At 71.5% G+C, this 48,962-nt stretch carries 38 protein-coding genes and 1 pseudogene; 9 read left to right on the top strand and 30 right to left on the bottom strand.

Translation table 11 applies throughout. The features are described from left to right. Positions 1-198 precede the first annotated feature (198 nt). The 7 genes from truB to rimP all read right to left on the bottom strand — a co-directional run bounded on the left by truB (position 199) and on the right by rimP (position 7,294). Entirely contained in the window at positions 199-1,107 is a 909-nt protein-coding gene (gene truB, locus ACZ592_RS37255) for a tRNA pseudouridine(55) synthase TruB (RefSeq protein WP_471586180.1), read from the bottom strand. After that, complete coding sequence (gene rbfA, locus ACZ592_RS37250) at positions 1,104-1,580, bottom strand: 30S ribosome-binding factor RbfA (RefSeq protein ID WP_471586179.1); 477 nt, start codon at positions 1,578-1,580, stop codon at positions 1,104-1,106. The genes truB and rbfA overlap by 4 nt, the downstream gene beginning before the upstream one ends. Positions 1,581-1,628: 48 nt before the next feature. Then, positions 1,629-1,922: a DUF503 domain-containing protein gene (locus tag ACZ592_RS37245; protein WP_471586178.1), complete on the bottom strand. Its 294-nt coding sequence runs from the start codon at positions 1,920-1,922 to the stop codon at positions 1,629-1,631. A gap of 162 nt (positions 1,923-2,084) precedes the next feature. Next, positions 2,085-5,234: a translation initiation factor IF-2 gene (gene infB, locus ACZ592_RS37240; protein ID WP_471586177.1), complete on the bottom strand. Its 3,150-nt coding sequence runs from the start codon at positions 5,232-5,234 to the stop codon at positions 2,085-2,087. Between the two features lie 146 nt (positions 5,235-5,380). Next, positions 5,381-5,671: a YlxR family protein gene (locus tag ACZ592_RS37235; protein WP_471586176.1), complete on the bottom strand. Its 291-nt coding sequence runs from the start codon at positions 5,669-5,671 to the stop codon at positions 5,381-5,383. 133 nt (positions 5,672-5,804) lie between these two features. Beyond that, positions 5,805-6,794: a transcription termination factor NusA gene (gene nusA / locus ACZ592_RS37230; protein ID WP_471586175.1), complete on the bottom strand. Its 990-nt coding sequence runs from the start codon at positions 6,792-6,794 to the stop codon at positions 5,805-5,807. A gap of 2 nt (positions 6,795-6,796) precedes the next feature. Further along, the gene (gene rimP, locus ACZ592_RS37225) at positions 6,797-7,294 is read right to left on the bottom strand and encodes a ribosome maturation factor RimP (protein ID WP_471586174.1); all 498 of its coding nucleotides are present in this window, start codon (positions 7,292-7,294) and stop codon (positions 6,797-6,799) included. Between the two features lie 248 nt (positions 7,295-7,542). On the opposite strand from rimP, the gene ACZ592_RS37220 reads away from it, so the two are divergent. The 3 genes from ACZ592_RS37220 to ACZ592_RS37210 are packed head-to-tail and all read left to right on the top strand — an operon-like array spanning position 7,543 to position 9,555. Continuing rightward, positions 7,543-8,142 (top strand): hypothetical protein, encoded by a 600-nt coding sequence (locus ACZ592_RS37220; RefSeq protein WP_471586173.1) that lies wholly within the window; start codon positions 7,543-7,545, stop codon positions 8,140-8,142. A 3-nt stretch (positions 8,143-8,145) separates the two neighbouring features. Further along, positions 8,146-8,619, top strand: coding sequence for a ferritin-like domain-containing protein (locus ACZ592_RS37215; protein WP_471586172.1), 474 nt, complete (start codon positions 8,146-8,148; stop codon positions 8,617-8,619). Positions 8,620-8,646: 27 nt separating this feature from the next. Then, entirely contained in the window at positions 8,647-9,555 is a 909-nt protein-coding gene (locus tag ACZ592_RS37210; protein WP_471586171.1) for an aminoglycoside phosphotransferase family protein, read from the top strand. 67 nt (positions 9,556-9,622) lie between these two features. Here the strand turns inward: ACZ592_RS37210 and ACZ592_RS37205 are convergent, their stop codons facing one another. From ACZ592_RS37205 to ACZ592_RS37155, 11 genes are all read right to left on the bottom strand, one after another. Next, the gene (locus ACZ592_RS37205) at positions 9,623-11,317 is read right to left on the bottom strand and encodes a proline--tRNA ligase (RefSeq protein ID WP_471586170.1); all 1,695 of its coding nucleotides are present in this window, start codon (positions 11,315-11,317) and stop codon (positions 9,623-9,625) included. A 118-nt stretch (positions 11,318-11,435) separates the two neighbouring features. Beyond that, entirely contained in the window at positions 11,436-11,987 is a 552-nt protein-coding gene (locus tag ACZ592_RS37200) for a GNAT family N-acetyltransferase (RefSeq protein WP_471586169.1), read from the bottom strand. A 29-nt stretch (positions 11,988-12,016) separates the two neighbouring features. Then, positions 12,017-12,865 (bottom strand): GNAT family N-acetyltransferase, encoded by an 849-nt coding sequence (locus ACZ592_RS37195; protein ID WP_471586168.1) that lies wholly within the window; start codon positions 12,863-12,865, stop codon positions 12,017-12,019. Between the two features lie 283 nt (positions 12,866-13,148). Next, positions 13,149-14,306, bottom strand: coding sequence for a flavodoxin-dependent (E)-4-hydroxy-3-methylbut-2-enyl-diphosphate synthase (gene ispG, locus ACZ592_RS37190; protein WP_471586167.1), 1,158 nt, complete (start codon positions 14,304-14,306; stop codon positions 13,149-13,151). 176 nt (positions 14,307-14,482) lie between these two features. Beyond that, on the bottom strand, positions 14,483-15,784 hold the full coding sequence (locus tag ACZ592_RS37185; protein ID WP_471586166.1) for a M50 family metallopeptidase: 1,302 nt from the start codon (positions 15,782-15,784) through the stop codon (positions 14,483-14,485). Beyond that, positions 15,781-17,058, bottom strand: a complete 1,278-nt coding sequence (gene dxr / locus ACZ592_RS37180) for a 1-deoxy-D-xylulose-5-phosphate reductoisomerase (protein WP_471586165.1) — start codon at positions 17,056-17,058, stop codon at positions 15,781-15,783. Before dxr ends, ACZ592_RS37185 begins: the two co-directional genes overlap by 4 nt. A 76-nt stretch (positions 17,059-17,134) precedes the next feature. After that, complete coding sequence (secA, locus tag ACZ592_RS37175; RefSeq protein WP_471586198.1) at positions 17,135-19,852, bottom strand: preprotein translocase subunit SecA; 2,718 nt, start codon at positions 19,850-19,852, stop codon at positions 17,135-17,137. A gap of 292 nt (positions 19,853-20,144) precedes the next feature. Then, the gene (locus ACZ592_RS37170) at positions 20,145-22,088 is read right to left on the bottom strand and encodes an acyl-CoA dehydrogenase family protein (RefSeq protein ID WP_471586164.1); all 1,944 of its coding nucleotides are present in this window, start codon (positions 22,086-22,088) and stop codon (positions 20,145-20,147) included. A 200-nt stretch (positions 22,089-22,288) separates the two neighbouring features. Then, complete coding sequence (locus ACZ592_RS37165; protein ID WP_471586163.1) at positions 22,289-23,734, bottom strand: aldehyde dehydrogenase family protein; 1,446 nt, start codon at positions 23,732-23,734, stop codon at positions 22,289-22,291. Between the two features lie 277 nt (positions 23,735-24,011). Continuing rightward, positions 24,012-25,706 carry a PucR family transcriptional regulator ligand-binding domain-containing protein gene (locus tag ACZ592_RS37160; RefSeq protein WP_471586162.1) on the bottom strand — a complete coding sequence of 565 codons (1,695 nt, stop codon included), beginning with the start codon at positions 25,704-25,706 and terminating at the stop codon, positions 24,012-24,014. Positions 25,707-25,929: 223 nt separating this feature from the next. After that, positions 25,930-28,083, bottom strand: coding sequence for an ATP-binding protein (locus ACZ592_RS37155; protein WP_471586161.1), 2,154 nt, complete (start codon positions 28,081-28,083; stop codon positions 25,930-25,932). Positions 28,084-28,349: 266 nt separating this feature from the next. On the opposite strand from ACZ592_RS37155, the gene gabT reads away from it, so the two are divergent. Further along, a complete protein-coding gene (gabT, locus tag ACZ592_RS37150) occupies positions 28,350-29,684 on the top strand; it encodes a 4-aminobutyrate--2-oxoglutarate transaminase (protein WP_471586160.1) in 1,335 nt (444 codons plus the stop codon). Positions 29,685-30,365: 681 nt separating this feature from the next. Further along, positions 30,366-31,064, top strand: coding sequence for a phosphatase PAP2 family protein (locus ACZ592_RS37145; protein WP_471586159.1), 699 nt, complete (start codon positions 30,366-30,368; stop codon positions 31,062-31,064). A 39-nt stretch (positions 31,065-31,103) separates the two neighbouring features. Here the strand turns inward: ACZ592_RS37145 and ACZ592_RS37140 are convergent. The 8 genes and pseudogenes from ACZ592_RS37140 to ACZ592_RS37105 all read right to left on the bottom strand — a co-directional run. Next, positions 31,104-32,108: pseudogene (locus tag ACZ592_RS37140) on the bottom strand (chitinase); the annotation flags it as partial. Positions 32,109-32,382: 274 nt separating this feature from the next. Beyond that, positions 32,383-32,886 carry a hypothetical protein gene (locus ACZ592_RS37135; protein ID WP_471586158.1) on the bottom strand — a complete coding sequence of 168 codons (504 nt, stop codon included), beginning with the start codon at positions 32,884-32,886 and terminating at the stop codon, positions 32,383-32,385. 167 nt (positions 32,887-33,053) lie between these two features. Further along, positions 33,054-34,472 (bottom strand): NAD(P)/FAD-dependent oxidoreductase, encoded by a 1,419-nt coding sequence (locus tag ACZ592_RS37130; RefSeq protein WP_471586157.1) that lies wholly within the window; start codon positions 34,470-34,472, stop codon positions 33,054-33,056. 63 nt (positions 34,473-34,535) lie between these two features. After that, positions 34,536-35,339, bottom strand: coding sequence for an ABC transporter permease (locus tag ACZ592_RS37125; protein WP_471586156.1), 804 nt, complete (start codon positions 35,337-35,339; stop codon positions 34,536-34,538). Further along, positions 35,339-36,277: an ABC transporter permease gene (locus ACZ592_RS37120; RefSeq protein WP_471586155.1), complete on the bottom strand. Its 939-nt coding sequence runs from the start codon at positions 36,275-36,277 to the stop codon at positions 35,339-35,341. The genes ACZ592_RS37125 and ACZ592_RS37120 overlap by 1 nt, the downstream gene beginning before the upstream one ends. Further along, complete coding sequence (locus ACZ592_RS37115; RefSeq protein ID WP_471586154.1) at positions 36,274-37,434, bottom strand: ABC transporter ATP-binding protein; 1,161 nt, start codon at positions 37,432-37,434, stop codon at positions 36,274-36,276. The genes ACZ592_RS37120 and ACZ592_RS37115 overlap by 4 nt, the downstream gene beginning before the upstream one ends. Before the next feature lie 125 nt (positions 37,435-37,559). Beyond that, on the bottom strand, positions 37,560-38,810 hold the full coding sequence (locus tag ACZ592_RS37110) for an ABC transporter substrate-binding protein (RefSeq protein ID WP_471586153.1): 1,251 nt from the start codon (positions 38,808-38,810) through the stop codon (positions 37,560-37,562). 66 nt (positions 38,811-38,876) lie between these two features. Continuing rightward, a complete protein-coding gene (locus ACZ592_RS37105; RefSeq protein ID WP_471586152.1) occupies positions 38,877-40,379 on the bottom strand; it encodes a gamma-aminobutyraldehyde dehydrogenase in 1,503 nt (500 codons plus the stop codon). A gap of 204 nt (positions 40,380-40,583) precedes the next feature. Here ACZ592_RS37105 and ACZ592_RS37100 point away from each other — a divergent pair, with 204 nt between their 5' ends. Continuing rightward, entirely contained in the window at positions 40,584-41,177 is a 594-nt protein-coding gene (locus ACZ592_RS37100) for an NADAR family protein (protein ID WP_471586151.1), read from the top strand. 438 nt (positions 41,178-41,615) lie between these two features. Here the strand turns inward: ACZ592_RS37100 and ACZ592_RS37095 are convergent, their stop codons facing one another. From ACZ592_RS37095 to ACZ592_RS37080, 4 genes are all read right to left on the bottom strand, one after another. Continuing rightward, positions 41,616-42,095, bottom strand: coding sequence for a hypothetical protein (locus tag ACZ592_RS37095; RefSeq protein ID WP_471586150.1), 480 nt, complete (start codon positions 42,093-42,095; stop codon positions 41,616-41,618). Positions 42,096-42,182: 87 nt separating this feature from the next. Then, positions 42,183-43,433, bottom strand: a complete 1,251-nt coding sequence (locus ACZ592_RS37090) for a helix-turn-helix domain-containing protein (protein ID WP_471586149.1) — start codon at positions 43,431-43,433, stop codon at positions 42,183-42,185. 158 nt (positions 43,434-43,591) lie between these two features. Next, complete coding sequence (locus ACZ592_RS37085; RefSeq protein ID WP_471586148.1) at positions 43,592-44,050, bottom strand: hypothetical protein; 459 nt, start codon at positions 44,048-44,050, stop codon at positions 43,592-43,594. Positions 44,051-44,133: 83 nt separating this feature from the next. Continuing rightward, a complete protein-coding gene (locus tag ACZ592_RS37080) occupies positions 44,134-44,457 on the bottom strand; it encodes a DUF4190 domain-containing protein (protein WP_471586147.1) in 324 nt (107 codons plus the stop codon). Positions 44,458-45,220: 763 nt separating this feature from the next. Between ACZ592_RS37080 and ACZ592_RS37075 the strand changes: the two genes are divergently transcribed. The 3 genes from ACZ592_RS37075 (at position 45,221) to ACZ592_RS37065 (ending at position 48,696) form a co-directional block, all read left to right on the top strand. Beyond that, on the top strand, positions 45,221-46,300 hold the full coding sequence (locus tag ACZ592_RS37075) for an adenosine deaminase (RefSeq protein WP_471586146.1): 1,080 nt from the start codon (positions 45,221-45,223) through the stop codon (positions 46,298-46,300). Positions 46,301-46,320: 20 nt separating this feature from the next. Continuing rightward, the gene (locus ACZ592_RS37070) at positions 46,321-47,004 is read left to right on the top strand and encodes a glycerophosphodiester phosphodiesterase (RefSeq protein WP_471586145.1); all 684 of its coding nucleotides are present in this window, start codon (positions 46,321-46,323) and stop codon (positions 47,002-47,004) included. A gap of 537 nt (positions 47,005-47,541) precedes the next feature. Beyond that, entirely contained in the window at positions 47,542-48,696 is a 1,155-nt protein-coding gene (locus ACZ592_RS37065) for a serine hydrolase domain-containing protein (protein WP_471586144.1), read from the top strand. The last annotated feature ends 266 nt before the right edge of the window (positions 48,697-48,962 follow it).

Below are 48,962 nucleotides of genomic sequence, written 5' to 3'. Positions count from 1 at the left end.
TCTGCCCCTTTTTTCGCTTTGGGGCTTTTGGGGGGGGGGGGGGGGGGGGGGGGGGGGGGGGAGGGCGGGGGGGGGGGGGGGGGGGGGGGGGGGGGGCTTTGTTCCCCCCCCTCCACAACGTCTTACGGGCTCGCGCGTCCCAAGGGATTCCGCGGCACACGGGATCCCGCGGCACACGGGGTCACGCAGCGCACGGGGTCACGCGAAGACGGCGAGGCTCTTGGCCTTGCCCCGCGACTCCTCCGCGAGGACCAGGAAGCGGCCCTCCGGGTCGAAGACGGCGACGGCGCCCGCACCCGCGTACTCCTCGGGCATGTCGATCCGAACGCCGTTGAGCAGCAGCCGGCCGCGCTTCTCGTCCACGTCCCAGCGCGGGAAGGCCCGGCCCGCGGCCTCGGCCACCGGCATCACGGTCAGCTCCTCCTGGAGCTGGTCGAGGGTCTTGGCCGAGTCCAGCTTGTACGGGCCGACGCGGGTGCGCCGCAGCGCGGTCAGGTGACCGCCGACGCCGAGGTCGGCGCCGAGGTCGCGGGCGATCGCCCTGATGTACGTCCCCGAGGAGCAGACGACCGAGACGACCAGGTCGAGGACGGGCGTGCCGTCCTCGGCGACGGCGTCGCGGACGTCGTACACCGTGAACGCGGAGATCTTCACGGGCCGGGCCGGGATCTCGAAGTCCTCGCCCTTGCGGGCACGCGCGTAGGAACGCTTGCCGTCGATCTTGATGGCGCTGACCTTCGACGGCACCTGCATGATGTCGCCGGACAGCTTGGCGATGCCCGCGTCGACGGCCTCGCGGCGGATCCCCGAGGCGTCGGCGGACGAGGTGATCTCGCCCTCGGCGTCATCGGTGATCGTGTTCTGCCCGAGGCGGATGGTGCCCAGGTACTCCTTCTCGGTCAGCGCCAGGTGGCCGAGGAGCTTGGTGGCGCGCTCGACCCCGAGCACGAGGACACCCGTCGCCATGGGGTCGAGGGTGCCGGCGTGCCCGACGCGGCGGGTCTTGGCGATCCCGCGCATCTTGGCCACCACGTCGTGCGAAGTGAAGCCGGACGGCTTGTCGACGATGACAAGGCCGTCCGGCGTTGTGGTGCTGCTCTTGCTCATGCGCGGGCGTCGCCGTCCGTCTCGTCCGTGGTGTCTGTGCCGTCGGCGTCGTCCTCGGGCTTCTTGTACGGGTCCGCGTCGCCCGCGAACTCGGCACCCGCGGAGACCTCCCGCACCTTGGCGTCCGACGACCGTGCCTTGTCGAGCAGGTCCTCGATGGCCCGCGCGTTGTCCGGCAGGGCGTCGGCGACGAAGGCGAGGGACGGCGTGAACTTCACGCCCGCGGCCTGCCCGACCGCCGACCGGAGCACGCCCTTGGCGCTCTCCAGGCCCGCGGCCGCTGCCGCGCGGTCCTCGTCGTCGCCGTAGACCGTGTAGAAGACCGTGGCCTCCCGCAGGTCACCGGTCACCCGGGTGTCCGTGATCGTCACGTGCGTGCCGAGCCGCGGGTCCTTGATCCCGCGCTGCAGCTTCTGAGCAACCACCTCTCGAATGAGGTCCGCCAGCCTTTTCGCCCGCGCGTTGTCGGCCACTGCTCCGTCTCCCTTATCCCCGGGCATTCCCTGGGCTTGTCTTGCTGTTCAATCATCGTCGCCGTGCAGCCGCCGCCGGACCGACAGCAGCTCCACTTCGGGCCGGGCGGCGACGAGGCGCTCGCACCGGTCCAGTACGTCCGTGAGATGGCCCGCGTCCCCGGACACCGACGCGAGGCCGATCTCGGCCCTCCGGTGCAGGTTCTGACCGCCCACTTCCGCCGCGCTCACTCCGTACTTGCGCTGGAGCTCGGCGACGATCGGGCGGACGACGGAGCGTTTCTCCTTCAGCGAATGTACGTCGCCGAGGAGCAGATCGAAGGACAGAGTCCCCACATACATGTGTGTCCGGATGTCCCGCCGGTACGGGATCGAGGCCCCGCCAACCGCTTGGCAGGGACATCAGAACCGTACACGGAACGGCCGGGGCCGATCGACGGGATTTTCCCCGTCGACCGGCCCCGACACTGACCACGCGGATCGGACTGCTGTGTGAGCAGTCGATCAGCCGCGCGGCTTCTCGCGCATCTCGTACGTCGCGATGACGTCGTCGATCTTGATGTCGTTGAAGTTTCCGAGGTTGATACCGCCCTCGAAGCCTTCGCGGATCTCGGTGACGTCGTCCTTGAAGCGGCGCAGGCCCACGATGTTGAGGCTCTCCGCGATGACCTTGCCATCGCGCAGCAGACGGGCCTTGGTGTTGCGCTTGACCTCACCGGAACGGATGAGGACACCCGCGATGTTGCCGAGCTTGGACGAGCGGAAGACCTCGCGGATCTCCGCGGTGCCGAGCTCGACCTCCTCGTACTCCGGCTTGAGCATGCCCTTGAGGGCCGCCTCGATCTCCTCGATGGCCTGGTAGATCACCGAGTAGTAGCGGACGTCGACGCCCTCGCGCTCCGCCATCTGCGCGGCACGGCCGGCCGCACGGACGTTGAAGCCGATGACGATGGCGTCGGAGCCCATCGCCAGGTCGATGTCGGACTCGGTGACCGCACCCACACCGCGGTGCAGGACGCGGATGTCCACCTCTTCGCCCACGTCGAGCTGGAGCAGCGAGCTCTCCAGGGCCTCGACGGAACCGGACGCGTCACCCTTGATGATGATGTTGAGGTCCTGGACCAGACCGGCCTTGAGCACCTGGTCGAGGTCCTCGAGGGACACCCGGCGGGTGCGCTTGGCGAACGCGGCGTTGCGCTCACGGGCGGCACGCTTCTCGGCGATCTGACGGGCCGTACGGTCCTCGTCGACGACCAGGAAGTTGTCGCCGGCGCCCGGGACGTTGGTGAGACCGAGCACGAGGACCGGAGTCGACGGGGTCGCCTCCTCCACGTTCTCGCCCTTGTCGTCGAGCATCGCGCGGACTCGGCCGTACGCGTCACCGGCGACCATCGTGTCGCCGACGCGGAGGGTACCGCGCTGGACGAGGACGGTCGCGACGGCGCCGCGGCCCTTGTCGAGGTGGGCCTCGATCGCGATGCCCTGTGCGTCCTGCTCCGGGTTGGCCCGCAGGTCGAGCGAGGCGTCCGCGGTCAGGACCACGGCCTCGAGCAGCTGCTCGATGTTCTCGCCCTTGCGCGCGGAGATGTCGACGAACATCGTGTCGCCGCCGTACTCCTCGGCCACCAGACCGAACTCGGTGAGCTGACCGCGCACCTTGGCCGGGTCGGCACCCTCGACGTCGATCTTGTTGACCGCGACCACGATCGGCACCTCGGCCGCCTTGGCGTGGTTCAGCGCCTCGATCGTCTGCGGCATCACACCGTCGTTGGCCGCGACCACGAGGATCGCGATGTCGGTGGACTTCGCACCACGGGCACGCATGGCGGTGAACGCCTCGTGACCGGGGGTGTCGATGAAGGTGATGGCGCGCTCTTCACCGTTGACCTCGGTGGCGACCTGGTACGCACCGATGTGCTGCGTAATACCGCCGGCCTCGCCCGCGACGACGTTCGTCTTGCGGATCGCGTCCAGAAGTCGGGTCTTACCGTGGTCGACGTGACCCATGACGGTCACGACCGGCGGACGGGAGACGAGCATCTCCTCGCCGCCCTCGTCCTCGCCGAACTCGATGGAGAACGACTCCAGGAGCTCGCGGTCCTCCTCCTCCGGGCTGACGATCTCCAGGACGAAGTTCATCTCGTCCGCGAGGAGCTTCAGCGTCTCGTCGGAGACGGACTGCGTGGCGGTGACCATCTCGCCGAGGTTCATCATCACGCCGACGAGCGAGGCCGGGTTCGCGTTGATCTTCTCCGCGAAGTCCGTCAGCGAGGCACCGCGCGACAGGCGGACGATCTGTCCGTTGCCGCGAGGCAGCATGACGCCGCCGACCGACGGGGCCTGCATGGCCTCGTACTCCTGGCGCCTCTGCCGCTTCGACTTGCGACCGCGACGGGCGGGCCCGCCGGGACGGCCGAACGCACCCTGCGTGCCACCGCGGGCACCGGGACCACCGGGACGACCGCCGAAGCCGGGACGACCGCCGAAGCCGCCGCCACCACCGGGACGACCGGCACCGCCGCCACCCGGACCGCCGGGACGACCGGCGAAGCCGCCGCCACCGCCGCCGGGACGACCCGCGAAGCCGCCGCCACCGGGACGACCGCCACCGCCGCCGCCACCCGGACGACCGCCGCCGCCGGGACCACGGCCACCACCGGGGCCACCGCCGGGACGCGGGCCCGCGGCGGGACGCTGCGGCATCATGCCCGGGTTCGGACGGTTACCGGCGGGACCGCCGCCGGGACGCGGAGCGCCGCCCTGCGGGCGGGGCATGCCGCCGGGGCTCGGACGGGCGCCGCCCTGACCCTGCGGACGGGGAGCGCCACCGGGGCCGCCCTGGCCGCCCTGCGGGCGCGGAGCGCCGCCGGGGCCACCGGGGCCGCCGCCGGGACGCGGGGCACCGCCGGGACGGGGCGCCTGCGGGCGCGCCATGCCGGTGGAACCACCGGAGGTGAAGGGGTTGTTGCCCGGACGCGGACCCGCGGGACGGGCACCGCCGGGACGCGGGGCACCACCCTGGCCGCCGGGGCGCGGAGCACCCTGACGGTCGCCGCGGTCACCGCGGTCGCCACGGTTCTGACCCTGACCACCCTGGCCCTGGCCCTGACCCTGACCCTGGCCGGGGGCCGGACGGCCACCGGGCTTCGGGGCACCCGGGCGAGCGCCCGGACGGGGGGCCTGCGGGGCCGCGGGGGCTGCCGGAGCGGCCGGCGCGGCGGGCGGAGCGGTGAACTCCGGGGCCGCGGGAGCCGGCGAGGCCGGCGCGGGCTTGGGGGCCGGCGGCTTCGGGCCGGGCGTCGGGCGCGGGCCCGGGGTCGCCGGCGAAGCAGCGGGCTTCTCGGCCGCGGCGGGCTTGGGCGCCGGCGGCTTGGGCGCGGCCGGACCCGGACGGGCGGCCTGCGCGGGGGATGCCGGCGCCGCGGGGGTCGCCGGCTTGGGGGCGGCCTGCTTGCGCGGCGCGCCGGGCTTGGCGGCGGACTTGCCGTTGCCGCCGCCCTGCTGGAATGCGTCAGTCAGTTTGCGTACCACCGGCGCCTCGATCGTCGAGGACGCCGAACGTACGAATTCACCGAGATCTTGGAGCTTGGCCATGACGACCTTGCTCTCTACTCCGAACTCCTTGGCGAGTTCGTATACCCGGACCTTAGCCACTTCGCTCCTTTTAGGTCCGGGTTACGCCGGACCGTCGCTACTTCATGGGCGTACTCATCGCGTGCTCATCGAGTGCTCATCGCAATCTCGACCTACTTCCAACTCGCGGAATACCAAGGCCGCACGGGGTTCCGTGCGACCACGTCTTACGTTGCTGCCGGCTGGTCAACCGCCTCGACGGCTCGGCGCACCGCCTCTGTGTCGAGCGGTCCCCGGGCTCGGAAGGCCCGCGGGAACGCCCGGCGGCGGACCGCCAGGTCCAGACAGGCCAGGGCGGGATGTACATACGCACCCCGGCCGGGCAGCGTACCGCTTGGATCGGGGACGCAGGCGTCCTCTTTCGCCACGATGCGCAGCAGATCACTCTTGGCCGCTCGCTCCCGGCACCCCACACAGGTGCGCTCAGGGCATGCGCGGGCATGCGTCCGGCCAGACACGCTTAAGTCTACCTCCCCGCACCGACCTCACCCCTTTGGGGCAACAATCGAACGGCTACTCGTCACATACTGTCGTGATCCCAGCGGTGGCCGCCCGGAATTTATTCCCCCGGACGGCCGCGCCGCAGGTCCGCTACTGGTCGGCGGGCTGCTCGGTGTCGGGCCTGATGTCGATGCGCCAGCCCGTGAGGCGGGCGGCCAGGCGGGCGTTCTGCCCCTCCTTGCCGATGGCGAGCGACAGCTGGTAGTCCGGCACGGTCACCCGGGCCGAGCGCGCGCCGAGGTCGACGATCTCGACCTTGCTGACGCGGGCCGGGGAGAGCGCGTGGGCGACCATCTCGGCCGGGTCGTCCGACCAGTCGACGATGTCGATCTTCTCACCGTTGAGCTCGCCCATCACGTTGCGCACGCGGCTGCCCATGGGGCCGATGCAGGCGCCCTTGGCGTTGAGCCCCGAGCGCGTCGAGCGGACCGCGATCTTGGTGCGGTGGCCGGCCTCGCGGGCGATGGCCGAGATCTCGACGGAACCGTCGGCGATCTCCGGGACCTCCAGCGCGAAGAGCTTCTTCACCAGGTTCGGGTGGGTGCGCGACAGCGTCACGGACGGGCCGCGGACGCCCTTCGCGACCCGGACCACGTACGAACGAAGGCGCAGCCCGTGCGGGTACTCCTCGCCGGGGACCTGCTCCTGCACCGGCAGGATGGCCTCCAGCTTGCCGATGTCGACCAGCACGTTCTTCGGGTCGCGGCCCTGCTGGACCACGCCGGTGACGATGTCGCCCTCGCGCCCGGCGTACTCGCCGAGCGTCACGTCGTCCTCGGCGTCGCGCAGGCGCTGCAGGATGACCTGCTTCGCCGTCGTCGCGGCGATGCGGCCGAAGTCGGAGGGGGTGTCGTCGAACTCCTTGGCCTCCTGGCCCTCTTCGAGGTCCGCCGGGTCCTCCGTCGCCCACACCGTCACGTGACCGCTGTCGCGGTCGAGCTTCACGCGGGCGCGGCGAAAGCTGCCGTCGGTGCGGTGGTAGGCGATGAGGAGGGCCGACTCGATCGCCTCGACGAGGAGGTCGAAGGAGATCTCCTTCTCCCGCACCAGACCCCGCAGGGCACTCATGTCGATGTCCACGGCTACGCCTCCTCTTCCTTCTTGTCCTTGCGGTTGAACTCGACCTGTACGCGCGCCTTGTCGATCTCGCCGAAGGCGAGGCGGCGGGAGGTGGGCTTGCGGCCCTTCACGCCGGGCACCTCGAGGTCGAGTCCTTCGTCGTCCACGGCGAGGATGCGGGCGGTCACTTCGTCGCCCTCGACCAGCTGGAACTTCACCAGGCGGTCCACGGCCCGCACGTAGTGGCGGTGCTCGGTCAGCGCGCGCTCGGCGCCGGGGGAACCGACCTCGAGGTCGTACTCCCCCTCGCCCATCGCGTCGGTCTCGTCGAGCTTCGCGGAGAGCACGCGGCTCACTTCCGCGATCTGGTCCAGATCCACGCCGTCCTCGGAGTCGATCACGACTCTCAGCACCCGCTTGCGTCCGACGGAGGCCACTTCGATCTCTTCGAGATCCAGTTCCTGCGAGGTGACGAGCGGTTCCAGTAGTTGCCGCAGCCTCTCGCTCTGGGTGGTGCTCATCCGGGTGACTCCTCGGCCGCGTGTGCTGTTGTGGATCGTCGTGTGTCAGGTCAAAGGGTATCCGGTCCGAAGGGGTGTTGCCGCCCACGCACAAGGAGGATGCGCCGCACTGTTCCGAGCCGCTCGCGGGTGCCGGGGCGGTCCGAAGGTACGGTGATCACCGGGCCCGTGCCCCTCGTTCCTCCCCGCGTCGCCTTCCGTTCCTGTCTCGCTCGCGCCTTTTGGCCTTCCTTCCGAGGACGTCTGCCGTGCCGTCGTATCTCACCGCCCCGCGGTCCCGACCGGGCCCGCGTCGAAGGAGTCTGCTCACCGGGGCCGCCGGCGTCGCCTCTGCGTCGCTGCTCGCGGGCTGCTCCGACTCCGCCGACCCGGCCGCCGACGAGCGTCCGTCCGCCGAGCGGCGCCTGCGCGCCGAGGCCGCGAAGGACAGCAGGCGCCTCCTCGGGCAGTACGAGGCCGTCCTCGCGGCGCACCCCTCGCTCGCCGGGCGGCTGCGGCCGCTGCGGGACGAGGTGCGCCGGCACGCGGAGGTGTTTGTGGACGACCGCGTCCCGCCGTCCGCCTCGACCGCCCCCTCCGCGTCGCGGTCGGCGTCGAAGCCCCCGCCCCCCGCCGGCACCCCGGCGCCCGTGGCCCCGGACCCCGAGAAGGCCCTGCGCGACCTCGCCAGGGCCGAGCGCGAGCTGGCCGACCGGCGGGGCGCCGCCCTGCTCGACGCGTCGGCCGAGCAGGGCAGACTGCTCGCCTCGGTGGCCGCCGCGGGCGCGGCCCACGCCTATCTGCTGACGGAGAAGGCCGCGAAGAGCGACCCGTCCGAGAAGAACGACGAAGAACGACAGGGAGGGTGACGAGTGAGCGACGAGAAGGCCTCCAAGGACGAGGAGCTGAAGGCCCTGCAGGCCGCCCTGGGCGCCGAGCACGCCGCCGTGTACGGCTACGGGGTCGTCGGCGGCCGCATCGGCGAGAAGCGCAGGGCCGAGGCACGCACGGCGTACGACGCGCACCGCGCCCGGCGCGACGAGCTGCAGCGCGCGGTGCGCGACCTCGGCGGGGAGCCGCAGTCCGCGGACGCCGCGTACTCGCTGCCGTTCCCGGTGCCGGACTCCGCCGCGGCCGAGCGGCTCGCCACGGAGCTGGAGGACCGGGTAGCGGGGGTCTACTCCGATCTCGTGCGCGCCTCGACGGACGCCCGGCGGGGCACCGCGGCCCGCGCGCTGCGGGAGGCGGCCGTCCGGGCGGCGCGCTGGCGCGGCGGGAGCGTAGCCTTCCCTGGGCTCGCGGAGCGGACGACACCCTCGTCGGCGGCAGCGACACCCAAGGCGTAACGCGCTCAGGAAGGGAACAACTCGCGCATGGCTTTCGAACCCCCGCAGCGCCTCGTCACCGCACTCGGCGAGACGGCGCGGGACGGCGACGACTGGCTGGAGAGGCTGCCCGAGGCAGTCGAGCAGGCCGTCGCTCTACGCGAGTTGACCGTCGAGCGGATGCACGTTCCCGGCGGCCGCAGCAGCGTCGTGCTGATGGTGCGCCAGGCCGACGGCACGCCCGCCGTGCTCAAGCTGGTGCCGCCCCGCTCGCGGCCGCGCAGCGAGCGTGTCGCGCTGGCCCACTGGAACGGGCTCGGCGCCGTGCGGCTGCTCGACCCCGAGGCCACCGACGGGGCGCTGCTCATCGAACGGCTGCACAGGGACGTGTCCGTGCGGTCGCTGCCGGAGGCCAAGGCGCTCCTGGAGGCCGCGGGCACGCTGCGCAAGCTCTGGGTGGCGCCGCCGACCGGGCACCGCTGCGAGACGGTCGCCGAGCGGACCGGGCGCCAGGCCGAGGCGATGCGCGCCTCCGCCGGGACGGACGCCGACCTCGCGCCGCTGGTGGACGCGGCCCTCGCGGCCCGCGACGAGCTGCTCGGCGGGGATCCCGCGGACGCGCCGCCGCGGCTGCTGCACGGCACGTTCCGGCAGAGCAAGGTGCTGGCCGGGGACCGGCTGCCGTGGCTGGCCGTCGGACCCGACCCGGTGGTCGGCGACACCGCGTTCGACCTGGCGCGGCTCGTCCGTGACCGGGTCGAGGACCTGATCGCTTCGCCGTCGGGCGCCTCGATCACGCGGCGGCGCGTGAAGAAGCTGGCGGAGGCCCTTGAGGTCGACCAGGAGCGGCTGCGCGGGTGGACGCTGTTCCGCGCCGTGGAGTCGGGTGCGCGGGCGCTGCGGGTGGGACGGCCGCAGGACGCGGAGCTCCTGCTGGAGTTCGCGGGCTGGCTGTAGGGCCGCTCGGTTCGGCATGCGCGAAGGGCGCACCCCGCGTACGGGGTGCGCCCTTCGCGTGCGTCCGTCAAGCGGTCAGGCGGGCGATCGCCTCGTCGACCGTGAGCTCCTCGCGCTCGCCCGTGCGGCGGTCCTTCAGCTCCACGACGCCCTCGGCGGAGCGGCGGCCCGCGACCAGGATCTGCGGGATGCCGATGAGCTCGGCGTCGGTGAACTTCACGCCCGGGGAGACCCCGGCCCGGTCGTCCACGAGGACGCGCGCGCCCGCGGCGCCCAGCTTCTCGGCGACCTCAAGGGCCAGCTCCGTCTGGAGGGCCTTGCCCGCGGCGACCACGTGGACGTCGGCGGGGGCGACCTCCTTGGGCCAGCACAGGCCCTTGTCGTCGGCGGTCTGCTCGGCGAGCGCCGCCACCGCGCGGGAGACGCCGATGCCGTACGAGCCCATGGTCACGCGGACCGGCTTGCCCTCCTTGCCGAGGACGTCGAGCTGGAAGGTGTCGGCGTACTTGCGGCCGAGCTGGAAGATGTGGCCGATCTCGATGGCGCGGTCCAGCTTGAGGCCGGCGCCGCAGGCGGGGCACGGGTCGCCCTCTTCGACGACGACGACGTCGAGGTAGTCGTCGACCTCGAAGTCACGGCCGCAGACGACGTTCTTGGCGTGCTTGTCCTGCTGGTTGGCGCCGGTGATCCAGGCCGTGCCGGGGGCGACGCGCGGGTCGGCGATGTAGCGGACCTTGTCCAGGCCCTGCGGGCCGACGTAGCCGCGCACGAGGTCCGCGCGGCCCTCGAAGTCCTCGGCGGTGACCAGCTCGACCTCGGCCGGGGCCAGGTGCTCGCCGAGCTTGCCGAGGTCGACCTCGCGGTCGCCGGGGACGCCGACGGCCACGATCTCGCCGTCCACCTTGACCAGGAGGTTCTTCAGGGTCGCGGAGGCCGGGACGCCGAGGTGCTCGGCAAGGGTCTCGATGGTCGGGGTGTCGGGGGTGTCCAGCTCCTCGACGGGGCCGTGCGCGGAGCCGTCGACGGGGGCGAGCTTGAAGGTCACGGCCTCGGTGTTGGCCGCGTAGTCGCAGGCGGGGCAGTCAACGAAGGTGTCCTCGCCGGCCGGGGCCGGGGCCAGGAACTCCTCGGACGCCGAGCCGCCCATGGCGCCGGAGATCGCGGAGACGATGCGGTGGTCGAGGCCCAGGCGCTCGAAGATCTTCTGGTAGGCGCCGCGGTGCAGCGCGTACGCCTCGGCGAGGCCCTCGTCCGTGGTGTCGAAGGAGTACGAGTCCTTCATCTGGAACTCGCGTCCGCGCAGCACGCCTGCGCGCGGGCGGGCCTCGTCGCGGTACTTCGTCTGGATCTGGTAGAGGATCACGGGCAGGTCCTTGTAGGACGCGCACTGGTCCTTGACGACCTGGGTGAAGATCTCCTCGTGGGTGGGGCCGAGGAGGTAGTCGGCGCCCTTCCTGTCCTTGAGGCGGAAGAGCAGGTCGCCGTACTCCTCGTAGCGGCCGGACGCCTCGTAGGGCTCCTTGGGGAGCAGGGCGGGGAGCAGTACCTCCTGGCCGCCGATGGCGTCCATCTCCTCGCGTACGACGCGGGCGACGTTCTCGTAGACCTTCTTGCCCAGCGGCAGCCAGCTCCAGATGCCGGCGGCGGTACGGCGGACGTAGCCGGCCCGGACGAGCAGCTTGTGGTTGAGCGTCTCGGCGTCCGCCGGGTCGTCGCGCAGTGTCTTGACCATCAACCGGGACATGCGCTGGACCTGGGCCATGATTCTTAACTCCTGCTGACGGGGGTCCCCCCTGCGCGGGCGGAGCCCGGAGCCTGGGAGAGGGTCGATGTCCAGGAGGTTAGCCGGGGCGCGGGTGCGGGCGGAAATCGGTTCCGGGTCAGGAACGTCCGGTCGGCGGCGGCAGGGGCAGCGGGGCGCCCATCACGGCGTACGGCATCTGGGCGCTCGGGAACAGGACGCGGCGGGCGAGGTCCTCGTACCCGAGGGAGCGGTAGAGGCCGCGGGCCGGGCTCTCGACGTCGATCGCGGAAAGGATCGAGCGCTGCTCGGGCACGCCCTCGGTGATGGTGGTGATGAGCGTGCGGCCGATGCCGCGGTTCTGGTAGCCGGGGTGCACGTGCAGCTCGGTGATGACGAACGAGTCGTCGAGCCAGCCGTCCAGGTCCTGGCTGCGCAGATACGGCTCGACGACCGTCGACCACCAGTGGTGGCGGCTGTTGGGCATGCCGTAGACGAAGCCGACGAGCCGGTCGTCCCGGGTGGTCGCGCCGAACGCGCGGGCGGCGGGATAGGTGAGGTGGCGCAGCACGATCTGCCGTCGGACGGCCACTTCTTCCTCGCTCAGGCCGAAGGCGTGGGCCTGGACCCGCAGCGCCTCGTCCACGCGCGCGGCGAGATCGAGCGGACCGATCACGACATCGTCTGTCATGGGGCGACCCTACTTCGCACCGGTCCCGTTCAGAACAGGACGCTCATGAACGCTCCGACCTCCTGGAAGCCCACCCTGCGGTACGCCGCTCTGGCGGCGGTGTTGAAGTCGTTGACGTACAGGCTGGCGACGGGGGCGATGTCCGCGAGGGCGTAGCGCAGGACGGCGGCCATGCCGGGGGCGGCGAGGCCGCGGCCCCGGTACTCGGGGGCGACCCAGACGCCCTGGATCTGGCAGGCCCGTGACGTCGCGGCGCCGATCTCGGCCTTGAAGACGACCTTGCCGTCCTGGTCGAGGCGGGCGAAGGAACGTCCGGAGCCGACGAGTTCGGCGACGCGGGCCTGGTAGAGCAGTCCGCCGTCGCCCGCCATCGGGGAGACGCCGACCTCCTCGGTGAACATCGCCACGCACGCCGGCATGATCGTCTCCATCTCGTCCTTGCGGACACGACGGACGTACGGGTCGGGGACGATGTCGTCGGGGAGCCGGTCGGTGACCATCAGGGGCTGCTGGGAGCGGACCTCGCGGGCGGGGCCCCAGGACGGTTCGAGCAGGCGCCAGAGCTGGGCCGTGGAGGCCGCGGGACCGACGATGGAGGAACAGCGGCGGCCCGCCCTGCGGGCCCGGTCGGCGAAGCCTCGGACGGCTCGCGGGGTCGCGCAGATGGGGACGAGGTTGGCGCCCGCGTAGCAGAGGGACTCCAGCATGCCGTGCTCGTACCAGCCCCACATCTCGCCGCCGAGGCGCCAGGGGTCGAGGCCCGCCACCTGGACGCGGGCGGTCACGAAGGCGTTCGCGACCGGCTCGCGGTCGAGCACGGCGAGCGCGGCGTCGAGGTCACTCGGTTCGAGGACCCTGGTGGTGGTCTGAGTCAACACGTGCGGGGGCCTCACCATACGGTCTGCTGATCTCCGCACTGTACCTGCCGGGGGCGCCTCGTGCGGGGGCGCCTTTTCTCCGCTCCCGTTCGGGGAGGTCCGGCGGCCTTCCGCCGGGTGGGGGCGGGCGTCTCTTCGCCGCTTCGCGGCCGGGTCTCACCCACGCGCCCGGCCGTCTGCCACGCGCCGTCGCGTGGGCGCGGGGACAGGGAGAACCCCGCGACGGGACATGGGTGTGCCCCGCCGCTCCGGGAGCCGCGGGGCACCTGGTGGGGCGTGCGGGTCAGCCCGCTACCGAGATCGTCGGCTCGCCGGAGGCCACGCCGTCCTTCTCCATCTGCTCGGCGATCTTCATCGCCTCGTCGATGAGGGTCTCCACGATCTTGGACTCGGGGACGGTCTTGATGACCTCGCCCTTGACGAAGATCTGGCCCTTGCCGTTGCCGGAGGCAACGCCGAGGTCGGCCTCGCGGGCCTCGCCCGGGCCGTTCACGACGCAGCCCATGACGGCGACGCGGAGCGGGACCTCCATGCCGTCCAGACCCGCGGTGACCTCTTCGGCCAGCTTGTAGACGTCGACCTGGGCACGGCCGCAGGAGGGGCAGGAGACGATCTCCAGGCGGCGCTGGCGGAGGTTGAGGGACTCCAGGATCTGGATGCCGACCTTGATCTCCTCGGCGGGCGGCGCCGAGAGGGAGACGCGGATCGTGTCGCCGATGCCCTCGGAGAGCAGCGCGCCGAAGGCGACCGCCGACTTGATGGTGCCCTGGAAGGCAGGGCCCGCCTCGGTCACGCCGAGGTGCAGCGGGTAGTCGCTCTGGGCGGCGAGCTGGCGGTAGGCGTTGACCATGATGACCGGGTCGTTGTGCTTGACCGAGATCTTGATGTCGCGGAAGCCGTGCTCCTCGAAGAGGGACGCCTCCCACAGGGCCGACTCGACGAGGGCCTCGGGGGTCGCCTTGCCGTACTTCTTCAGGAGGCGGGCGTCCAGGGAGCCGGCGTTGACGCCGATGCGGATCGGCGTGCCCGCGTCCTGGGCGGCCTTCGCGATCTCCTTGACCTTGTCGTCGAACTGCTTGATGTTGCCGGGGTTGACCCGGACCGCCGCGCAGCCCGCGTCGATCGCGGCGAAGACGTACTTCGGCTGGAAGTGGATGTCGGCGATCACCGGGATCTGCGACTTGCGCGCGATCGTGGCGAGCGCGTCCGCGTCGTCCTGCGTGGGGCACGCCACCCGCACGATCTGACAGCCCGACGCGGTCAGCTCGGCGATCTGCTGCAGCGTCGCCCCGATGTCGGACGTACGCGTCGTCGTCATCGACTGGACCGAGACCGGAGCGTCCCCGCCCACGGCCACCGTCCCGACCTGGATCTTGCGGCTGACCCTTCGGTCGGCGAGCTTGGTCGGAACGGACGGGATTCCGAGCGATACGGCAGTCATCTGGCGAGCATCCCCAAGAGTGTGGATCACAGAGTCGAGTCTGGGGCCCGAGATCGGCGGGACCCGGTTTCGAGATTACGGCACCCCACAGGGCACGGGCACATCACCTCCGGAAGTCCACTCAATGGTGGGCGGCCCGACACACAAGGTGCCGGGCCGCCGCAAAATCCTCGGAATCAGGAGATTCTCACCGGATTCACCACGTCCGCGATGAGCACCAGGATCGTGAAGCAGATGAAGATCCCCGCCACCACGTAGGCGACCGGCATCAGCTTGGCGACGTCGAACGGGCCCGGGTCGGGGCGGCGCAGGACCTTCGCCGCGTTGCGGCGCACGGACTCCCACAGGGCGCCCGCGATGTGGCCGCCGTCCAGCGGGAGCAGCGGCAGCATGTTGAAGAGGAAGAGCGAGAGGTTGAAGCCCGCGATGAGGAACAGCATCATCGCGATCTGGTTCTGCGGCGGGATGTCCAGGGTGAACACGTCGCCGCCGACGCGGGCCGCGCCGACCACGCCCATCGGGGAGTCCTGCTTGCGCTCGCCGTCACCGAACGCCGCGTTCCACAGGTCGGGGATCTTGGAGGGCAGCGCGATGATCGACTCGACGCCGTTCTCCATCATGTCGCCCATGCGGTCGACGGAGTCGCCGAAGGACTGCTGCACGATGCCGGTGGCGGGGGTGAAGCCGAGGAAGCCCGCGTCGACGTACTTGCCCTCCACGTAGGCGCCGTCGCCGTCGGTCTTGGTGACCTGGTTCTTGATGAGGGTGGCGTGCAGGTCGACCTGCTTGCCGTCGCGGTCGACCGTGATGGTGGCCGGGCCGATGGTCTCGCGGATCTTGGACTGGAGCGCGGACCAGTCGTCGACGGACTGCCCCTGGAAGGCGACGATCTTGTCACCAGGCTTCAGGCCCGCCGCCTTGGCGGGCGCGGCCTTGTCGCCGGCCTCGCACTTGGCGCGGTTCTCGCTCTGCTGGATGACGCAGTCCGAGACCTTGCTCACCTGGGTCGTCTGGCTGCTGATGCCGAACGTCATCATCACGCCGAGGAAGATCGCCACGGCGAGGATCAGGTTCATGAAGGGGCCCGCGAACATCACGATCACGCGCTTCCAGGGCTTGCGCGTGTAGAAGAGGCGGCTCTCGTCGCCGGGCTCGAGCTCCTCGAAGGCCGCCGAGCGGGCGTCCTCGATCATGCCGCGCCACGGGGACGTCGACCGTGCCTCGATGCGGCCGTCGGCGCCCGGCGGGAACATGCCGATCATGCGGATGTAGCCGCCGAGGGGGATCGCCTTGACTCCGTACTCGGTGTCGCCCTTCTTGCGCGAGAAGATGGTCGGGCCGAAGCCGACCATGTACTGCGGCACGCGGATGCCGAACATCTTGGCGGTCGACAGGTGCCCCAGCTCGTGCCAGGCGATCGAGAAGAGCAGCCCGATCACGAAGACGACTATCCCGAGGATCATCATCAAGGTCGTCATGCACGAGCCTCCGCGGTCGTCTTTGCTGCCAGTTCACGTGCCCGAGCACGTGCCCAGGTCTCCGCTTCGAGGACGTCGTCGACGGTCAGGGAGGTTCCCGACCCGCCGCCCGCGGGGGCGCCGTGTTCCTCGACGGTCCTCGTCACGGTCTCCATGATGCCGTTGAAGGGCAGCGCGCCCTTCAGGAACGCGTCCACGCACTCCTCATTGGCGGCATTGAACACTGCCGGAGCCGTGCCCGCGAGCTCCCCCACGTGCCGGGCGAGGCCGACCGACGGGAACGCGTCGTTGTCCAGGGGGAAGAACTCCCAGCTCGACGCCTTGGTCCAGTCGAAGGCGGGCGCCGCGTCCGGCACGCGCTCGGGCCAGCCGATGCCGATGGCGATCGGCCCCCGCATGTCGGGCGGGGTCGCCTGGGCGAGGGTCGAACCGTCGGTGAACTCCACCATGGAGTGCACGTACGACTGGGGGTGGACGACGACCTCGATGCGGTCGAAGGGGATGTCGTAGAGGAGGTGCGCCTCGATGACCTCCAGGCCCTTGTTGACCAGCGTCGCGGAGTTGACGGTGATGACCGGGCCCATGGCCCAGGTCGGGTGCGCCAGCGCCTCCTCGGGGGTGACGTTCGCCAGATCGGCCTTCGTACGTCCCCGGAAGGGGCCGCCGGAGGCGGTGACGACGAGCTTGCGCACGTCCGCGCGCGTGCCGGCGGCCAGCGCCTGGAAGAGGGCCGCGTGCTCGGAGTCGACCGGGATGATCTGGCCGGGCTGGGCGAGCGCCTTCACCAGGGGGCCGCCGACGATGAGGGATTCCTTGTTGGCGAGCGCGAGGGTGCGGCCCGCCTTCAGGGCGGCGAGCGTCGGCGCGAGACCGATGGAGCCGGTGATGCCGTTGAGGACCGTGTGGCAGTCGGAGGCGGCGAGCCGCGTCGCCGCGTCGGGACCGGCCAGGATCTCGGGCAGCGGCTCCCCCGCCGCGTACCGCGCCCCAAGTGCCTCGCGCAGCGCCGGTACGGCGTCCTCGCGGGCGACCGCCACGGCCTTCACCCGCAGCCGGTGTGCCTGCTCGGCGAGGAGGCCGACGCGGCCGCCCGCGGCGGAGAGCGCCGTGACGCGGAAGCGGTCGGGGTTGCGCAGGACGAGGTCGATGGCCTGGGTGCCGATCGAGCCCGTGGCGCCGAGGACCACGATGTCCCGGGGCCCGGCCCCGTCCGTGACGGAGACGGGGTCGAAGACGAGATGCGGGTCGGCGAGGGGGGATGGGCTGTCGCTCATCCCCCTATTGTGGCCGCACCGCGCGCCGGGTCCGACAGGGCGTGCCCGGTCGGGGCGTCCGTGGCGCACGGCGGGGTCACCGCTTCGTGCGGCGGGTGCCCGCGGAGCCGTCGCCGGACTTCCGCGCCGGCGCCTCGAAGTCGCCTTCGAGGACACCCTCCGCGGTGTCGACGGTCGGGGCGCTGAAGTGCAGTTGGCCGGTGTTCTGCCGGGCCTGAAGGCCCTTGGCGCTGATCTCCACGGCGTCCTGTTCGAGCTGTTCGCGCTGTTCCACCTGGACCTCCAGGTGGAACAGGTAGCCGACCGACTCCTCCTTGATGGCGTCCATCATCGCGCCGAACATCTCGAAGCCCTCGCGCTGGAATTCGAAGAGGGGGTCCCTGCCGAGGTAGGAGCGCATCCAGATGCCCTCCTGGAGGTAGTCCATCTCATAGAGGTGCTCGCGCCACTTGCGGTCCAGGACGGAGAGCACCACGCGGCGCTCCAGTTCGCGCAGGGCGTCCTCGCCGAGGGCGCTCTCGCGCTCCGCGTACCGCTCGTGGACGTCGTCGATCAGGGCCTCGCCGATCTGCTCGGCGGTCAGGTCCGCGCGCCCGCCGGCCGCCTCGTCGAGCTCCTCGGCGGTGACGCGTACGGGGCAGAGCTGGCGGCAGGCGCTCCAGAGCCGTTCCAGGTCCCACTCCTCGGCGAAGCCCTCGGCGGTCGCGGCGCCGACGTACGCCTCCACCGTGTCGTCCATGAAGTGGTGGATCTGCCCGCGGAGGTTCTCGCCCTCAAGGACCCGGCGGCGCTCGGCGTAGATGAGGCCGCGCTGGCGGTTGAGGACCTCGTCGTACTTGAGGACGTTCTTGCGGGTCTCGAAGTGCTGCTGCTCGACCTGGGACTGGGCGGAGGCGATGGCGCGGGTGACCATCTTGTTCTCGATGGGGACGTCGTCGGGGACGTTGGCCATGAGCATGACCCGCTCGACCAGTTCCGCGCGGAACAGCCGCATCAGGTCGTCGCCGAGCGAGAGGTAGAACCGGGACTGGCCCGGGTCGCCCTGGCGGCCGCTGCGGCCGCGCAGCTGGTTGTCGATGCGGCGCGACTCGTGCCGCTCGGTGCCGAGCACGTAGAGGCCGCCCAGCTCCCTGACCTCGTCGTGCTCCGCCGCGGCCGCCGCCTCGCTGCGCTCCAGGGCCGCGCTGTACCCGTCCGGGTCGTCCTCCGGGGTGACGCCGTTCGCGCGGAGCTCGGCCTCGGCCATCGCCTCGGGGTTGCCGCCCAGCATGATGTCGGTGCCGCGGCCCGCCATGTTCGTGGCGACGGTGACGGCGCCCTTGCGGCCGGCCTGCGCGACGATCTGCGCCTCGCGCAGGTGGTTCTTGGCGTTGAGGACCTCGTGCCGGATACCGCGCTTGGCGAGCAGGGCGGAGAGGTGCTCGGACTTCTCCACGGAGACGGTGCCGACGAGGATCGGCTGGCCGGTGCGGTGCCGTTCGATGATGTCGGTGACGACCGCGTCGAACTTCACGGATTCGTCGCGGTAGATGACGTCGGGCCGGTCGGCGCGGACCATCGGTTTGTTGGTGGGGATGGGCACCACGTGGAGCTGGTAGATCTGGTGGAACTCGGCGGCCTCGGTCATGGCCGTGCCGGTCATTCCGGAGAGCTTTTCGTAGAGGCGGAAGAAATTCTGCAGGGTGATCGTGGCGAGCGTCTGGTTCTCGTCCTTGATCGTGACGCCTTCCTTCGCCTCGATGGCCTGGTGGACGCCTTCGTTGTAGCGGCGCCCGGCGAGAATGCGGCCGGTGTGCTCGTCGACGATCAGGACCTCGCCGTCGGTGACGACGTAGTCCTTGTCCTTCTTGAAGTGTTCCTTCGCCTTGAGGGCGTTGTTCAGCTGGCCTATGAGGGACGTGTGGGCCGAGTCGTAGAAGTTGTCGATGCCGAGCTGGTTCTCCAGGAATTCCACGCCGTTGTCGAGGACGGCGACGGTGCGTTTCTTGGGGTCGTACTCGTAGTCGTACGCGGCCCGCAGTTCGCTCAGTTCGAGCTTGCGCTGCGGGGTCGTGAACTTCTCCTCCTGGATCGCGATGCCCCGCATGCCGCGCACGGCCCGGGCGAAGAATCCGTACCAGTGCGTCGGCTGGTCGGCCGGGCCGGAGATGATCAGCGGCGTGCGGGCCTCGTCGATGAGGATGGAGTCCGCCTCGTCGACGATCGCGAAGTGGTGTCCGCGCTGCACCAGCTCGCCCTTCGACCAGGCCATGTTGTCGCGCAGGTAGTCGAAGCCGAATTCGTTGTTGGTGCCGTACGTGATGTCGCAGGCGTAGGCGGCACGGCGTTCGTCGGGGGTCATCTCGGCCCTGATCACGCCGACGCTCAGGCCGAGGAAGCGGTAGGCGCGGCCCATCCACCGGGCGTCGCGCGCGGCCAGATAGTCGTTGACGGTGACGAGATGGACGCCCTTGCCGGTCAGGGCGTTCAGATAGACGGGGAGCGTGGCCGACAGGGTTTTGCCCTCGCCCGTCTGCATTTCGGCGATGTTGCCGAGGTGGAGGGCTGCGCCACCCATCACCTGAACGTCGAAGTGGCGCATGCCGAGGGTGCGCCGGGCGGCCTCGCGCACGGTGGCGAAGGCCTCGGGCAGCAGGTCGTCGAGGCTCTCCCCTTCGGCGTACCGCTCCCGGTACTCGTCGGTCAGGGAACGCAGTTCGAGGTCGGAGAGCTGCTCGATGTCGGCCTCGACGGAATTGACCTGGTCCCTGATGCGTTCGAGGCGGCGCAGCATTCTGCCCTCGCCCGCGCGCATGATTTTCCCGGTGAGGCGTTCCAGTTTGAGGACGGACAAGGTGATCCCCTCCTGGCTCGCCGGCCGGTCCGCTCATTGTGGGCAGGGCCGAATATCGAGAGCAAGCAGCGGGGGTGCGGGTGCGACGGAATGCGGTGGGTGCGCCGGGATTCGGCGCATGGGGTGGGCACGCCGACCGGTCGGGCGGCTTGCCGGGCCGGTGCGGGCAGGCCGCTCCCCCGCCCCGTCGACGGTGCGCTCCCGGCCCTGTGCGGGCGGGCGACGGGCGCCGACGGGGCGGGGGGCACGGAGGTCACCCCTCCTTGATCACCCTGCGCACGTCGGGGCGCGGCGTCTCGGGCAGTTGGGTGGCCGCGATCCACGGTCCGTCCCCGGAGGGGTCGACGACGCCCGACTCCAGCCAGGTGTACGTCCCCGAGAGGACGCCCTTGACCACCTTGCGGTCCAGGTCGTCGGTGTTGGTCCACAGCCGGTCGAAGAGTTCGTCGGTGCGGATGCGGGACTGGCGGCAGAAGGCGTCGGCCAGCTGGTACGCCTCGCGGCCGTACTCCTCGGTGGTGCGCAGGAGTTCGGCGCGCACGCACGCCGCGCTCATCGCGAAGAGCTCGGCGCCGATGTCGACGACCCGGCCGAGGAAGCCCTGCTTGGTCTCCATCTTCCCCTGCCAGCGGGACATGGCGTAGAAGGTGGAGCGGGCCAGCTTGCGGGCGCCGCGCTCGACGTAGCGCAGATGGCCGGAGAGGTCCACGTGGCCCGCGGGGTGGAACTCGGCGTAGGAGCGCGGGAGCTGGCCGGGCCCCGTGACCAGCTTGGGCAGCCACCGGGCGTAGAAGCCGCCGGCCCGCGCGCCTGCCCGTGCCTTGTCGGACAGGTTCTTGTCGGGGTCGATGAGGTCGCCCGCGACCTTGAGGTGGGCGTCCACGGCCTCCCGGGCGATCAGCAGGTGCATGATCTCGGTGGAGCCCTCGAAGATGCGGTTGATGCGCAGGTCGCGCAGGACCTGTTCGGCGGGGACGGCGCGTTCGCCGCGGGCCGCGAGGGACTCGGCGGTCTCGAAGCCCCGGCCGCCGCGGATCTGGACGAGCTCGTCGGCCATCAGCCAGGCCATCTCGGAGCCGTACAGCTTGGCGAGGGCCGCCTCGATGCGGATGTCGTTGCGGTCCTCGTCGGCCATCTGCGAGGAGAGGTCCAGGACGGCTTCGAGCGCGAAGGTCGTCGCCGCGATGAAGGAGATCTTCGCGCCCACGGCCTCGTGGTGGGCGACCGGCTTGCCCCACTGCTCCCGCACGCCCGACCACTCGCGGGCGATCTTCAGACACCACTTGCCGGCACCCACGCACATCGCGGGCAGCGAGAGCCGGCCGGTGTTGAGCGTGGTCAGGGCGATCTTGAGGCCCGCGCCCTCGGGGCCGATGCGGTTCGCGGCGGGGACGCGGACCCGGTGGAAGCGGGTGACGCCGTTCTCCAGGCCGCGCAGCCCCATGAAGGCGTTGCGGTTCTCGACGGTGATGCCGTCGGAGGCCGCCTCGACGACGAAGGCCGTGATGCCGCCCTTGTGGCCCTCGGACTTCGGCACCCGCGCCATGACGACGAGCAGGTCCGCGACCACGCCGTTGGTGGTCCACAGCTTCACGCCGTCCAGCACGTAGGCGTCCCCGTCCGGGACGGCCGACATCGCCATGCGCGCCGGGTCCGAACCGACATCGGGCTCGGTCAGCAGGAACGCGCTGATGTCGGTGCGGGCACACCGCGGCAGGAAGACGTCCTTCTGCTCCTGGGTGCCGAAGATCTTCAGGGGCTGCGGTACGCCGATCGACTGGTGCGCGGAGAGCAGTGCGCCGATCGCGGGGTTCGCCGAGCCGGCGAGGGCGAGGGCCTTGTTGTAGTAGACCTGCGTGAGACCGAGCCCGCCGTACTTCGTGTCGATCTTCATGCCGAGCGCGCCGATCTCCTTGAGGCCCTGGATCACCTCGTCGGGGATCTTCGCCTCGCGCTCGATGCGGGCCGAGTCGATCTTCGTCTCGCAGAAGTCGCGGAGCTTGGCGAGGAACTCCTCGCCGCGCTGTGCGTCCTCACCGGGCGGCAGCGGGTGCGGGTGGATCAGGTCGAGCCTGAACCGGCCGAGGAAGAGTTCCTTGGCGAAGCTGGGCTTGCGCCAGTCCTGCTCGCGGGCGGCCTCGGCGACCTGCCGGGCCTCGCGTTCGCTCACGGACGGTTTCGGGGTTGGTGCGGTCATGAGGAGCTCACCTCGCCGCGCGTCGGGGCCCGCCGGACCCCTTGGTCCGATCTTGACCCGGTCGGTTACTGACTGGTGCTACTGGATCGTTGGTACCCCATTCGTCCGGCACCTACCAGTCCTCGCGCAGCGTTGGGTACGAGAACGGCCGGAGCCCCCGCACAGTGGGCTCCGGCCGTCGTCCCGGGGGACGCGCGCCGCTACAGGGCGAGGCCCGTCAGGACCATGACGCGCTCGTAGGTGTAGTCGTCCATCGCGAAGCGCACGCCCTCACGGCCCACGCCGGACTGCTTCACGCCGCCGTACGGCATCTGGTCGGCGCGGTAGGACGGGGCGTCGCCGATGACCACGCCGCCGACCTCCAGGGCGCGGTGCGCGCGGAAGGCGGCCTGCAGGTCGTGCGTGAAGACGCCCGCCTGGAGCCCGTACTTGGAGTCGTTGACGGCGTCGAACGCCTCGCTCTCGCCGTCGATCCGCTTCAGCGTGAGGACCGGTCCGAAGACCTCCTCGCACGCGAGGGTGACATCGGCCGGTACGTCGGCGAGCACGGTCGGCGCGTAGGAGGCGCCGTCGCGCTTGCCGCCGGCGAGCAGCTTGGCGCCCGCGGCGACGGCCTCGTCGACCCAGGACTCCACACGCTTGGCGGCGTCCTCGCTGACGAGCGGGCCGACCTCGGTCGCGGGGTCGGACGGGTCGCCGGTGACCTGGGCCTCGACGGCCTTGACCACGCGCGGCACCAGCCGGTCGTAGACGGTGGCGTCCGCGATGACCCGCTGCACCGAGATGCAGGACTGGCCGCCCTGGTAGTTGGAGAACGTCGCGATGCGCGAGGCCGCCCAGTCGAGGTCCTCGTCGGAGGAGTAGTCGGCGAGGACGACGGCCGCGCCGTTGCCGCCGAGCTCCAGCGTGCAGTGCTTGCGCGGCACCGAGTCCATGATCGCGTAGCCGACCTGCTCGGAACCGGTGAAGGAGATGACCGGCATCCGCTCGTCCTGGACGAGGGCGGGCATCTTGTCGTTGGCGACCGGCAGGATGCTCCAGGCGCCGGCCGGCAGCTCCGTCTCGGCGAGCAGTTCGCCGAGGATCAGGCCGGAGAGCGGGGTGGCCGGGGCCGGCTTGAGGATGATCGGCGCGCCGACGGCGATGGCCGGGGCGATCTTGTGCGCGCAGAGGTTCAGCGGGAAGTTGAAGGGCGCGATGCCGAGGACGACGCCCTTGGGGAAGCGGCGGGTCAGCGCCAGGCGGCCCTGGCCGCCGGCGTCGGTGTCCAGGCGCTGGGCCTCGCCGCCGTTGAAGCGGCGGGCCTCCTCCGCGGCGAACCGGAAGACGGAGATCGCGCGGCCGAGCTCGCCGCGGGCCCACTTGATCGGCTTGCCGTTCTCGGCGGAGATCAGCTGGGCGATCTCCTCGGTCCGCTCGACCAGGCGGTTCGACACGTGGGTGAGGGCCGCGGCGCGTACGTGGGCCGGGGTCGCGGCGAACTCGTCGCGCACGGCGTACGCGGCGGCGACGGCCTCCTCGACCTGGGCGTCGGTCGGGACGGCGGCCTTGCCGACGAGCCGTCCGTCCCAGGGCGAGGTGACGTCGAGGGTGGTCTCGCCGGTGGTCTGGCGACCGGCGAGCCAGAAGGCGTGGATGGAAGTCATGTCGATTCCCGGCCCTTCCGCGGAGGTGTGTCTGGGGGTACGTCCCTCACCGTAGGGGCAGCCGAACCCTCTGACGTTTGTCCGACGCGGAGTACTGGCCGGGAGCCTCGCACCGGTTTGTCAGGGCGGGCACGCCCGGGCCGGGAAGGCGGGCACGCCCGGGCCGGGAAGGCGGGCACGCCCGGGCCGGGAAGGCGGGCACGCCCGGGCCGGGAAGGCAAGCGCATCCGGGCGGGGAAGGCCGTGGCGGCGGGACGGCCGCCGGCCCGACGCCCCGTCAGTCCGAACCCATCGACGTCGCCTTCAGCGAGAGCCACAGCTCCATGCGGACGTCCGGGTCGTCCAGGGAGCGGCCGAGGATCTCCTCGACCCTGCGCATGCGGTAGCGCAGGGTGTGCCGGTGGACGCCGAGGTCCGCCGCCGCCGCGTCCCACTGGCCGTGCCGGGAGAGCCAGGCCCGCAGCGAGGCCACGAGGTCGCCGCGGCCGGTCGCGTCGTGCTCGTGCAGCGCCCGCAGCAGGCCGTCGGCGAACGCCCGCACCGCGTCGTCCGCGAGCAGCGGCAGGACGGATCCGGCGGCCAGTTCCTCGTGCTCGACGAGCGCGCGGCCGCGCCGCCGGGCGACGGAGAGCGCCTGCTCGGCCTGCTTGTACGCGGTGGCCGCGGCGATCGGTCCGGCCGGCGCGGAGAGCCCCATCACCAGCTCGGCCTCCTCGCCGGACACGGCTCCCTCGCGCCCCGGGGCGCCCCGGCCCGCCTCCAGCGCCGCCGCGTACTCCGCGCAGGCCCCGACTCCGGCGCCGCCGTCCACGACGAGCAGCACGAGCCGTTCCCCGTACGGGACGACGAGCAGCGCCTCGCCGGAGCGTGCGGCCGCGGCCTCGACGACGTCGACGAGCGCCGCCAGGGGGTCACCGCCGCTCGACGCGTCGGCCACCGCGGCGAGGACCGCGGCGGACGCGGTGCCGGGACCGCGCTCCGCGGCGCCGTCGGCCTTCTCCTGTGCGCCCGCCCGTACCCGCGCCGCCGACGCGGACGCCACCTGCGCGACGACGAGGCGGAAGGGCGCGTCCAGGAGGCCGCCGTACAGGTCGCCCGCGACGGTCCGCGCGTGATCGGGCTCCCCGGCGAGCAGCATCCGCAGCACGGCCGCGCCGATCCGCTGTTCGGCGGCGTGCAGCGAGCGGGAGCGCTCGGTGGTCAGGGTGAGCAGCGCGATGGCGGAGTGCACCGCGTACCGCTCGGCGGTGCCGAGCGTCGATGCCGTGCCGACGGCGAGCGCGGCGCGCGGCCTGCGGCCGGTGCCGAGCGAGTGCAGTTCGACGCGGTCCTCGGCGCCCGCGACGACGGAGCTCGCGGGGGCCGGGCGCTCGCGCAGGCGTTCGACGTCGGAGGTGAGCCTGGCGGCCCGGCGGTTGGCCCACTCCGGGGCTGCGGCGACGACGGCGCCGGACGCGTCGTACAGCGCGGCCCAGCCGTCGACCTGTCCCGCGAGGGCGAGCAGCAGCCCTTCGGGGCCGTCGCTCAGCGCCTGCTTGGTCAGCTCGCGCTGGGCGGCGAAGCCCGCCGTCACGGCGCGGTACTGCTCGGCGGCGATGGCGGCGGAGACGGCCTTGCTGATCGCGAGGAACGGCGTGCGCCGGGGCACCTCGATGAGCGGCAGCCCCGCGTCGGTGGCGGCGTCCAGGAGGGCCTTGGGGATGTCGGGGTAGTGCACGCCGACCGCGAAGCCGAGGCCGACGACGCCGGCGCCCGCGAGCCGTTTCACGTAGCGCCGCATGGCCTCCGGGTCCTCCGCGTCCAGCTTGAGCGCGGTGATCAGGAGGAGTTCGCCGCCCTCCATGTAGGGCACGGGGTCGGCGAGTTCACTGGCGTGCGCCCAGCGCACGGGGGCGTCCAGGCGTTCCTCGCCGGCCCGCACGGTCAGCTTGAGCGCGGAGTGGTGGACGAGCGAGGCGAGCGTGGGCGGCATGGGACCTTCAGGTCTGCGGCAGGCGGGGCGGGCGGGCTCCCGGCCACCGCGGAGCGGGGCGCCGGGATGTCAATCGTCGCGATGTGGATCTTTTGGCCGGTCCGTATGAACGACCTGTGCCGATTCTGCCTCACCGTACGGTGCGCTCGAGACCGAACACGTGGTCCGTGCGGTGGGGGAACCGGCGCGCGACGGACCCTTCGAGTGCCCGGTCCGCCCCGTTTCAGCCCCTCAGGTCCACGAGCAGGGGCGGCGCGTACTCCCCCCGGACGTCGGTCAGCGACAGCACCGCGTGCCCCGGCGGCACCCCGTGCGCCAGCTCGGAGGCCGACCAGCGCTCGCGTTCGACCTGGCGGACGGTGACGGCGCGGGCGGTCGGGGCGTTGCCGGTGATGACACGGCGCAGCATGTGCACGGTTTTGCCGAGCGGGGTCTCGGCGATGATCTGCCGGTCGGTGACATCGCGTGCCTCTGTCCACTCCTTGCCCCAGACTTCCGCGAAGTCCTGCCCGTCCCACGGGGTGAGGCCGGAGAGCGCCATCCGGCAGCCGGTCGCGCCGAGCAGCGGCGTGCGCAGCGGACGGGGTACGTCGTCGAGCGTACGCAAGGTCATGACGACGCCCGCGTTGGCGGACCGCAGACGCTGGACGCGGCGTACGGATTCCGGGGTGACCGTGCCGGACGCGTCGTCCAGGACGAGGCAGGCGAAGAGCGAGCGGTCCTCGCGGGCGGCGGCGCTCGCGGTGAACTGGGCGAGGACGAGGCGGGCCAGGATCCGTGAGGCGTCGGCGTGGCCGCGCTCGGGCAGGTCGATGCGTACACGCACGGGGTGGTCCAGTGCCCGCAGGGAGAAGGGGGTGCTCTGGCCGGACGTGTCGAAGAAGGCGGCGAAGGCGGGGCGGTCCAGGAGGGCGATGCGGTCGGCGAGGACCGCGCCCGGGTCGCCGGGGTGGCCCGCCTGGCGTTCGCGGGCGTCGAGTTCCCGGATCATCGCGTCGTGTCCGGCCTCCCGCAGCGCCGTGCGCAGCGCGCCCAGCGGGGCGGGCGTCCCGTCGAGCAGGGCGCGCAGCTCCGGTACGGAGGGGAAGCGCCGGTGGACGGCGAGGAAGGGGCCGAGCAGCTGGGCCAGGCAGGTCGTCGAGCGGCGGCTGTCCCCGCTGGGATGGGGGTCGACGAGGTCGCCGACGAGGGCCTCGGCGAGGACGGCGGCGGCCTCGTCCGGGTCGTTGGTGCCGCCGTACAGGTCCAGGTCGTACACCGAGTCGGGCTGCCCGACCCGCACCACCACGTCGTAGTCCTCGGCGGGCCCGAGCCCGGCGCCCGCGGCCCCGACGACCACGACGGCGGCCCGCCCGGCGAGGGCTCCCAGGCAGAGCGACTCGGCGATCGGCCAGACCACGCGGGCGGTCTTGCCGGACCCGCCGGGCCCGACGGCGAGCAGCGAGGTGCCGATCAGGTCGGGGCCGAGCGCGAGCCCCGTGCTCCGGTAGGCGTAGGGGTTGCGGGGGTCGTCGGCGGTCGTGCCGATGCGCACCTGTGCCGTGGCGAGGTCGTGGCGCGCGGCCCGTGCGGGCAGGTCCCGGTCCCCGGAGGGGTGCGGGCAGGCGCGAGCGCCGTCCCGCAGGACCGCGTCGGTGAAGGCGGCGAGCGGGCTGCGCCCGGCCCGTACGGAACGCCAGGCGCGCGCGATCCTGGCCTGGTCCACGTCCCGCATCAGCCCGGCTCCGGCGTCGGCGGCGAGCCGGTCGGCGGCGGCCTCCGCGCCCGCGGCCCGCAGCTGCGGCCAGCGGGCGGGGTCCTCCTCGGGGGCGGGCGGCGGCGGGGGCGCGTCGGGGCGGCGCAGGCGGGGGGCGACGAAGCGGCGCCAGACCTCGCCCCAGCGGCCGATCCGGCCGACGCCGATCATGATGGCGAACGCGATGAGGGTGTAGTAGCTGTACCAGACGAACGCGTTGCCGAACCGGTCGTCCGTGTAGATCCAGGCGTCGGGCAGGAACAGTTCGAGCGGCAGCACCCACCATCCGCCCAGGTACCCGTTCCACAGCAGGGACCAGAGCAGCCACCCCACCAGGAACGCGATCAGCGCCCCGCTGAGCAACTGCCGCGTCGGGATGAGCTCGGGCTCCTGCTCGGGCCGCGGCTTGTGCGCGAACCGCCAGATGCCCGGCGGCGCGGCGGGCCGCGGCGCCCGCAGCCAGGCCAGGAAGGCCGCGCCGTCGGGCAGCGGCGGCGCCCCCGGAGCCTGCGCCGGCCTGGGCGGCAGCCCCTGCGCGGGTGCCCCTGGCCGCGGCACCGCGGACCCGGGCGGAGGCGCCGCCGGGCGCGGCACCGGTGTGGCGTGCGTGCCGCGAGCGTCGTGCGTGCCGTCGGAGTCCATGCCCCTTGCCCCCTGACCAGCCGATCTGTTGGTTCGCGGGTCAATCTAGTGCCCCCGCAGGGGGAGTTCACCGGATACGCGCCCGGGCCTGCGGCGATCCGCTTTCGGCGGACGGTCCGCGAGACGCCCGCCGCTATGTCCACGACGGACAACCGACGCGCCGAACGACTCCCCGATGGAGCATGCCCACCCCATGGACCCACCCCTAACCTGCGAAGAAAGCAGTAGAGCGTCCGTATCGTCGCCCCACCCCCCAGGAGCCCCTCATGACCGCCCTTCCGCAGGAGCGCCGCCTCGTCACCGCCATCCCCGGTCCGAAGTCGCAGGAGCTGCAGGCCCGCCGTACCGCCGTGGTCGCCGGTGGCGTGGGTTCCGTGCTGCCCGTCTTCGCCGCGCGCGCGGGGGGCGGCATCGTCGAGGACGTCGACGGCAACCGTCTGATCGACTTCGGGTCCGGCATCGCCGTGACGTCGGTGGGCGCGTCCGCCGAGGCCGTGGTGCGCCGGGCGTCCGCGCAGCTCGCGGACTTCACGCACACCTGTTTCATGGTCACGCCGTACGAGGGCTACGTCGCCGTCGCCGAGGCGCTGGCGGAGCTCACGCCGGGTGACCACGCGAAGAAGTCGGCGCTGTTCAACTCCGGTGCCGAGGCCGTCGAGAACGCCGTCAAGATCGCCCGTGCGCACACCAAGCGCCAGGCCGTCGTCGTCTTCGACCACGGCTACCACGGCCGCACCAACCTCACGATGGCGCTGACCGCCAAGAACATGCCGTACAAGAACGGCTTCGGCCCGTTCGCGCCCGAGGTCTACCGCGTCCCGGTCGCCTACGGCTACCGCTGGCCCACCGGCGCCGAGAACGCGGGCACCGAGGCCGCCGCCCAGGCCATCGACATGATCAGCAAGCAGGTAGGCGCCGAGAACGTCGCCGCGATCATCATCGAGCCGGTGCTCGGCGAGGGCGGCTTCATCGAGCCGGCCAAGGGCTTCCTGCCCAAGATCGTGGAGTTCGCCAAGGACAACGGCATCGTCTTCGTCGCGGACGAGATCCAGTCCGGCTTCTGCCGCACCGGCCAGTGGTTCGCCTGTGACGACGAGGGCATCGTCCCCGACCTGATCACCACCGCCAAGGGCATCGCGGGCGGTCTGCCGCTCGCCGCCGTCACGGGCCGCGCCGAGATCATGGACGCCGCGCACTCGGGCGGCCTCGGCGGCACCTACGGCGGCAACCCGGTGGCCTGCGCCGGCGCGCTCGGCGCCATCGAGACCATGAAGGAGCTCGACCTCAACGCCCGGGCGAAGAACATCGAGTCCGTCATGAAGACCCGCCTCTCCGCCATGGCCGAGAAGTTCGACATCATCGGCGACATCCGCGGCCGCGGCGCGATGATCGCCATCGAGCTGGTCAAGGACCGCACGACCAAGGAGCCGCACGCCGAGGCGACCGCCGCCCTGGCCAAGGCCTGCCACGCGGAGGGCCTGCTCGTGCTGACCTGTGGCACGTACGGCAACGTCCTGCGGTTCCTGCCGCCGCTGGTGATCGGCGAGGACCTCCTGAACGAGGGCCTGGACATCATCGAGGGCGCGTTCGCCCGCGTCTGATCCGGCCGCGTCCGCGCGTGCCGGTTTGCGAGGCCCGTACGGAGATCCGTACGGGCCTTCGCCGTGCCCGAACAGCCCCTGACGTGCGCGTTTCCCGGGTGGTCAAAGGTGGGTGTCCTTGGGTGACCGTCGGGGCGTGTGAAGAAGGTGTGCGAGCCCCATGACGGGTTGCCGTTGCGGCTGTCGGGCCGCGACGACCTGCCGTACGGTTTCTGCAGTTGAGAGAAACACCCGCCCACAGGGGACTGTGGGCGACACCACGGCGGAGCCTCCCCAGCCCCGTCCTGGCCGTGCCCTTGCGCACACACCCGGAGCCCTGAGCTCCGGAACTCCTCACCGATCGGACGGCCGCTCGCCCCACACCCCCCGGGGCGCGCGGGCCACCGATCCGGAAGGCCGCCTCGTCTCCGACGGACCCGCGCATGCGGGCCGCCTCGGACAGGCCGGGCCGGTCGGCCACCGAAGGGCCAGCGCACTCCCCCCCCTTGCGCTGGCCCTTCGGCCTGTCCGCAGACGGCCCGGGCGCCGGACCGGACCGGGCGCCTGCCCGCGGAAGTCCCAACTGGCCACCCTGACACGGGAGATCGCCGTACACCGCAGGTTCACGGCGCACGGTGGGACCCTCCGCCGCGCGCCGCCCCCTCGCTCGTGCGGGCGATCAGTGGTGCCAAGCTGGGGGCCATGTCCGCATCCCCGGTCCCCCACCGCCAGGGCGAGACCGCCCCGCGGGGCGGCCGGCCGACCGTCCCGCGGCGGCCGGCCCTGTCCCTCTCGCTGTGCGCGCTCCTCTTCGCCGTCCTCACCTGGCAGGTCGTCACGGCAGGACCGCTGCGCCGCGTCGACGAACGGGCCGGGCGCGCGCTCACCGGCAGCCGGCTCTCGGACCGCGCCGCGGAATTCCTCGCCGACCTCGGCAACGTCTCGGCCGCCGTGCCGGTCCTCGTCGCGGTCCTCGCGTACAGCGCGTGGCGCGGACACCGTTCCCGCGCGTTCCGCTGGTGGCTGCCCGCGACGGCCGCCGCCGTCGCCATGGCCCTGGTGCCCGTGCTCGTCGCCCCGCTCAAGGCGCTGATCGACCGTCCGGGCCCGCCCGGCACGCAAGGCCACGACGGCTTCTACCCCTCGGGGCACACGGCGACCGCCACGGTCGCCTACGGGGCGTCGGTCCTGCTCCTGCTGCCCCTGCTGCGCGGCGTGTACGGCCGGCGCGAACTGGTCATCGGCTGCGCCCTGCTGAACGTGGCGGTCGGCTTCGGGCTCGTCCGGCGGGGCTACCACTGGCCGCTGGACGTGGTCGCGTCGTGGCTGCTGTGCGGGATGCTGCTTCAGGTGATGGCCCTGGTGATCGCACGGTACGGCCGGCGGCCGGTCCAGGAGTAGCGCGGCCGTACCGTGCGGGAGGGGACAAAGCGGGGTGCGTCAGCCGAAGTAGGCGTCGAAGTTCTTCGAGAACTCCCTGTTGTTGAAGCGGTCCCAGTTGATCGACCAGGTCATCAGGCCGCGCAGGTCCGGCCAGGTCCCGTGGGTCTGGTACGCGCCGCAGTTCGTGCGCTTGGTCAGGCAGTCCAGGGCCTTGTTGACCTCGCCCGTCGACACGTGGCCGTTGCCCGCGTTGACGGAGGCCGGCATGCCGATGGCGACCTTCTGGGGCGGCAGGGCTGGGAAGACGTTGTTCTTGTCGCCCGCCACGGGGAAGCCGGTGAGCAGCATGTCGGTCATCGCGATGTGGAAGTCCGCGCCGCCCATGGAGTGGTACTGGTTGTCCAGGCCCATGATCGGCCCGGAGTTGTAGTCCTGGACGTGCAGCAGTGTGAGGTCGTCGCGCAGGGCGTGGATGACCGGGAGGTAGGCGCCCGCGCGCGGGTCCTGGCCTCCCCACTTTCCGGTGCCGTAGTACTGGTATCCGAGCTGCACGAAGAACGTCTCGGGCGCCATGGTGAGCTGGAAGCCCGCTCCGTACTTGGCCTTGAGGGTCTTCACCGCGGAGATGAGGTTGACGATCACCGGGGTCTTCGGCTTCTTGAAGTCGGTGTCGTCGGCGTTCAGCGACAGCGAGTGGCCCTCGAAGTCGATGTCCAGGCCGTCGAGCCCGTACTCGTCGATGATCGAGGAGACCGAGGCGACGAACTTGTCCCGGGCCTGGGCGGTGGTGAGCTGCACCTGGCCGTTCTGGCCGCCGATGGATATCAGGACCTTCTTGCCCGCGGCCTGCTTGGCCTTGATCGCGGCCTTGAACTCGTCCTTGGTCTCGACGTTCGGGCACTCCGTCTTGGGACACAGGCCGAAGCGGATGTCTCCCGAGGTCGCGGAGGTCGGCTCGCCGAAGGCGAGGTCGATGATGTCCCAGCTGTCGGGGGTGTCGGCCAGGCGGGTGTAGCCGGAGCCGTTGGCGAAGCTGGTGTGCAGGTAGCCGACGAGGGCGTGGCCGGCGGGCGCGGCCGTGCGTGCGGCAGCGGCCGGCCTTTCGGGGGACGCCGGGCCATCGGGGGACGCGGTCGCGTCGGTGGACGCGAGCAGGCCGGACGCGGCGAGCGCGCAGGCCGCGGCGGCGACCACGGCGGCGCGTCTCACGCGGCGTGCGCGACCGGTTCGGGGCAACGAAGAACGATCCACAACTGCCTCCGGGCATGGGGGGATTGGAGGGCGGGTCGCGCTCAACTTGGTCCAGACCAATGAAGTTGTCAAGGTGTCCGGCAGATCACTCCTCGCCCTCACGCGCCCGCTGTGCGGCCGCCTCGTGCATCGCGAGTTCGAGCAGCGCCGGGTCCGTCAACGTCCCGGAACCGTCCGGCGGGACCAGCCACCGGACCCCTCCCGCGGCCCGCCCCGGGTAGGGCACGACGATCCAGGTCCCGTGGCCCGCGCCCCGTACGCCCGTGCCGAGCCAGCGCGAGACCGTGCCCGCGGGCACGAAGAACCCCATGCGCTCATCACCGAAGTCGGCGAGCACGGGCCCCGGCCGGTCGACACAGCGCGTCAGCACGTCGAGGGTGGGATAGCCGAGGTCGCCGGGCAGGATCAGCACGTCCCAGCGCCGGCCCGCGGGCAGCAGCGCGACCCCCAGGGGATTGCGCTCCCACTCCCAGCGGCAGGCATCCGGGTCCGGTGCCACCGACACCAGCCATTCGACAGCCGACTTCGCTCCCGAGCCGCCGGACCCCCCGAAATTGCCGGAGCCACCGGAACCACTCGTGCCAGCCATGGCGGGACCTCTTTCCTGTAGGACAACCGTGCACGTCACAGGTGAGAGGGGGCCGAGGGCCGAGCATTACGCGGGTTTCGGCTACCAGTTGGTAGTGAGAGGGAGCACAGGTGGGAGGCGGGGCGTGCGCCGGTTGATCACGCCCCGCTCACCGGTGGGCCGACCGCTCAGCTGTCGAAGCCGAGCCCCAGCTTGTCCATCGTCTTGAGCCAGAGGTTCCGCTTGCCGCCGTTGGCGTCGGAGCGGGCCAGCGACCACTTGGTCAGGGCGACACCGGTCCACGCGAACGGCTCCGGCGGGAACGGCAGCGGCTTCGTGCGCACCATCTCCAGGCTCGTGCGCTCCGTCCGCTCGCCGGACAGCAGGTCCAGCATGACGTCGGCGCCGAACCGGGTGGCCCCGACGCCGAGGCCCGTGTAGCCCGCCGCGTACGCGACGCGCCCCTTGTGGGCGGTGCCGAAGAACGCCGAGAAGCGCGAGCACGTGTCGATCGCGCCGCCCCACGCGTGCGTGAAGCGCACCCCCTCCAACTGCGGGAAGCAGGTGAAGAAGTGTCCGGCGAGCTTCGCGTACGTCTCGGGCCGGTCGTCGTACTCGGCGCGCACCTTCCCGCCGAACGGGTAGATCGCGTCGTAGCCGCCCCACAGGATGCGGTTGTCGGCGGAGAGCCGGAAGTAGTGGAACTGGTTCGCGCTGTCGCCGAGGCCCTGGCGGTTCTTCCAGCCGATCGCGGCCAGCTGGTCGTCGGTCAGCGGCTCGGTCATCAGCGCGTAGTCGTAGACCGGGACGGTGTACGGGCGCAGCCGCTTGACCAGCGAGGGGAAGATGTTCGTGGCGAGCGCGACCTGCCCGGCGAAGACCCTGCCGTACGGCGTGCGGATCGCCATCCCCGCGCCCGAGGGGGCCAGGTCGAGGGCGGGTGTGTGCTCGTGGACGCGGACGCCCTTGGCCAGGCAGGCCCGCTTCAGGCCCCACGCCAGCTTCGCCGGGTTCAGCATGGCGACGCCGTCGCGGTCCCAGAGGCCGCCGAGGAAGGTCGGCGAGTCGACCTGCCCGCGCAGGGCGTCCGCGTCCAGCAGCTCGGAGCCGTCCGCCAGGCCGTGCTCCGCCATCTCCTCGTGCATCTCGCGGAGTTCGGCCAGCTGGTGCGGCTCGGTGGCGACGTCGATCTCGCCGGTGCGCTCGAAGTCGCAGTCGATGGAGTAGCGCTTGACGGCCGCCTCGATCTCGTCGAGGTTGCGGGCGCCGAGCTCCTCCAGTTTCTGGATCTCGCCGGGCCAGCGGGACAGGCCGTTGGCGATGCCGTGGGTGAGGGACGCGGCGCAGAAGCCGCCGTTGCGGCCGGAGGCGGCCCAGCCCGCCTCGCGGCCCTCCACGAGGACGACGTCGCGCGCCGGGTCTCGCTCCTTGGCGATGAGCGCGGTCCACAGTCCGCTGTACCCGCCGCCGACGACCAGGAGGTCGCAGCGGTCGTCGCCGGTGAGCGCGGGTTCGGGGGCGGGCCTGCCGGGGTCGTCCAGCCAGTACGAGAGGGGCCGGGCGTCGGAGAGGGACGTGGTCCAGCGGGTCATGGCGCGAGGGGCCATGATTTCCACTCCTTCAAGAAAGTTAAGAGCGTCAGTTCGCTTGTTTGTTACGGCGCTTGCTTGTTACGGCGCTTGCTTGTTACGGCGCTTGCCGATGAGCATTCCGGAGAGTACGAGGAGAACGGCGACGAGGAACATCGCCGTACCGATCACATTGATCTGAACGGGCGTACCCCGCTGCGCGGATCCCCAGACGAACATGGGGAACGTCACAGTGGATCCGGCATTGAAGTTCGTGATGATGAAATCGTCGAAGGAGAGCGCGAAGGCGAGCAGCGCGCCCGCCGCGATGCCCGGCGCGGCAATCGGCAACGTCACGCGCAGGAACGTCTGCACGGGACCCGCGTAAAGGTCCTGCGCGGCCTGTTCCAGGCGCGGGTCCATCGACATGACGCGCGCCTTGACGGCGGTCACCACGAAGCTGAGGCAGAACATGATGTGGGCGATGAGGACCGTCCAGAAGCCGAGCTGCGCGCCCATGTTGAGGAAGAGCGTGAGCAGCGAGGCGGCCATGACGACCTCGGGCATCGCCATCGGCAGGAAGATCAGCGAGTTCACGGCGCCGCGCGCCCGGAAGCGGTAGCGCACGAGCGCGAAGGCGATCATCGTGCCGAGCACGGTCGCGCCGATCGTCGCCCAGGTGGCGATCTGCAGGCTCAGCGAGAGCGAACCGCACATGTCGGCGACCCCGCACGGATTCTTCCACGCGTCGAGCGAGAACTCCTGCCAGGAGTAATTGAAGCGTCCCTTCGGCTTGTTGAAGGAGAACACCGTCACGACGACGTTGGGAAGGAGCAGATAGGCGAGCGTCAGCAGGCCCGCGATGACGATGACATTGCGTCGGAGCCAGCGGAAGAAAGCGGCCATCAGACGAGATCCTCCGTCCCTGACTTGCGGATGTAGAAGGTCACCATGAAGAGGATGGCGGCCATGAGGATGAAGGAGAGCGCCGCGGCCGTCGGGTAATCCAGAATGCGCAGGAACTGTGTCTGGATGACGTTTCCGACCATGCGGGTGTCGGTGGACCCCAGGAGGTCGGCGTTCACGTAGTCGCCCGCCGCCGGGATGAAGGTGAGCAGCGTCCCGGAGACGACGCCCGGCATGGAGAGCGGGAAGGTCACCTTGCGGAAGGTCGTGGACGGCCGGGCGTACAGGTCGCCCGCCGCCTCGTGCAGCCGGCCGTCGATGCGCTCGAGGGAGGTGTAGAGCGGCAGGATCATGAACGGCAGGAAGTTGTACGTGAGGCCGCAGATCACCGCGAGGGGGGTGGCGAGGACCCGGTCGCCGTCGGTGACGCCCAGCCAGCTGGTGACGTCCAGGACGTGCAGGGAGTTGAGGGCGCCCACCACGGGCCCGCCGTCGGCGAGGATCGTCTTCCACGCCAGCGTACGGATCAGGAAGCTGGTGAAGAACGGTGCGATGACCAGCACGAGGATGACGTTGCGCCAGCGGCCCGCGCGGAACGCGATCAGGTACGCGAGCGGGTAGCCGAGCAGCAGGCACAGGACCGTGGCGGCCCCCGCGTAGAGCACCGAGCGCAGGAACTGCGGCCAGTAGTCGACGAGCGCGTCCCAGTAGGTGGCGAAGTGCCAGGTGACCTTGAAGCCCTCTTCGAGGGAGCCGGTCTGCACGGAGGTCGACGCCTGGTAGACCAGCGGCAGCGCGAAGAAGACGACGAGCCAGAGGATGCCGGGCAGCAGCAGCCAGTAGGGGACGAGCCGGCCGCGCCTGCGGACCTTGCGCGGGGCGTCGTCGTCCTCGGGGGCGGGCGCCTTCGGCGGTGGTGCGTCGGTCACGGTCGTCATGCGGACGCGTCCTCCTCGACCTTCTCGACGCCCGCCTCGACGTCCTGGGCTGCGTCCAGGCCGAAGGTGTGCGCCGGGTTCCAGTGCAGGATGACCTCGGCACCCGGCACGAGACGGCCGTCGCGCTCGATGTTCTGCGCGTACACCTCGAAGGAGTCGCAGAGGGGCCCGTCGACGACGTACTGCGTGGAGACGCCGATGAAGCTGCTGTCGGCGATGCGGCCCGTGACCCGGTTGCGGCCCTCGGGGATCAGGCCCGCGTCGTCGGCGTGCGTGAGGGAGATCTTCTCCGGGCGTATGCCGACGATGACCTTGCCGCCGGTCGTGGTGGGAGCGCTGCAACGCTCCGCGGGCAGCGTCAGCTTGCGGTCGCCCGCCGTGAGGACCAGGTCGTCGCCGCTCTTCGCGCTGATCTCCGCCTCGATGAAGTTCGAGGTGCCGAGAAAGTTGGCGACGAAAGTCGTCTGCGGGTTCTCGTAGAGGTCGGCGGGGGCGCCGAGCTGCTCGACGCGGCCGCCGTTCATCACGGCCACGGTGTCGGCCATGGTCATGGCCTCCTCCTGGTCGTGCGTGACGTGCACGAAGGTGATGCCGACCTCGGTCTGGATGCGCTTGAGCTCCAGCTGCATCTGCCGGCGCAGCTTGAGGTCGAGGGCGCCGAGCGGCTCGTCGAGGAGGAGCACCTTGGGGTGGTTGATGAGCGCGCGGGCGACGGCGACGCGCTGCTGCTGGCCGCCGGAGAGCTGGTGCGGCTTCTTGCGGGCCTGCTCGCCGAGCTGGACCAGGTCGAGCATCTCGCCGACCTTGCCCTTCACCGACTTGATGCCGCGCCGGCGCAGGCCGAACGCGACGTTCTCAAAGATGTCCAGGTGCGGGAAGAGCGCGTACGACTGGAAGACGGTGTTCACGGGCCGCTTGTACGGCGGCAGGGCCGTGACGTCCTGGTCGCCGAGGCGCACCGTCCCCGAGCTGGGCTCCTCCAGGCCCGCGATCATGCGGAGCGTGGTGGTCTTGCCGCAGCCCGACGCGCCGAGCAGCGCGAAGAAGGAGCCCTGCGGCACGGTGAGGTCGAGCGGGTGCACGGCGGTGAAGGAGCCGTACGTCTTGCTGATCCCGCTGAGACGGACATCGCCGCCGTGATCTTGAGCAGTGGTCATGGTGGGTCCAGGGGAAGTCGAGGGGAGAACAGGGGGCGCCCCGCGAGGGGCGCACAAGGGGCGCGGGGAACTGCGCGACAAGCCACGACGGGCCCGCAGGACGGAGCCGGCGACAGCGCAGCCGCCTACGCCCCCGTGAGCTTCGCGAACTTCTCTTCGTAGGCCGTCTCTTCCTTCGGCGTGAGAGAGCGGAAGGCCCGGGACTTCTCCTTCATCTCCTTGTCGGGGATGATCAGCGGATTCGACGCGGCGTCCTCGTCGATCTTCGCGAGCGCGTCCCGCACTCCTTCGACCGGGCACACGTAGTTGATGTACGCGGCGAGGCGGGCCGCCGGCTCCGGCTCGTAGTAGTAGTCGATGAGCCGTTCGGCGTTGCGCTTGTGGCGCGCCTTGTTGGGGACCAGCAGGTTGTCCGTGGACGTGATGTAACCCTGGTCGGGGATGTGGAAGTCGATGTCCGGGTTGTCGGCCCCCAGTTGGACGATGTCGCCGGCCCAGCCCAGGCACGCGGCGATGTCGCCCTTGTCGAGGTCCGAGGTGTAGTCGTTGCCGGTGAAGCGGCGTATCTGCTTCTTGTCGACGGCCTTCTGGAGGCGGGCGATGGCCGCGTCGAAGTCGTCGTCGGTGAAGTTGCCGGGGTCCTTGCCCAGGTCGATGAGTGTCATGCCGACGGTGTCGCGCATCTCGGAGAGGAACCCGACGCGCCCCTTCAGCTCCGGGTCGTCGAGCAGTTCGGACACCGAGGTGATCTTCTTCCCGCCGGTCGCCTTCTTGTTGTACGCGATGACCGTGGAGATGCCGGTCCAGGGGTAGGAGTAGGCGCGGCCCGGGTCCCAGTCGGGGTTCCTGAACTGGGAGGAGAGGTTCGTGTACGCGTGCGGCAGGTTGGCCGGGTCCAGCTTCTGGACCCAGCCGAAGCGGATGAGCCTGGCCGCCAGCCAGTCCGTGACGCAGATGAGGTCGCGCCCGGTTTCCTGCCCCGCCGCGAGCTGCGGCTTGATCTTCCCGAAGAAGTCGACGTTGTCGTTGATGTCCTCGGTGTACTTGACCTTGATCCCGGTGCGCTTGGCGAACGCCTCCAGGGTGGGCCGCCGGTTCTTGTCCTTCTCGTCGACGTCCATGTACTCGGTCCAGTTGGAGAAGGCGATCCGCTTCTCCTCGGCCGAGTGGTCGTCGGACGAGACCTCTCCCTCGCTCTTGCCGGCCGCGGGGATCCCGCAGGCGCTGAGCGCCCCGAGTCCGCCGGTGGCGAGCGCGCCGCCCGCGCCGGCGCGCAGCACGGACCGGCGGCTCAGGGGGCCCCTGCCGTTCCTCAGGCTGCGGTGCATGGCGGCCAGTTGGGCCGGGGAGAGGGAGGTGGGCTCGTACTGCTCCATGCGCGTGGTTGCCCTTTCGGGAAGGCGGCCGCCGGTCGTGCGGCCTGTGACGACGTGGCTACGTGACTATCGGTCCCCGAAGATCGTGCGGTGCCAGTCCTTGCGGACCGCCGCGGTGTTGTCGAACATGACGTGCTTGACCTGTGTGTACTCCTCAAACGAGTACGCGGACATGTCCTTGCCGTAGCCGGACGCCTTGTAGCCGCCGTGCGGCATCTCGCTGAGGATCGGGATGTGGTCGTTGACCCACACGCACCCGGCCTTGATCTCGCGGGTCGCGCGGTTGGCGCGGAACACGTCGCGGCTCCAGGCGGAGGCGGCGAGACCGTACGGGGTGTCGTTGGCGAGCCGGATGCCCTCGTCGTCGGAGTCGAAGGGCAGCACGACGAGCACGGGCCCGAAGATCTCGGACTGGACGATCTCGCTGTCCTGCGCGGCGTCCGCGACGAGGGTGGGCTTGTAGTACGCGCCGGGGTGCTGGAGCGCCTCGCCGCCGGTCACCACGCGCGCGTAGGAGCGGGCCCTCTCGACGAAGCCGGCGACGCGGTCGCGGTGCGTGTGCGAGATGAGCGGCCCCATGTCGGTGCTCGGGTCGAACGGGTCGCCGAGCCGCACGCTCTCCATGACATCGGCGACACCCGCCACGAAGGCTTCGTACAGCGGGCGTTGGACGTACGCGCGCGTGGCGGCCGTGCAGTCCTGCCCGGAGTTGATGAGCGCGCCCGCGACCGCGCCGTGCACGGCGGCGTCGAGATCGGCGTCGTCGAACACCACGAAGGGCGCCTTGCCGCCCAGCTCCAGGTGCAGCCGCTTGACGGTGGCGGTGGCGATCTCGGCGACGCGCTTGCCGACGCCGGTGGACCCCGTGAAGGAGGTCATGGCGACGTCCGGGTGCCCCACCAGGTGCTCACCGGCGTCCTTGCCCGCGCCCGAGACGATGTTGACGACGCCGTCGGGGAGGCCGGCCTCGGTGGCGGCCTGCGCGAAGAGGAGCGAGGTGAAGGGGGTGAGCTCGGCGGGCTTCAGAACGATGGTGTTGCCCGCGGCGATCGCCGGGAGGACCTTCCAGGCGGCCATCTGGAGCGGGTAGTTCCAGGGCGCGATGGACCCGACGACACCGATCGCCTCACGGCGTACGTAGGAGGTGTGGTCCCCGGTGTACTCGCCGGCCGACTGGCCCTGCAGGTGCCGGGCGGCGCCCGCGAAGAAGGCGGCGTTGTCGACGGTCCCGGGGACGTCGAACTCCCGGCTCAGCTTGATCGGCTTGCCGCACTGCAACGACTCGGCCTGCGCGAACTCCTCGGCACGCTCGGACAGCACGCCCGCGAAGCGGTGCAGGGCGTCCGACCGCTCGCCCGGGGTGGCGCCCGCCCAGCCGGGGAACGCCTCGGCAGCCGCCGCGACGGCGGCGTCGACGTCGTCCCTTCCGGCGAGCTCGTACGAGTAGACCTCGTCGCCCGTGGCGGGATCGACGACCGCGTGGGCGGTGCCCGACGTGCCCTTGGTCAACCGCCCGGCGATGTACTGCGCGCCGTCCGCGAAATGTTCCCGCGCCTGGAAGTTGTGCATGACGCTCTCCTCCGCCGTCCTCCCCGTGCGGGGGTCGGCGTAGCTCCAGATCGATTTGAGTGCCGATCCTGGCAGAGCCGTGGTAGTCCAACAAGTGATTCCGTAGTTGCCTTTTGGTTACGCGACGGAATCTGTCGACCAGGTGTCGAGTCGTCCTGGAAAACCCAGGACGGTGTGTCAGTGGTGCGTGCCAGACTCGCGTGCATGACGAAGATCGACATCGGCTCGGTCCGCTCGACGCAGGCGCTCCTGGCCGCGGTGCGCGCGGGCGAGAAGGTGAAGTACCTGCACTTCTGGGGCCACACCCCGCGCCGGGACGGCTCTCTGGACCGGAGCTGCCTCAGCCAGTGGTGGCCCTCGCCCTTCACCGTGGACGGCGTCGAGTACGCGACGGCCGAGCACTGGATGATGGCGGCCAAGGCCCGTCTCTTCGACGACGCGGAGGCGGAGCGGGCGGCCCTCGCGGCACGCACCCCCGCCGAGGCGAAGAACGCGGGACGGCTCGTACGAGGCTTCGACGAGGCGATATGGGCGCGCGAGCGGTTCCGGATCGTGGCGCGGGGCAGCATCCACAAATTCACGTCGACCCCGTCGCTGCGGGACTTCCTCGCGGCCACGGGCCACCGCGTCCTGGTGGAGGCAAGCCCCCTGGACCGCGTCTGGGGAGTGGGCCTGGCACCGGACGACCCCCGGGTCGGGGATCCGGAGCGGTGGCGGGGAGAGAATTTGCTGGGGTTCGCGTTGATGGAGGCGCGGGGGCGCGTGACGGGGTCCGGGGTCAAGGGTTCTCTCGGGTAGAGGTTCCCTCGGGTAGGGGTACCCTCACCGCCGCGGTGCGCTGCGACGCAGGGCGGGTCCCGGCACCGCCGCGGTGCGCTGCGACGCTGGGCGGATCTCTGCACCGCCCCGGTGCGTCGGATCACTCCCAGCCGGCCACCCCTCTACCCCGCACCGAGCCCGGCCGCGGGAGCCGGCAGGGCGAGGACGCACGACGTGCACGGCCCAGGAGCCCCGCCCCCGCCCGGCGGCCCCGTCACGAGCCCTCCCCAGGCGCCGGTGCACCGACATCTGCGGGGTGCTGTAGCGCCGCTCGGGCCGCCCGCACCGCACGCCGGATCCGACCGCCCTCCACACAGCCTGCCTCGGTCCCGCAGACCGGGCAGTCACTGACGTGCGCGAGCAGGACGTTGTACGCCTCCTGCGCCCGCTGCTCCTCGACGGGCGTCCCGCCGGCGCTCACAGCGACCCCCCTTGCAGGGCGCCGCGGGCGATGTCGACGAGCGCAGCGACGGCCGACAGCGCGCACAGGTCACCGGCTGCGCGCGGGGACACTGCCCAGTACAGTCCGGTCGGACCGGTGAGGTCACAGGCGGGGACGCCGAGAAACTGCCCGGCGCCCAGCATCGGGGCATCGACGCGGTGGCCCCAGCGCACGGGCGGGTATTTCGCGACCAGCGCGTAGTACTTATCCTTCGGCCGGTTGTGGATGACGGGCCCGTCGAGCGACTCGGCGAGGGTCGCGGCCACAATGCCGAGGTCGTCGGTGCCGACACCCGTGTGCACGATCCGGGCCGACAGCCGCACCGTGTTGAATCGCGATCCGAGCGGCAACAAGGCGATGCCGCGCTCCTGCCATTCGCGGTGTGCCTGATGCGGTTCCTCCTGGGATCGCGCGAGCCAGTCGAAGACCGCTCCGTGTGTGTGCCGAGTGCTCACTGGTGGCTCCGTCGTCAGCGGTGGTCAGGGCTGACACGACGTTAAGAGCCCGGACGCAGGAAAGGGGGGCCAAAAAGGCCCCCCTCGCTACGCGGCAAGCAGGTCGAGCTTCACGGCCAGTTCGGACGCGCGCTGCCGCCTGGCGGGCGAGCGCGACTCGGTTTCCTCCAGGACGATCCGCTTGGCGTAGCCGTTGTACCTGATCGTTTCGGGTGCGGCTTCATGGGCCAGCGCGAGCGTGGCCAGCGCGACATCGGGCTGCCCGTCGAGCTGGTAACCGCGCGCTTCCTCGATGCGATGGCGGGCTCGGCGGGGCCGGGACGTGATCGTATGGGCGTCGGCCGCGGCAGCCTGCCGGACGGACTCTCCGCCGGCGTGCAGCTCAACAGCGACCGTGACCGCGTGGGCGCCCATGATGCCGCGGCCGAAGCTGGTGACCGGATGGCAGTAATCCGCCGGCAGCCGGGTCGCCATGTCGCGGGCCTGATCCCAGAATCGCCAAGCGGTGCCCGTCTCGCCGCGTCGGGCAGCTGTGTACCCGGCCTCGAACGTCAACGCCCCCGCCACGGCGAGGACATCGTCGCCCGCGTCCGGCAGCAGCCGCTCCAGATATCTCAGCGTCGCCAGGTTCACGGCGTCGGCAGCATCGTAGTGGTTCGGGCCCGAGTCGCGGTGCGCCTGGGCAGCTAGCCAGGCGGCGACGCCCAGCGCGTGCGGGTCCTCGGACTCTTGCGCCGCGATCAGCCCCCGCTCGGCGACGCGCCACAGCAAGGCGGCATCGGGCTGGTAGGCGATGAAGAACTGGGCGAGGGAATAGACCTCGGCGAGCAGCGCCTGCGCCCGCCGCCGCGCGGCGGCCGAATCGGTCTGCCGGACGGCCAGTTGGGCGTCCCGGATCAGCTCAGGCAGCAGGGCACCCACGACCTCCCTGTGGTGGGGCGCGGAATGGCGCGCCTTCCAGGCGTGGGCGAGGCGCGCGGCCAAGTGCTCGGCCGGTGGTGCCTCCTGGGTGGTGACGAGAGGGAAGACGTCCACCGCGGACCTGACCGCGGCAAGTCGCGGATGGCCCGGACCGACGAACAAGGGGATGTGTACGCCCAGATCTCCGGTGAGTTCGGAGAGGAACCGGACGCGCAGCACTTCGGCGATACGGAGGATCATGTGCAGCCCGGGCGTCTTCAGCCGACCGCGCTCCACCTTCCTCACCCAGTCCTCTTGCTGACCGATCAGCCCGCCGAGCTGGACGCGGGTGAGACCACGTCGTTGACGCAGGATCTGCATTCTCTGACCGAACGCGACGGGGTCACGGTACGGGTCCGGGGAAGCATCGGTCGACACGGTCTCGCCCCTCTCTGCACAGCTCGTCACCGTCAGGGTATGGGGCGGGGCAAGAGTGAGGTGAGGTTTGGCGGCAAGGGCTCTGGCCGGTGATCACAGCACCGGGCCGGGCATGACGTGTGCCCCCTCCCGTCCGCATACGGGAGAAGGTCGCACCCCTAGGTCAGCCCGCGCCTGGACAGGAACCTGCTCCATTCGTCGAAGGCGTCCTCGGCTATCCCCAAAACGTCGTACTCCGTGCCGCCGGACGCGACGTAGAAGCGGTGCGCAGAGATTCCGGTGCCGACGAGGACGGCGGCGTCGTTCCGCGTGATCGCTGTGGAGGGGTCGCCCGTCTGCGAGCGCGTCGGTGTGAGGTGCTTCGAGCCGTTGGCGACATCTGCGCAGAGGCGGAGATCCAGACTGTCATCCATCAGTTTGTGCACATGGGAGTCGAGCACCCCGCTCGTCGGATCGTTCCTGAGCCAGTCCTTGAGGTGGTGCACCGTCTCGAAGAACGACAGAACCGTGTCGACCGCCACGTCGGTGCCTCCCAGCGCACCCGCGTATACCGCCCGCACGTCCTGGAGCCGACGCCCTACCCGCTCCCACTGCGATTGCCAGCCTTGGCCCAGCATGGACCCAGTGTCGCAGCGAACAGGGCGAAGGGAGCCTTCCCGCCAGAAGGTCACAGGAGGCGGAGCGCGACGTCAGCCGCTCCCTACTCCCCTACAGCCAACGTCGTGGAGAAGCCCGGGTCGTCCGGCGACGAGCCCGCGTCCGTCTCCTCGTCCGGCACCACGAGCAGGATCACCATCAGGGCCACCGCCAGGACGATCCCCGCCGCCCCGCAGATGATGCCCGCCAGGGCCTGGCCGCCGTTCGTCGCCTGGCCTCGCCGCGCCCTCCCCCGCCCCACCGCGCCGAAGATCACCGCGAGGATGCCGAGGACGATCGCGAGGGGCCACAGGCAGAAGCCGACCGCCGCGATGATGCCGAGGACGAGTCCGGCCACGCCCATGCCGTTCGCCGGCGCCATCGGCATCGCGGGCCAGCCGTACCCCGGGCCCCCGGGGCCGCCCTGGAACCCCGGATAGCCGGGATACCCCGGGTATCCGGGATGACCCTGGTGGCCTGCGGGCCCCGCCTGCCCCGCGTACCCCGGGTAACCCTCGTACCCCGGAAAACCGCCGGGCCCCGGGTACCCGTACGGCGCCTGGCCCGGCCCCTCCGGTGAGACGGGAGGCGGCGGCACCGGTTCCCCGGGCGCCGCGAAGGGGTTGCCGCCCCCCGCGTAAGGGGGCGGAGGCGGCCCGGCCCTCGGCATCGACGTCACCGTCCACTGGTCGTGAACCGACGGCGGGCCACCCTGCGCGCCAGGACCACCGGGCCCTGCGGGACGTCCGGCACCAGCAGCCCCGCCAGGACCGTCCGCACCCCGCGCCCCCGCATCCTCCACAGGCGCCGCCCAAGGGTCCCGCTCTTCGTCCCGCGCCTCCCGAGGCACCCTCGCGGCAGACAGCTCCGCCCCCGCGCCACCCTCTCCGGGTGCAGCGCCGCCCTCGGACTCCGAGGGCTCCTCAAACTCCTCGGCCCCCTGGGACTTCCCGGACTTCGCGGACATGACGGGTCACCTCTTTCGTACGTTCCGTCATGCTACGGCCCCCGCTTTCCCCGCGCCGACCGCCGCCTACGATGATCCCCGACCCACCGATCAGCCGATCAAGCCCGTTCCTGGGGAGGAAACCGTGACCGAGCAGCAGCCCGTAGACGTGTCAGCCACCGCCGAAACCGCAGCGGGAGCCGCGGTGGAAACCACTGCGGAAGCCGCAGCCGCGAAACCCGGCACCCCGCTCGCCGGCGACCCGCACGCCTTCATCGCCGGGCTGCCCAAGGCGGAACTGCACGTGCATCACGTCGGCTCGGCCTCCCCGCGCATCGTCTCCGAGCTGGCCGCGCGGCACCCCGACTCCGCGGTGCCGACCGACCCCGAGGCGCTCGCCGACTACTTCACGTTCACGGACTTCGCGCACTTCGTCCAGGTGTACCTCTCCGTCGTGGACCTGATCCGCACCCCGGACGACGTCCGCCTCCTCACGTACGAGGTGGCCCGCGACATGGCGCGGCAGAACGTCCGCTACGCGGAGCTGACCATCACCCCGTACTCCTCCGTCAGCCGCGGCATCGACGACCGTGCCTTCATGGACGCCATCGAGGACGCCCGGCGGACCGCCGAGGACGAGTTCGGCACCGTGCTGCGCTGGTGCTTCGACATCCCGGGCGAGGCGGGGCTCGTGTCGGCCGAGGAGACCGTCCGGCTCGCCACCACCGACAAGCTGCGCCCCGAGGGCCTCGTCTCCTTCGGCCTCGGCGGGCCGGAGATCGGCGTGCCCCGGCCCCAGTTCAAGCCCTACTTCGACCGGGCCATCGCCGCGGGCCTGCACTCGGTCCCGCACGCGGGCGAGACCACGGGGCCCGAGACGATCTGGGACGCCCTCGTCGATCTGCGCGCCGAGCGCATCGGCCACGGCACCTCCGCCGCGCGCGACCCGAAGCTCCTCGCCCACCTGGCCGAGCACCGCATCCCGCTGGAGGTCTGCCCGACCTCGAACATCGCGACCCGCGCGGTGCGGACCCTCGACGAGCACCCGATCAAGCAGTTCGTGGAGGCCGGGGTGACCGTGACGGTCAACTCCGACGACCCGCCGATGTTCGGCACCGACCTGAACACCGAGTACGCGGTCGCGGCGCGCCTCCTCGACCTCGACGAGCGCGGCATCGCGGCCCTCGCGAAGAACGCCGTCGAGGCATCCTTCCTGGACCCGGCGGGCAAGGCCAGGATCGCCGCGGAGATCGACACGTACACGGAGACGTGGCTCGCCCGGTAACCCGGCACCACAATGGGCCCATGCACACCGTGACTGCTGTGGCCCACCGGGGCGACCCCTACCGCGTCCGTGAGAACACGATCCCGTCCCTGCGCTCCGCACTCGAACGGGGCGCGGACGCGGTGGAGGTCGACGTCCGCCTGAGCCGCGACGGCGTGCCCGTGCTGCTGCACGACGAGACGCTCAAGCGGCTGTGGGGGTACGAACGTCCGCTCGCCGCCCTGTCCGCGGCCGAGGTCGTAGGTCTCACCGAGGGCGGCGTGCCGACGCTGGCCGAGGCCCTGCGGGCGACGGAGGGGCACCGGGTCATGATCGACCTGCCGGGTGCGACGTTCGAGGCCGTGCGCACGGTCGTCGGGGTCGTCGCGGAGTGCGGTGCGGCGGAGCGCGTCTACTACTGCGCGGGCGGGCGGACGATGCTGGCCGTGCGCGAGGCCGATCCGGCCGCGGAGATCGCGCTGACCTGGACGACCCTGGCCCCGCCCCGGCCCGTCCTGCTGGACGCGGTCAAGCCGCGCTGGCTCAACTACCGCTTCGCCCTGGTCGACCGGGAACTCGCCTTCCAGGTGCACCGCGAGGGCTTCCTCGTCTCGGCCTGGACCCCGGACACCCGCCGCTCGATGCGCCGCCTGCTCGACGCGGGCGTCGACTCGATCACCACGAACCGCATCGACGTCCTGCACACCCTGCGCGGTCCCGCCTGAGGCAGGCCCGACCGCGTGGAACCAGGTCGGGCCGGGTCACATCAGGGGCGGCGGCACGGCCTTGGCGTCCACCCCTCCCCCACCCTCGGGCCGGTCAGCAGCGCCGCCGACTCCAGCAGGCCCGCCCGGTCCGGGCCGCCCGCCGCGAGCGGGACGCGGCCCAGGCCGCCCCTGCGGGCCGGTGACCCGGGGGACGTACGCCGGGTCGCCGCCGCGCGCCGCGTACGAACTGACGGCGTACGAACTGACGGCGTTCGGACAGACGTTGCCGGGTCCCTGGCAGGGGCGAGACAGTGCTCGGCCCCCTAGGGGACACCCCTGCCACCATCCCTCCCCCCAACGCCCGCCGACCCCGACGGCTTCCCGGGGCCGTGCCCTCCCCACTGACGATCCGCCCCGCCCCACGTGATCCCCAGGATGAGAGCGCACCGCACAGCACCACCCCCTGCACGCGGCACCGCGACGCCGCACACAGCAGCGCACCGCACCGCAGCAGCGCCCGCAGCCGTGCCCGCCGAAGTCACCCCAGGAGTCACCGTGAAGGTCCCCGCCCGTGCCGCTCTCGCCGCCGCCCTCGTCCTCGGCCTGACCGGCGCCGCGGCCGCCCCCGCCCTCGCGCACGCCCCCGCCGCCCACACCCGGCCGGTGCCCGCTGCGCACACCGCGCCCAACGCCGGCGCCCTGCGCGACGCGATCAAGGGCCTGCCGGACGCCGACGCGACGGCGGCCCTGGTCCGCGTCGGCGGCACGGACGGGACCTGGCGCGGGAGCTCCGGCGTGCACGACCTGGTCACGCACCGCAAGGCCGATCCGCACGGCCGTTTCCGTGCCGGGTCCACGACCAAGATCGTGACGGCGGCCGTGGTGCTGCAGCTGGCCGCGGAGGGCACGGTCGACCTCGACAGGGCCGTGCAGCGGTACATGCCGGGCCTGTTCACGGACGAGTTCAAGGACATCCCCGTACGCAGCCTGCTCAACTACACGAGCGGCCTGCGGCCCGGCGACGGATTCGACGACGAACTGGCCCACCGTTACGACACGTTGGACCCGCGGAAGGTCCTCGCCTCCGCCATCGCCAAGGGACCCGCGCACGACCCGGGCGACGAGCAGCACTACGGGAACATCGGCTACACCGTGCTCGGCCTGCTGATCGAGAAGGTCACCGGGGACTCGTACGCCCACCAGGCCGCCCGGCGGATCTTCGAGCCGCTGCACATGCGCGACACGTACTTCCCCGGCACCGGCCTCCGCATCCGCGGGCCGCACAACCGCGGCTACCAGAAGGTTGAGCAGGCGGACGGCGGTACGCGGCTCGTCGACGTCACCGAGTGGAACCAGTACGACCGTTTCGCGGCGGGCGACATGATCTCCTCCACGGCCGACCTGGAGAGGTTCACCCGGGCGCTGTTCGCCGCGGAGGTCGTGCCCGAGCGGCAGCTGAAGGAGATGCTCACGCTGCCCCGCCTCGCACCGGACGTCCCCGAGGCCACCTTCGGGCTGGGGCTGCAGCACGTGAAGGTGGGCGACCGGGAGATATGGCTCAAAACCGGCTCTCGCTACGGCTACACGAACATGATCGCGTCCACCGACGACGGCTCCCGCACCCTCGTCTACTCGGTCAACGCGACCGACGCCAAGGGGAAGGACGCGAACCGGGTGGCGGAGCGCATCGCCGCCGCCGCGCTGAGCTGACCCAGCGCCCCCTCCCGGCACCGCGGGACCCGCTCACCGCTTCCCGCAGGTCGGGAGCCACGGGCAGCCGAGCTTTGCGTAGACCGCCGCGCCTTGTACTTTCATGCGAGCACGTAGTTGTTCGTGTGGCGTGTACGACGGGGGATGCGGCATGGCGGGACATCGACCACGGGACTGGCATGTCCTTGACCTGGAGAAGGATCCGACGCCGGGTGATCCGCACCGGGTGCGCAATCTGGCCAAGAACCTGCACGATTTCGCGGACG

It is taken from the genome of Streptomyces sp. NPDC040622 (assembly GCF_055593965.1).
Note: the sequence above shows the minus strand (reverse complement) of the source record. Positions and strands in the feature narration are given on the sequence as shown.

Excerpts from the sequence above, each read along its gene's own strand:
- ACZ592_RS37155 (WP_471586161.1), bottom strand. The coding sequence starts at position 28,083 with ATGGACTCCGACGGCACGCACGACGCTCGCGGCACGCACGCCACACCG.
- ACZ592_RS37245 (WP_471586178.1), bottom strand. The coding sequence starts at position 1,922 with ATGTATGTGGGGACTCTGTCCTTCGATCTGCTCCTCGGCGACGTACAT.
- ACZ592_RS37210 (WP_471586171.1), top strand. The coding sequence starts at position 8,647 with ATGGCTTTCGAACCCCCGCAGCGCCTCGTCACCGCACTCGGCGAGACG.
- ACZ592_RS37085 (WP_471586148.1), bottom strand. The coding sequence starts at position 44,050 with ATGCTGGGCCAAGGCTGGCAATCGCAGTGGGAGCGGGTAGGGCGTCGG.
- ACZ592_RS37120 (WP_471586155.1), bottom strand. The coding sequence starts at position 36,277 with ATGACGACCGTGACCGACGCACCACCGCCGAAGGCGCCCGCCCCCGAG.
- ACZ592_RS37200 (WP_471586169.1), bottom strand. The coding sequence starts at position 11,987 with ATGACAGACGATGTCGTGATCGGTCCGCTCGATCTCGCCGCGCGCGTG.
- ACZ592_RS37110 (WP_471586153.1), bottom strand. The coding sequence starts at position 38,810 with ATGGAGCAGTACGAGCCCACCTCCCTCTCCCCGGCCCAACTGGCCGCC.
- ACZ592_RS37170 (WP_471586164.1), bottom strand. The coding sequence starts at position 22,088 with ATGACCGCACCAACCCCGAAACCGTCCGTGAGCGAACGCGAGGCCCGG.
- ACZ592_RS37125 (WP_471586156.1), bottom strand. The coding sequence starts at position 35,339 with ATGGCCGCTTTCTTCCGCTGGCTCCGACGCAATGTCATCGTCATCGCG.
- ACZ592_RS37135 (WP_471586158.1), bottom strand. The coding sequence starts at position 32,886 with ATGGCTGGCACGAGTGGTTCCGGTGGCTCCGGCAATTTCGGGGGGTCC.
- ACZ592_RS37080 (WP_471586147.1), bottom strand. The coding sequence starts at position 44,457 with ATGCCGATGGCGCCGGCGAACGGCATGGGCGTGGCCGGACTCGTCCTC.
- ACZ592_RS37185 (WP_471586166.1), bottom strand. The coding sequence starts at position 15,784 with ATGACGACCTTGATGATGATCCTCGGGATAGTCGTCTTCGTGATCGGG.
- ACZ592_RS37145 (WP_471586159.1), top strand. The coding sequence starts at position 30,366 with ATGTCCGCATCCCCGGTCCCCCACCGCCAGGGCGAGACCGCCCCGCGG.
- ACZ592_RS37100 (WP_471586151.1), top strand. The coding sequence starts at position 40,584 with ATGACGAAGATCGACATCGGCTCGGTCCGCTCGACGCAGGCGCTCCTG.
- ACZ592_RS37130 (WP_471586157.1), bottom strand. The coding sequence starts at position 34,472 with ATGGCCCCTCGCGCCATGACCCGCTGGACCACGTCCCTCTCCGACGCC.
- ACZ592_RS37160 (WP_471586162.1), bottom strand. The coding sequence starts at position 25,706 with ATGCCGCCCACGCTCGCCTCGCTCGTCCACCACTCCGCGCTCAAGCTG.
- truB (WP_471586180.1), bottom strand. The coding sequence starts at position 1,107 with ATGAGCAAGAGCAGCACCACAACGCCGGACGGCCTTGTCATCGTCGAC.
- ACZ592_RS37115 (WP_471586154.1), bottom strand. The coding sequence starts at position 37,434 with ATGACCACTGCTCAAGATCACGGCGGCGATGTCCGTCTCAGCGGGATC.
- rimP (WP_471586174.1), bottom strand. The coding sequence starts at position 7,294 with ATGAGCACCACCCAGAGCGAGAGGCTGCGGCAACTACTGGAACCGCTC.
- secA (WP_471586198.1), bottom strand. The coding sequence starts at position 19,852 with ATGCGCGCGGGCGAGGGCAGAATGCTGCGCCGCCTCGAACGCATCAGG.
- ACZ592_RS37205 (WP_471586170.1), bottom strand. The coding sequence starts at position 11,317 with ATGGCCCAGGTCCAGCGCATGTCCCGGTTGATGGTCAAGACACTGCGC.
- ACZ592_RS37070 (WP_471586145.1), top strand. The coding sequence starts at position 46,321 with ATGCACACCGTGACTGCTGTGGCCCACCGGGGCGACCCCTACCGCGTC.
- ispG (WP_471586167.1), bottom strand. The coding sequence starts at position 14,306 with ATGACTGCCGTATCGCTCGGAATCCCGTCCGTTCCGACCAAGCTCGCC.
- dxr (WP_471586165.1), bottom strand. The coding sequence starts at position 17,058 with ATGAGCGACAGCCCATCCCCCCTCGCCGACCCGCATCTCGTCTTCGAC.
- ACZ592_RS37105 (WP_471586152.1), bottom strand. The coding sequence starts at position 40,379 with ATGCACAACTTCCAGGCGCGGGAACATTTCGCGGACGGCGCGCAGTAC.
- gabT (WP_471586160.1), top strand. The coding sequence starts at position 28,350 with ATGACCGCCCTTCCGCAGGAGCGCCGCCTCGTCACCGCCATCCCCGGT.
- ACZ592_RS37165 (WP_471586163.1), bottom strand. The coding sequence starts at position 23,734 with ATGACTTCCATCCACGCCTTCTGGCTCGCCGGTCGCCAGACCACCGGC.